Source organism: Kaistella yonginensis (genome assembly GCF_030409525.1).
Lineage (GTDB): Bacteria > Bacteroidota > Bacteroidia > Flavobacteriales > Weeksellaceae > Kaistella > Kaistella yonginensis.
In genome coordinates this window covers 1-57,671 of the sequence record NZ_JAUFQB010000063.1, presented here as the reverse complement: position 1 = coordinate 57,671, position 57,671 = coordinate 1, and the positions used below count along the sequence as shown (strand labels likewise).

Annotated in this window: 51 protein-coding genes; 23 read left to right on the top strand and 28 right to left on the bottom strand. The window is 36.6% G+C overall.

Going from position 1 to position 57,671, the window contains the following annotated elements; genetic code table 11:
- The first annotated feature begins 83 nt into the window (after window positions 1-83).
- From QWY78_RS14325 to QWY78_RS14295, 7 genes are all read left to right on the top strand, one after another.
- Window positions 84-278 (top strand): hypothetical protein, encoded by a 195-nt coding sequence (locus tag QWY78_RS14325; protein WP_290221089.1) that lies wholly within the window; start codon window positions 84-86, stop codon window positions 276-278.
- A 184-nt stretch (window positions 279-462) separates the two neighbouring features.
- Window positions 463-1,866 (top strand): nucleoside recognition domain-containing protein, encoded by a 1,404-nt coding sequence (locus QWY78_RS14320; protein WP_290221086.1) that lies wholly within the window; start codon window positions 463-465, stop codon window positions 1,864-1,866.
- Between the two features lie 139 nt (window positions 1,867-2,005).
- Complete coding sequence (locus tag QWY78_RS14315; protein WP_290221083.1) at window positions 2,006-2,395, top strand: hypothetical protein; 390 nt, start codon at window positions 2,006-2,008, stop codon at window positions 2,393-2,395.
- 6 nt (window positions 2,396-2,401) lie between these two features.
- A complete protein-coding gene (locus tag QWY78_RS14310; RefSeq protein ID WP_290221080.1) occupies window positions 2,402-4,192 on the top strand; it encodes a MutS-related protein in 1,791 nt (596 codons plus the stop codon).
- Window positions 4,193-4,250: 58 nt separating this feature from the next.
- On the top strand, window positions 4,251-5,600 hold the full coding sequence (locus QWY78_RS14305; protein WP_290221076.1) for a TolC family protein: 1,350 nt from the start codon (window positions 4,251-4,253) through the stop codon (window positions 5,598-5,600).
- Window positions 5,601-5,676: 76 nt separating this feature from the next.
- Window positions 5,677-6,267 (top strand): ImmA/IrrE family metallo-endopeptidase, encoded by a 591-nt coding sequence (locus tag QWY78_RS14300; RefSeq protein ID WP_290221073.1) that lies wholly within the window; start codon window positions 5,677-5,679, stop codon window positions 6,265-6,267.
- Window positions 6,268-6,269: 2 nt separating this feature from the next.
- Window positions 6,270-7,352 (top strand): mannose-1-phosphate guanylyltransferase, encoded by a 1,083-nt coding sequence (locus QWY78_RS14295; protein ID WP_290221069.1) that lies wholly within the window; start codon window positions 6,270-6,272, stop codon window positions 7,350-7,352.
- 52 nt (window positions 7,353-7,404) lie between these two features.
- Here the strand turns inward: QWY78_RS14295 and QWY78_RS14290 are convergent, their stop codons facing one another.
- The 4 genes from QWY78_RS14290 to QWY78_RS14275 are packed head-to-tail and all read right to left on the bottom strand — an operon-like array spanning window position 7,405 to window position 10,150.
- A complete protein-coding gene (locus QWY78_RS14290) occupies window positions 7,405-8,367 on the bottom strand; it encodes a glycosyltransferase family 9 protein (RefSeq protein ID WP_290221366.1) in 963 nt (320 codons plus the stop codon).
- The gene (locus tag QWY78_RS14285) at window positions 8,367-8,786 is read right to left on the bottom strand and encodes a SufE family protein (protein ID WP_290221066.1); all 420 of its coding nucleotides are present in this window, start codon (window positions 8,784-8,786) and stop codon (window positions 8,367-8,369) included. Before QWY78_RS14285 ends, QWY78_RS14290 begins: the two co-directional genes overlap by 1 nt.
- A gap of 38 nt (window positions 8,787-8,824) precedes the next feature.
- Entirely contained in the window at window positions 8,825-9,922 is a 1,098-nt protein-coding gene (locus QWY78_RS14280; protein WP_290221063.1) for a glycosyltransferase, read from the bottom strand.
- Between the two features lie 9 nt (window positions 9,923-9,931).
- Window positions 9,932-10,150, bottom strand: a complete 219-nt coding sequence (locus QWY78_RS14275) for a uroporphyrinogen decarboxylase (protein WP_290221060.1) — start codon at window positions 10,148-10,150, stop codon at window positions 9,932-9,934.
- A 161-nt stretch (window positions 10,151-10,311) separates the two neighbouring features.
- Between QWY78_RS14275 and QWY78_RS14270 the strand changes: the two genes are divergently transcribed.
- Window positions 10,312-12,831 carry an ATP-dependent Clp protease ATP-binding subunit gene (locus tag QWY78_RS14270; RefSeq protein ID WP_290221057.1) on the top strand — a complete coding sequence of 840 codons (2,520 nt, stop codon included), beginning with the start codon at window positions 10,312-10,314 and terminating at the stop codon, window positions 12,829-12,831.
- 72 nt (window positions 12,832-12,903) lie between these two features.
- Here QWY78_RS14270 and QWY78_RS14265 read toward each other — a convergent pair whose 3' ends face one another.
- Window positions 12,904-13,407 carry a superoxide dismutase family protein gene (locus tag QWY78_RS14265; RefSeq protein WP_290221054.1) on the bottom strand — a complete coding sequence of 168 codons (504 nt, stop codon included), beginning with the start codon at window positions 13,405-13,407 and terminating at the stop codon, window positions 12,904-12,906.
- 152 nt (window positions 13,408-13,559) lie between these two features.
- On the opposite strand from QWY78_RS14265, the gene QWY78_RS14260 reads away from it, so the two are divergent.
- The 6 genes from QWY78_RS14260 (at window position 13,560) to QWY78_RS14235 (ending at window position 20,590) form a co-directional block, all read left to right on the top strand.
- Window positions 13,560-15,779, top strand: a complete 2,220-nt coding sequence (locus tag QWY78_RS14260) for a TonB-dependent receptor (RefSeq protein WP_290221051.1) — start codon at window positions 13,560-13,562, stop codon at window positions 15,777-15,779.
- A gap of 109 nt (window positions 15,780-15,888) precedes the next feature.
- Window positions 15,889-16,530, top strand: a complete 642-nt coding sequence (locus tag QWY78_RS14255; RefSeq protein WP_290221048.1) for a hypothetical protein — start codon at window positions 15,889-15,891, stop codon at window positions 16,528-16,530.
- Between the two features lie 199 nt (window positions 16,531-16,729).
- A complete protein-coding gene (gene mutL / locus QWY78_RS14250) occupies window positions 16,730-18,490 on the top strand; it encodes a DNA mismatch repair endonuclease MutL (RefSeq protein ID WP_290221045.1) in 1,761 nt (586 codons plus the stop codon).
- Window positions 18,491-18,495: 5 nt separating this feature from the next.
- Window positions 18,496-19,227 carry a rhomboid family intramembrane serine protease gene (locus QWY78_RS14245; protein ID WP_290221042.1) on the top strand — a complete coding sequence of 244 codons (732 nt, stop codon included), beginning with the start codon at window positions 18,496-18,498 and terminating at the stop codon, window positions 19,225-19,227.
- 11 nt (window positions 19,228-19,238) lie between these two features.
- Window positions 19,239-20,216, top strand: coding sequence for an endonuclease/exonuclease/phosphatase family protein (locus QWY78_RS14240; RefSeq protein ID WP_290221038.1), 978 nt, complete (start codon window positions 19,239-19,241; stop codon window positions 20,214-20,216).
- Between the two features lie 2 nt (window positions 20,217-20,218).
- Window positions 20,219-20,590 carry a hypothetical protein gene (locus QWY78_RS14235; RefSeq protein WP_290221035.1) on the top strand — a complete coding sequence of 124 codons (372 nt, stop codon included), beginning with the start codon at window positions 20,219-20,221 and terminating at the stop codon, window positions 20,588-20,590.
- A 75-nt stretch (window positions 20,591-20,665) separates the two neighbouring features.
- Here the strand turns inward: QWY78_RS14235 and QWY78_RS14230 are convergent, their stop codons facing one another.
- The 18 genes from QWY78_RS14230 to mraZ form a co-directional block, all read right to left on the bottom strand.
- Window positions 20,666-22,180 carry a GH3 auxin-responsive promoter family protein gene (locus QWY78_RS14230; protein WP_290221033.1) on the bottom strand — a complete coding sequence of 505 codons (1,515 nt, stop codon included), beginning with the start codon at window positions 22,178-22,180 and terminating at the stop codon, window positions 20,666-20,668.
- Window positions 22,181-22,281: 101 nt separating this feature from the next.
- A complete protein-coding gene (locus tag QWY78_RS14225) occupies window positions 22,282-22,692 on the bottom strand; it encodes a BrxA/BrxB family bacilliredoxin (RefSeq protein WP_290221030.1) in 411 nt (136 codons plus the stop codon).
- A 98-nt stretch (window positions 22,693-22,790) separates the two neighbouring features.
- The gene (locus QWY78_RS14220; protein WP_290221026.1) at window positions 22,791-24,047 is read right to left on the bottom strand and encodes a cation:proton antiporter; all 1,257 of its coding nucleotides are present in this window, start codon (window positions 24,045-24,047) and stop codon (window positions 22,791-22,793) included.
- A 103-nt stretch (window positions 24,048-24,150) separates the two neighbouring features.
- Window positions 24,151-24,597, bottom strand: coding sequence for a GatB/YqeY domain-containing protein (locus QWY78_RS14215; RefSeq protein ID WP_290221025.1), 447 nt, complete (start codon window positions 24,595-24,597; stop codon window positions 24,151-24,153).
- Between the two features lie 173 nt (window positions 24,598-24,770).
- The gene (gene ftsZ / locus QWY78_RS14210) at window positions 24,771-26,588 is read right to left on the bottom strand and encodes a cell division protein FtsZ (RefSeq protein WP_290221023.1); all 1,818 of its coding nucleotides are present in this window, start codon (window positions 26,586-26,588) and stop codon (window positions 24,771-24,773) included.
- 16 nt (window positions 26,589-26,604) lie between these two features.
- On the bottom strand, window positions 26,605-27,978 hold the full coding sequence (gene ftsA / locus QWY78_RS14205) for a cell division protein FtsA (RefSeq protein WP_290221021.1): 1,374 nt from the start codon (window positions 27,976-27,978) through the stop codon (window positions 26,605-26,607).
- A gap of 77 nt (window positions 27,979-28,055) precedes the next feature.
- Window positions 28,056-28,919, bottom strand: a complete 864-nt coding sequence (locus tag QWY78_RS14200; protein ID WP_290221019.1) for a cell division protein FtsQ/DivIB — start codon at window positions 28,917-28,919, stop codon at window positions 28,056-28,058.
- Window positions 28,916-30,277 carry a UDP-N-acetylmuramate--L-alanine ligase gene (gene murC / locus QWY78_RS14195; protein WP_290221016.1) on the bottom strand — a complete coding sequence of 454 codons (1,362 nt, stop codon included), beginning with the start codon at window positions 30,275-30,277 and terminating at the stop codon, window positions 28,916-28,918. The genes QWY78_RS14200 and murC overlap by 4 nt, the downstream gene beginning before the upstream one ends.
- Before the next feature lie 3 nt (window positions 30,278-30,280).
- A complete protein-coding gene (locus QWY78_RS14190; protein ID WP_290221013.1) occupies window positions 30,281-30,757 on the bottom strand; it encodes a YbjN domain-containing protein in 477 nt (158 codons plus the stop codon).
- On the bottom strand, window positions 30,754-31,869 hold the full coding sequence (gene murG / locus QWY78_RS14185; protein ID WP_290221363.1) for an undecaprenyldiphospho-muramoylpentapeptide beta-N-acetylglucosaminyltransferase: 1,116 nt from the start codon (window positions 31,867-31,869) through the stop codon (window positions 30,754-30,756). Before murG ends, QWY78_RS14190 begins: the two co-directional genes overlap by 4 nt.
- A gap of 100 nt (window positions 31,870-31,969) precedes the next feature.
- Window positions 31,970-33,193 (bottom strand): FtsW/RodA/SpoVE family cell cycle protein, encoded by a 1,224-nt coding sequence (locus tag QWY78_RS14180; protein ID WP_290221010.1) that lies wholly within the window; start codon window positions 33,191-33,193, stop codon window positions 31,970-31,972.
- An 11-nt stretch (window positions 33,194-33,204) separates the two neighbouring features.
- Window positions 33,205-34,563, bottom strand: coding sequence for a UDP-N-acetylmuramoyl-L-alanine--D-glutamate ligase (murD, locus tag QWY78_RS14175; protein WP_290221006.1), 1,359 nt, complete (start codon window positions 34,561-34,563; stop codon window positions 33,205-33,207).
- A gap of 95 nt (window positions 34,564-34,658) precedes the next feature.
- Complete coding sequence (gene mraY / locus QWY78_RS14170; RefSeq protein ID WP_290221002.1) at window positions 34,659-35,900, bottom strand: phospho-N-acetylmuramoyl-pentapeptide-transferase; 1,242 nt, start codon at window positions 35,898-35,900, stop codon at window positions 34,659-34,661.
- Window positions 35,901-35,928: 28 nt separating this feature from the next.
- Window positions 35,929-37,389 (bottom strand): UDP-N-acetylmuramoyl-L-alanyl-D-glutamate--2,6-diaminopimelate ligase, encoded by a 1,461-nt coding sequence (locus QWY78_RS14165; protein ID WP_290220999.1) that lies wholly within the window; start codon window positions 37,387-37,389, stop codon window positions 35,929-35,931.
- 65 nt (window positions 37,390-37,454) lie between these two features.
- Window positions 37,455-39,446: a penicillin-binding transpeptidase domain-containing protein gene (locus QWY78_RS14160; protein ID WP_290220997.1), complete on the bottom strand. Its 1,992-nt coding sequence runs from the start codon at window positions 39,444-39,446 to the stop codon at window positions 37,455-37,457.
- Complete coding sequence (locus QWY78_RS14155; RefSeq protein WP_290220994.1) at window positions 39,430-39,795, bottom strand: FtsL-like putative cell division protein; 366 nt, start codon at window positions 39,793-39,795, stop codon at window positions 39,430-39,432. Before QWY78_RS14155 ends, QWY78_RS14160 begins: the two co-directional genes overlap by 17 nt.
- A gap of 46 nt (window positions 39,796-39,841) precedes the next feature.
- Complete coding sequence (gene rsmH, locus QWY78_RS14150; RefSeq protein ID WP_290220991.1) at window positions 39,842-40,735, bottom strand: 16S rRNA (cytosine(1402)-N(4))-methyltransferase RsmH; 894 nt, start codon at window positions 40,733-40,735, stop codon at window positions 39,842-39,844.
- A 36-nt stretch (window positions 40,736-40,771) separates the two neighbouring features.
- A complete protein-coding gene (gene mraZ / locus QWY78_RS14145) occupies window positions 40,772-41,242 on the bottom strand; it encodes a division/cell wall cluster transcriptional repressor MraZ (protein ID WP_290220987.1) in 471 nt (156 codons plus the stop codon).
- A gap of 246 nt (window positions 41,243-41,488) precedes the next feature.
- Between mraZ and QWY78_RS14140 the strand changes: the two genes are divergently transcribed.
- The 6 genes from QWY78_RS14140 (at window position 41,489) to QWY78_RS14115 (ending at window position 47,805) form a co-directional block, all read left to right on the top strand.
- Window positions 41,489-42,253 (top strand): alpha/beta fold hydrolase, encoded by a 765-nt coding sequence (locus tag QWY78_RS14140; protein WP_290220984.1) that lies wholly within the window; start codon window positions 41,489-41,491, stop codon window positions 42,251-42,253.
- 58 nt (window positions 42,254-42,311) lie between these two features.
- Entirely contained in the window at window positions 42,312-42,929 is a 618-nt protein-coding gene (gene yihA, locus QWY78_RS14135; protein WP_290220980.1) for a ribosome biogenesis GTP-binding protein YihA/YsxC, read from the top strand.
- A 25-nt stretch (window positions 42,930-42,954) separates the two neighbouring features.
- Window positions 42,955-43,404, top strand: coding sequence for a GNAT family N-acetyltransferase (locus QWY78_RS14130; RefSeq protein WP_290220977.1), 450 nt, complete (start codon window positions 42,955-42,957; stop codon window positions 43,402-43,404).
- A gap of 159 nt (window positions 43,405-43,563) precedes the next feature.
- Window positions 43,564-44,925: a T9SS type A sorting domain-containing protein gene (locus QWY78_RS14125; RefSeq protein ID WP_290220975.1), complete on the top strand. Its 1,362-nt coding sequence runs from the start codon at window positions 43,564-43,566 to the stop codon at window positions 44,923-44,925.
- 106 nt (window positions 44,926-45,031) lie between these two features.
- Window positions 45,032-47,170, top strand: a complete 2,139-nt coding sequence (locus tag QWY78_RS14120; RefSeq protein WP_290220973.1) for a S46 family peptidase — start codon at window positions 45,032-45,034, stop codon at window positions 47,168-47,170.
- Window positions 47,171-47,241: 71 nt separating this feature from the next.
- Window positions 47,242-47,805, top strand: a complete 564-nt coding sequence (locus tag QWY78_RS14115; protein WP_290220970.1) for a DUF3267 domain-containing protein — start codon at window positions 47,242-47,244, stop codon at window positions 47,803-47,805.
- Window positions 47,806-47,834: 29 nt separating this feature from the next.
- On the opposite strand, the gene msrA is transcribed toward QWY78_RS14115, so the two are convergent.
- Window positions 47,835-48,395 carry a peptide-methionine (S)-S-oxide reductase MsrA gene (gene msrA, locus QWY78_RS14110; protein ID WP_290220966.1) on the bottom strand — a complete coding sequence of 187 codons (561 nt, stop codon included), beginning with the start codon at window positions 48,393-48,395 and terminating at the stop codon, window positions 47,835-47,837.
- Between the two features lie 168 nt (window positions 48,396-48,563).
- Window positions 48,564-49,532, bottom strand: a complete 969-nt coding sequence (locus QWY78_RS14105) for an ROK family protein (RefSeq protein WP_290220963.1) — start codon at window positions 49,530-49,532, stop codon at window positions 48,564-48,566.
- A gap of 217 nt (window positions 49,533-49,749) precedes the next feature.
- Here QWY78_RS14105 and QWY78_RS14100 point away from each other — a divergent pair, with 217 nt between their 5' ends.
- Window positions 49,750-50,613: an alpha/beta hydrolase gene (locus tag QWY78_RS14100; RefSeq protein WP_290220960.1), complete on the top strand. Its 864-nt coding sequence runs from the start codon at window positions 49,750-49,752 to the stop codon at window positions 50,611-50,613.
- 91 nt (window positions 50,614-50,704) lie between these two features.
- Here the strand turns inward: QWY78_RS14100 and secA are convergent, their stop codons facing one another.
- The 3 genes from secA to QWY78_RS14085 all read right to left on the bottom strand — a co-directional run bounded on the left by secA (window position 50,705) and on the right by QWY78_RS14085 (window position 55,239).
- A complete protein-coding gene (secA, locus tag QWY78_RS14095; protein ID WP_290221361.1) occupies window positions 50,705-53,776 on the bottom strand; it encodes a preprotein translocase subunit SecA in 3,072 nt (1,023 codons plus the stop codon).
- Between the two features lie 116 nt (window positions 53,777-53,892).
- Window positions 53,893-54,114 carry a DUF2795 domain-containing protein gene (locus QWY78_RS14090; RefSeq protein WP_015807225.1) on the bottom strand — a complete coding sequence of 74 codons (222 nt, stop codon included), beginning with the start codon at window positions 54,112-54,114 and terminating at the stop codon, window positions 53,893-53,895.
- A gap of 96 nt (window positions 54,115-54,210) precedes the next feature.
- The gene (locus QWY78_RS14085) at window positions 54,211-55,239 is read right to left on the bottom strand and encodes a GDP-mannose 4,6-dehydratase (protein WP_290220933.1); all 1,029 of its coding nucleotides are present in this window, start codon (window positions 55,237-55,239) and stop codon (window positions 54,211-54,213) included.
- Between the two features lie 66 nt (window positions 55,240-55,305).
- On the opposite strand from QWY78_RS14085, the gene QWY78_RS14080 reads away from it, so the two are divergent.
- Both QWY78_RS14080 and QWY78_RS14075 read left to right on the top strand, forming a co-directional pair.
- Entirely contained in the window at window positions 55,306-56,100 is a 795-nt protein-coding gene (locus QWY78_RS14080) for a DUF2797 domain-containing protein (RefSeq protein ID WP_290220931.1), read from the top strand.
- Window positions 56,097-57,593 (top strand): WG repeat-containing protein, encoded by a 1,497-nt coding sequence (locus tag QWY78_RS14075; protein WP_290220929.1) that lies wholly within the window; start codon window positions 56,097-56,099, stop codon window positions 57,591-57,593. The genes QWY78_RS14080 and QWY78_RS14075 overlap by 4 nt, the downstream gene beginning before the upstream one ends.
- Window positions 57,594-57,671 lie beyond the last annotated feature (78 nt).

The window sequence follows — 57,671 nt, the reverse complement described above, 5'->3', positions numbered from 1 at the left end:
CGTAGCAATTTTAACAAACTTTAAAATAAATTTTAGCCTAAAAGGAATACATTTTGCTTAATTTTCAATTCACAATTAAAGATATGAAAAAAGAAACAGGAATTATATTAGCTGGAACGGTAGGTCTGCTTATTGGGCTCACCATCTTTGGAGTGCGCAAATTTTTAATAAAAAAAGGCCGTGAATATGATGAATATTACAATGATTTCCATCGGCATTTTGAAAGAAAAAATAAAGAGGATACTCATGAGGGTGTTGAGTTTTTAGCTGTTCAATAAATTTTGTTGAAGAATAAGCAAATCTGTTTTTTTAGAAAAGCAGATTTTTTTATGCTTCATTTCAACGAAAGAGTTTCATTTTTCTTCATTCGGTCACGCCCAAAAACGATTAAATGTAATAATTTACGGTTCAATTTTCTTTAGAAATAAAGATTTTAGTTACTTTTACTCAAATTTTTAATTCATGGTTTTAAGCAGAATTTGGAGCGCCTTTATTATTGTCGCCATTATTGTCGCAAGTATAAAATATTTATTTTCTGATTCTTACAAAGCAATTTATAACGATATGGTCGTCGGGAAAAGTGGTGATACCATTCAGATTGCGACCCAAAATATTACTGAACTAAATCCTGAAATCAAAGACGCCTTATTGGTTAAACCAAGTTTTGAACAGGATAGGATACATTATAAAGTTGATTCAGCACAATCGCAAGTCGCTGTCTATAGAGTTCAAGCAACGGATGGTGTCATTGGAACCTCGGAAACTGCGGTAAAAATTTGTTTGGGTTTAATAGGAATTATGACTCTTTTCATGGGTTTTATGAGTATTGCTGAAAGAGCCGGAGGAATCAATTTATTATCGCGCCTGATTCAGCCTTTTTTCTCAAAACTTTTCCCTGAAATCCCCAAAAATCATCCATCTTTCGGACATATGTTGCTGAATTTTTCTGCCAATCTTTTAGGTTTAGATAATGCGGCAACTCCTTTTGGTTTAAAAGCGATGGAAAGTTTACAAACCTTAAATCCAGACAAGGACAATGCCAGTAATTCGCAAATTATGTTTCTTTGTTTACACGCTGGTGGGCTTACTTTAATCCCTGTTTCTATTATTGCAATTCGTGCTTCTATGGGCTCTGCAACGCCTACCGATATTTTTTTACCCTGCATGATCGCTACTTTCGCCGCAACAATGGCCGCGATGATTGTGGTTTCCATTTATCAAAAAATTAATTTATTGCAGCCAGTAGTTATCGCTTACGTTGGTGGGATTTCGGCAATCGTTGGTTTATTGGTGGTGTATTTAGTGAATCTGACCAAAGAAGGCTTGGATAATTTCAGTATGTTATTGAGCAATGGAATCATCCTTTTAATTTTCTTCGCAATCGTTTTAGGCGCACTTTATAAAAAAATCAACGTGTTCGATGCTTTTATTGACGGGGCAAAAGAAGGATTCTGGACTTGTGTAAAAATCATTCCTTATTTGGTCGGAATGCTCATCGCAATTTCATTATTAAGAACATCCGGCGTTTTCGATGTTTTAATTGATGGAATGAAATGGGTTGCAATGGTCGGTGGATTTGACACCCGGTTTGTAGATGGTTTGCCAACCGCACTTATCAAACCGCTTTCGGGTTCTGGAGCTAGAGGAATGATGGTGGATACCATGCAGACTTTTGGCGCCGATAGTTTCCAAGGAAGACTGGCTGCGGTTTTACAAGGAAGTTCTGATACAACTTTCTACGTGATTGCCATCTATTTCGGCGCAGTTGGAATTAAAAATACAAGATATACCGTAACGGCAATGCTCTTGGCAGATTTGGTGGGCGTGATTACTTCTGTGATTTTGGCGTATATTTTCTTTGCGTAGTCACGGTAAAAATTGATTTTATGAAATACTTCAGCAATATAAATTTTTAGGACGAAAAGGTTATAATCGAATATGTCCAAAATAATTGGCATTCTTAACCTTGACCCTTGCAACCCTAACCTTGCACCAAAATAAAAACATGATACACGACAAAGACTACATCATCAGAATAGTAAAACAGTTTTCAGAATTTCTTTCTAAAATGATTTTAGGTGGAGAAAGTGGCGGAGACGAAATAGAACTTCAAAGAGTTTTCGATACCAATATGAACGATACGTTTAAAATGGACTTTGCCACCTTGTCATCAAAATCTTCTGAGGAAATTCTTCAATTGATCAACGACAAAGACAACAGCCATCATATTCCCTTTTTAGAATTGTTGGGAAATTTATTCTACTTTAAAAATAAGGAAAATCCAAACCCGGAACTCGCCGAAAAAGCCCTTGTTTTCTACGAACAATATTTGCAAAAAAGCGGCGTTTTCTCGATGCCGATTGTGAGCAGAATTGGGGAGTTAAAGAAAGCGTAAAATTACATGGATAAATTAAATCTACTCCTATCAGAGAAAAATAATCTGTTACAAAAACTAAAAAAAAAACAAACTATTCTCGGTTGGCTTCGGGTGGGGATATTTCTGTTGATTATTTATTTTTTATTTAAATATTTCGTAGTTGAAAATGGTTTTCAGACTGATTTATATCTGGGAATTTTCTTTGTTTTCATCTTTTTCATTTTAGGCTATTTTTTAGTTAAAGTGAAAGAGCAATTGCTATTTTGTAAAAATTATCTGTACATTGGGAACGAAATCATCACGAAAACCGAATTTAAAACAGGGTTAGATTTTGAGGAGGACATTGACCCTCATCCCTTTGCAAAAGACCTGGATCTTCTGGGTAAAAATTCTCTTTTCAGTGCGATTAGTTATTGCGAAACGCTTTTAGGAAAAAATAAGTTACGGGATTTTCTCTTAAACTTAAGTGTAGAAAAAGAAACAATCATTGCAAAACAGAAATCCCTTGAAGAACTTTCAGAAAAAACCGACTGGAATATTCAATTTCTTACTTTATCTAAATCATTAAATATCGATGGCAACATCGCGCTTCTTGAAGTTAAAGAGCCCGTTTTCAAAATGGCAACTTTAGCCAAAGCAGCTATTGTTTTAGTGCCTATTTTAACTTTAGGAACTTTGCTTTCATTACTATTTATCGAGGTTTCAGGTTTAAATATTGCACTACTCTTCGGTGGGATCTTTTTGGCATCAAGAATTATTTTAATGATTTATGCTCAGAAAATCAATTCGATTTCAGAGACTTTATCTTTCGATTCTACGCAATACGAGCAGTTTTTGGCGGTGTTTTCACATATCGAAAAAGAAAATTTCAAAGAAGAATCTAACAAGAATTTGCAGAAAAAATTCACTTCGGGAGAAAGCAAATCATCCCGAAAGGAAATTGAAAAGTTGGCACGTTTGCTAAGAAATTACGAAAGTGGGAATAGCAACATTGGTTTAATTCTGAATAATTTCTTCCTTTGGAAACTGAACTTTGCCCAACAAATTGAAAAGCAAAGCAAAAAAATCGAGCAAGATTTACCAGAATGGTTTGATGCTTTTGCAGAATTTGAAGCCCTAATTTCTTTTGGAATTTTCAAATTTAAAAATCCAAAATATATCTTTCCCAAAATTTCAGAATCGGGCGAAAAATTAAAAGTTGCGCAGATTGTTCATCCGCTTCTATTAGGTAAAGTAGTCGTTTCCAATGATTTTGAAATCTCAGACAACACAGAAATCTCCATCATAACTGGTGCGAATATGACCGGAAAAAGCACTTTTTTGCGAACAATTGGGGTTAATTTGGTTCTCGCGATGAATGGTTGTCCGGTTGCAGCAAAAGAATTTTCATTTGTCCCGATGGATTTATTTACGTCGATGCGAACGAGTGATTCTTTGAATGAAGGAACTTCTTACTTCAATGCTGAAATTTTAAGGCTGAGAAACCTTGTCGAAAATTTAGAAAATGGAAAACCGCAATTCATCATTTTAGATGAAATTTTAAAAGGCACCAATTCTAAAGATAAATTAACAGGTTCCGAGTTATTTCTGGAAAAACTCATGAAAAGTAAAACGCTTTTTTCCTGCCTGATTGCAACGCACGATTTGGAACTTACCAAAATTGAAGAGAAATTCCCTGCTAAGATTAAAAACTACTGCTTTGAGTTAGAGCAAAAAAATGGTGAATTAGAAACCGATTACAAACTTCAAAACGGCGTAACGAAAAGTATGAATGCAATTTATTTGATGAAGAAGTTTGGAATTATTGAGTCATAAATAAATCGTAATACTGTAACAAATCCCCAAAAAAATCAACTCATTACTAAAATCTGCCATGAAAAAAATCGTCCTATTTTCTCTTTTATTTTCTTCAGTTTTCCTTTTTTCTCAAAAGAAATGGTCATTGCAGGAATGCGTGAGCTATGCGGTAGATAACAATCTGCAGGTAATTCAAAATTCTTATAACAAGAAACTTCAGGATAATTCTTTGGAAGTCGCCAAGCGGCAATATCTTCCCTCGGTTTCTGGAAACATCAATAATAATGCAAGTTTCGGACAGGGTATTGACGTTTTTGGAAACACCAATCGAAATGATAATTTCAGCAACAGGGTCAATGTAGGTGCAGATATATTGATTTATAATAATGGCAGGTTAGAAAAAAATATCAGAAAAACGGAGTTTGATGTGGCGGCAAGTCAGTTTGATGTTGAACGGATCAAAGATGATATCTCAGTGCAGATTGCGCAACAGTATCTTACAATTTTGTTGAATAAAGAAGTAACCAGGATTTCAGAAAGTGCTTTACAGAATGCCGAAAAATTATTCGAGCGTGCTAAAATAACGACAAAAGTTGGAACAACTCCTGAAACGATTTTGGCCGAGGCGGAAGCAGCTTTAGCTCGTGAAAAACAAAATGTTACGACCGCTCGCATTAACACCAACCGCAGTTTACTCTCCTTGGCAATGCTGCTACAGCTTCCAGATTATAAAAACTTTGATATTCAAGATGTTGAGGTTGAAAGTAAAATTGAGGCTCCTTTATTTTCAGCGGAGCAGATTATTGATAAAGCATTTGAAAATCAACCTCAAATAAAAGCTGCAGAAAGTAGAATTAAGTTGGCAGAGGCACAAACCACCCTAACAGAAACCGCTTTTTGGCCAACAGTGACTGCCAACGCTGGAATTGGCACCTCTTATTTTAATTCATTGGTGACCGATTTTGCAGGACGGGATGTTAATGGAAATCCCATCAAAGAAAGTGGATTTTTCAAACAATACAAAGATAATTTCGGCCAACAGCTTGGTCTTTCGGCCAACATTCCAATTTTTAATAAGGGCATCACCAAGTTAAATGTTCAGCAATCCAAAATTAATGAGGACATCGCTAGAAATTCTTTATTGCTTCAAAAACAAGAAGTTTTGCAAAACGTACAACGCGCTCAATTTGATGCAGAAAGCAACTACGGTGCTTATGTCGCCGCTACGGAAGCCGAAAGGAGTTCTAAACTTGCTTTGGATTTTGCCGAGAAAAGTTATAATGCCGGCCGAACAACAATTTATGATTTAAATATTGCCAGAAACAATTATGCGAATGCTCAAGGAAGCGTTGCACAAGCAAAATATAATTATTTATTCAGCTTAAAATTGTTAAATTTCTATGCGGGAATTCCGATTTCTTTATAAAATTTATGGACTTGTTTTTTTTCCATTCGATATTGGAATCAAGCGTATTTTTTATTCTTAACTTTTATAGAAACTCATGTCGATTTCGCTTTTAGAAAAATATCTGCCAGAAAACACTTTACCCTATTTAAAGAAATGGTTTGGTGAGCACCCCATTCACATTAAAATTACAAGAGGAAGAAATTCTAAACTGGGAGATTACCGGAAAATGCCAGATCAATCTCATCAAATTACCATTAATTCTACCTTACAGCCACCGTTGTTTTTCTTTGTATTGGCTCATGAACTGGCTCATTTACTCGCTTTTGAAAACTGCGGACATCGGATTTCACCACATGGATCCGAATGGAAAAACACCTTTAGGACCATGCTTTTAGAAAGTATTTCTATTTTCGATGATGATTTAAAGCCAATTATTTTAAAGTTTGCGAAATCGCCAAAAGCTAACTTTATGTCGAGTCCAGAGTTGGTGCGCTATTTCCACATTGAAGATTATGAAGATGAAACATCTTATATCGAAGATTTAAACATTAATGATCATTTCATGTATAGAAAGCAGATTTATATCATTGATGAAAAACGGAAAAAGAACTATCTTTGTACGCAGCTCGATACGGATAAAAAATATATTTTCAAACCTTTAGCTCGAGTAGAAAAAATAAGCTAACTATGTCTAAATCAAATAACTACTGCGTTATCATGGCAGGAGGAGTCGGAAGCAGATTCTGGCCATTGAGTACTCAAAAATACCCCAAGCAATTTCAAGATATTTTAGGAACCGGCAGAACCATGATTCAGCAAACCTACGATCGAATTGAAAAGATTGTTCCGGTGGAAAATATATATGTTATCACCAACAAAGAATATATTGCACTTACAGAAGATCAACTTCCAGAAATAAAGAAAGAGAATATTGTTGGCGAACCGATGATGAAAAATACGGCAGCCTGCAATATCTATATGGCCAAGAAAATTGCTGATAAAAATCCAAATGCAAATATTATTGTTTTGCCGGCGGATCATTTGATTTTAAAGGAAAATATTTTTCTAAAAAAAGCAGAACTTGCCTTTAATTTGGCAGAAAAAAATGATTTTCTTATTACATTGGGAATTAAGCCATCGCGTCCAGATACGGGATATGGTTATATTCAATTCGTTGAAAAGAAAAAATCCGAATTTTTTAAAGTGAAGACTTTTACGGAAAAACCTGATTTAGAAATTGCTAAAACATTTTTAGAAAGTGGTGATTTCCTTTGGAATGCTGGTATTTTCGTTTGGAATGTAAAATCAATTCTCACTGCTTTTGATACTTTTTTACCAGAAATGACTCAAAATTTTGCAAGTTGTGAGTACAATTCAAAGGAAGAAGAATACTGTATCGATTTAATTTATCCGAAGGTTAATAAAATTTCGATAGATAACGGCATCTTAGAAAAAGCACAAAATGTGTATGTAATTCCGGCTGATCTGGGTTGGAGTGATCTAGGAACGTGGACTTCAATTTACGAAAATGCCGACAAAGGTGAAAATGATAATGCTATCAACACCAAACATTTTGTAATGTACCATTCAAAAGGAAATTTGATAAACTTGAAAAACGACCAAAAAGCAGTTGTAATCGATGGTTTAGAGGATTACATCGTGATTGATACGGAAAAAGCACTTTTAATTTGCCCTCGCAAAAATGACCAGCTCATCAAAGATTACGTTCAGGATTTGAAAGCATTAAAAAAAGGAGATAAATTTTTATAAATTAAAGATCAATTTTTAGGAGATCCGTTCATTAAGTTGTAGGGATTTTCCTTTAAATAAGATTGATAATTTCCTGAATATCAATTTCTTCTAAGCACGCCCAGTCACCTCGAAAACACTCTTTATCCCCGAAAACAGAGCAAGGTCTACAGGTTAAATCATTCACTTGAACGGTGTCTTTTTCAAGTTGTCCGTACCCGAGAAAACCAGCATAAGGATGAGTGGAGCCCCAAATCGAGATACAACGCGTTCCCACCAAACTGGCCAAATGCATGTTGGCAGAATCCATGGAAATCATCACTTCCAGCGCTGATATCTTTTGCAACTCTTCTTTTAAACTTAAGGTTCCAGCTAAATTGGTGGTATTGGGGACTTTTTCTTGCCAGTCGTTTAGAATGGCAACTTCGTGCTTTCCGCCACCAAAGAAATATATTTTGTGAGTTTTGGCTACTATTCTCACGACTTCTAACATTTTTTCTAACGGCAACATTTTACCTTTATGTTGGGCAAATGGTGCAATCCCAATTCCGGTTTTAGTAACTGATTTTGGCAGATATTGATGAGAAAGTTCCAGCTTGAAATTCATCGCTCGAAATACCTCCGCATAACGCTCGCTCGTTGGAAGCAGTTTTTTCTTATCTAAGTTCCAAACATCAGTTAGTAGTTCTTTTTCTTTTTTTCCTTTGTTAATTTTAAAAACCTGTAAACCGTTTTTCGTAAAAAATAAATTAAGGGTTTTTGTTCGAATTACATCATGTAAATCTGCAATATAAGTTGGGCTAAATTCCTTGAGTAAACGTTTTCCTAATTTTCTTAAGCCAAGGATTCCTTTGTAATCGTCCAGATCAATTCCGATAAAAGTAAGCTTAGGAATTCCCTCAAAAAGATCTTTGAAATTTTGACGAGAGACCATGACCAATTCTACCTCAGGATTTTGTTGAAGGAATTCGGTGATTACAGGAACCGTCATTGCAACGTCACCGAAAGCTGAAAAACGGTATGCTAAGATTTTGATCACGCTTTTAACTGATAAGCTACGGCGTAAAACTTGATTTGCTTGGTCATCGCCATGAGACCATTAGCCCGGGATGGCGACAAAAACTCCTGCAGGCCGACTTCTTCAATAAATTTAAAATCAGAATCTAAAATCTCTTGGGTAGAATGGCCGCTATAGATAGAAACTAAGAGAGCGATAATTCCTTTAGGCAAAATGCCGTCGGAATCAGCATTAAAGTAGAGTTTACCTTCTTTAAAATCAGCATCGATCCATACTTTTGATTGGCAACCTTTGATTAAATTGTCATCGGTTTTTTTATCATCAGAAATCCCTTTCAATTCTTTGCCCAAATCGATGAGGTATTCGTATTTCTGTTCCCAATCTTCCATAAAGGCAAATGTTTCTACGGTTTCTTGTTGTTTTTCTTTGATGGTCATTGCGCAATTCTATTTGTACAAAGGTAATAAATTAGGTCTTAGAAATTTTCAGCTTTTACTTTTTCAAATAAGTTCAGCAATTTCGGCTCTTCGTTTTCCCAACATAACTCTGTTGCTGCCGTATTTAGTGCGTCTTTATAATATAATTTTCCATTTTTCAGGACCAATCTTATTTTTTCAGCCAACTGATCGTGACAGCTCATCTTTTCGCCGGCTTGAAACCGATCAATCACTTTTCTCATTTCGGGAAAATCAGAAACAACCACTGGGATGCGGGCTTGGATATAATCGGAAACTTTATTCGGCATCGAGTAGTAGTAGCTAAGGCCATTATTTTCTTCTATGCTTAAGCCAACATCTGCTTTTCTCGTAATTTCAGCTAATTTTTTTGGTAAAAGTTTCCCAAGAAACTTCACTTTGTGATGTAGACTTAAAGAATTCGTTAAATTTTCTAGGGCAATTTTTTGGGGTCCATCTCCTGCAATCCAAAGTTCTGCATTTTCAATTTCGGACATCGCAGGAATAATTTTATCTAAACCTCTAGAAGGATTAATTACCCCTTGGTACAAGATGATTTTAGGGCAGTTAATTTCATCATAGTTCTGTGAATTTACGGTCTTTACTGGAAAATTTTGAACCGTTATGGGTCTTGCCATTTCGTAAGTTTTCACAAACCAATCGGAATAACTTTCACTGGCAGTCAGGACATATTTAAGATTTGGCATAACCCAACGTTCTAAAATCCGCCATATTTTTTGCGTAAACCTTCTTTGGAGTGCGGGCATTTCGGTGAAAATTTCATGACTGTCAAATACCAAAGGGATTCTTAATTTTTTAGAAATCAGATAATTGGGCAAAAGAGTGTCTAAATCATTCGAGAGAAGAATACAGTTTTTATCTGCTTTCTTTAAAAGTTCTTTATACAATCTCCATTGAAATTCAAGGTAGGCATAACGCAGGATTTTTGATTTTAAAGCAATTCGTGAATACGGATAACTTCTTTCCATTTCAGGCGCGCCGCCCCAATTATTTCCGAGTAATATAACATGGTAACCATTTTTGCCTAAAGATTCACAAACCTTTTCTACCCGTTGGTCTGTATATAAATTATTGAAAACGCTAACGATTACTTTCACTGGCGAAATTTACGCTTTTTTGACCAAGTGATACCCTTGAATGAAGCAAAGTATCGCGTTTGGAATAATAATTGGCCACAGATAATTACTGAAAATACCATATAACACAAAAAGAACGCAACCAACAAGATTTACAATTCTTATTTTCAGAATGTCTTTTAACATAAAACTTAAAACTACGAAGAAAGACGCAGCGTAACCGATGTAATTGGTAATTTCAGGAGTCATACGATGATATTTTTGGGGAGACAAACCTAATCATTTTCAATGAGATGAAGAAATATTCTCTGCCAATTAGTCTTGAATTAATTTTGGTAAAGAATTTGTAACTTTAGAAGAGAATATAGAGATTTTTATCTATCTTTAATTAACAGACGAGAAACAAAAATATGGATAGTCAATTTTCAAACGGTTTGGACCAAGTTTTCAAGCACAGTAAAAACGAAGCAAGACGCTTGCACAGCGAGTTTCTAAACACAGAACATTTCCTGTTGGGAATGATTAAAACAGACAACTCTGCCAAAGAGATCATGCATAATTTGGGAGCCGATTTAACCCAAATCAAAAGAAAAATCGAAACCATGTCCGTTGCCAGTTTAAATCCATTTTCAGTAGAAAGTGAGAAAATATCTTTTACCAAAATGGCTGATCAGGCCGTAAAAAGATCAGAACTGGAATGCAGACAATATCAAAGTTCAGAAGTAAATACCGTTCATCTACTGCTTGGGATTCTTTATAAATCAGAGGATCCCACCACAAGTATCCTTAGTTCATATGATATTGATTATGAACGGGTAACGAAAGAATACCAAACCATGCTCAAAAATTCTGGTCAAGACCCGAAAATGAGCGCCTATGATGATGATGAAGAACGGGAAGACTTTGGACAGATGAGAAAACCTACCGGAAATATCGGTACCGGAAAAAGCAAAACGCCAACTTTAGATAACTTCGGGCGGGATTTAACCACTTTAGCCAGAGAGGGAAAGCTCGATCCGGTTATTGGTCGTGAAAAAGAAATCGAAAGAGTTTCACAAATTTTGTCAAGAAGGAAAAAGAATAATCCACTATTGATCGGTGAGCCAGGCGTTGGTAAATCAGCGATTGCAGAAGGGTTGGCTTTGCGAATTCAACAGAAAAAAGTTTCGCGTGTTTTATATGGAAAACGCGTAATCACCTTGGATCTCGCAGGCTTGGTTGCTGGAACAAAATATCGTGGTCAGTTTGAAGAGCGCATGAAAGCAATCATGACTGAATTGGAAAAAAACCGAGATGTTATCTTATTCATCGACGAACTACATACCATCGTGGGTGCAGGGAGTTCAACAGGAAGTTTGGATGCTTCAAATATGTTTAAACCTGCGCTAGCCAGAGGTGAAATTCAATGTATTGGTGCAACAACACTTGATGAATACAGGCAATACATTGAAAAAGATGGTGCACTAGAAAGACGTTTCCAAAAGGTAATGGTAGAACCAACAACCGTAGAAGAAACCGTCCAAATTTTGCACCAAATTAAAGATAAATACGAAGATCACCACAATGTAACGTATACTGATGAAGCCATTTTAGCTTGTGTGAATTTAACCGCAAGATATATTACCGATCGGTTCTTACCCGATAAAGCGATTGATGCTATGGACGAAGCAGGATCCAGAGTGTATATCAAAAACATGAAAGTTCCTACCATCATCATCGAACATGAAAAAAGTATCGAAGAGATTAAAGAACTTAAACAAGAGGCTGTAAAAAAACAGGATTATCTAGAAGCCCGTAAATTGAAAGATGAAGAGGAGCGATTGCAGATGGAATTAAATGCTGCGCAAGAGGCTTGGGATAAAGATGTGAAAGAGAAAAAAGAAACCGTGAGTGAAGAAAGTGTTGCCGAGGTGGTTTCCATGATGAGTGGGATCCCGGTAACCAAAGTCGGCAAAAATGAGTTGGATAAACTAGCACTGATGGATGAATTACTCAACGGAAAAGTTATCGGACAGAAAGATGCAGTTAAAAAGGTAGTGAAAGCCATCCAAAGAAACAGAGCTGGCTTGAAAGATCCAAATCGACCGATAGGTACCTTTATTTTCTTAGGAACAACCGGTGTTGGTAAAACTGAATTGGCCAAAGTAATGGCTCGCGAACTTTTTGATTCTGATGAAGCTTTAATTAGAATCGATATGAGTGAGTATATGGAGAAATTTGCAGTTTCCCGTTTAGTGGGTGCGCCTCCAGGATATGTAGGATATGAAGAAGGTGGGCAACTCACAGAGGCAGTTCGTAGAAAACCTTATGCTGTAGTGCTTTTGGATGAAATCGAAAAAGCCCATCCAGATGTTTTCAATATCTTACTACAAATTTTAGATGAAGGTTTTGTAACCGATTCTTTAGGTAGAAAAATTGATTTTAGAAATACAATTATTATTCTAACATCTAATATTGGAACTCGGGATTTAAAAGATTTTGGAGATGGTGTTGGATTTGGAACGATTGCAAAGAAAACCAATACCGATGCAAGAGCGAGAAGTACCATCGAGAACGCTTTGAAGAAAGCATTTGCGCCAGAATTCCTGAACAGAATTGATGATATCGTTATCTTTAATAATTTAGAAAAAGAAGATATTTCTAAAATTATCGATTTGGAATTGGCGAAATTGTACAACCGTCTGGAAAAGTTAAATTACAAAGTTGACTTAACCGATGAAGCCAAAGATTTTATTGCAGAGAAAGGTTGGGACAAAGACTTTGGAGCGAGACCTCTGAAAAGAGCAATCCAAAAATATATCGAAGATTTATTGGCAGAAATGTTAGTCAACAAGCTACTGACCGAAGGAGGTACCGTAGTTTTAAAATTAAATGAAGCCAAAGATGGGTTAGAAGGTCAACCTGTAAAAAAGAAAACAACTGTAAAATAAGTTTTAAGTTAGACAACCAAATGGAAATCCCTCTCTTCAAGTAATGATGAGAGGGATTTTTTTGGTTTACGTTTATTTTATTTCTACGCAACCAACTCTGCCACCAGCATTTCCCGTTGGTTGACTGTGGAAATCATCTGCATCTGCATGAATAATGATTGATTTTCCCTTGATGTTTTTAGTTTCATCTTTACAACCCAGACACCATTTATCGGTATTGAAAATCAATCTCGCCGTTCCATCTTTATCCGCGACTAAATTCCCAATATCACCCATGTGATACTCACCATGTTCCCATTTTCCGTGATTTTCCGTGGTAGGATTCCAGTGACCGCCAGCAGAGCTGCCATCGGCTGCGGAGCAATCTCCCTTTTCATGGATATGCACAGCGTGAATTCCAGGGGTTAATTTATAAACATTCAAATCCAAAGTAACATTTTTACCCTTTTGCTCGAAGTTTGCCGTTCCTTGCGTTTCAGTTCCGCTTTTAGAATTAATGACATAAGACTTTGTACTGGTGCAAGATACCGCAAATAGGGCACTGCAAACGAACATCGAAAGCGTAGCGATTTTCATAAAATTATTTTTTTAAGTTAATATGAGATAAGCCTTTTTACAGGAAAATTGAAGGTTAAAGATACCATTCGGTTTACAAAATTAACCATTCAGTAGATTAAATTTTCAGCAAAACCCATTCCGTAATACATTTGAAGCGTAAAATAATCACCATGCAAACATTTATTATTTCAAAAGTGCTGCTTCTTGTATTTTTATTAATGGATATTTTCTCTCACGCACAAATTACAATTTCCGGGCAAGTTCATTTTAAAAATAGAGGGATGAAGGCTATTTCAGTCACTTTAAAAGACACTTACGATGGAGCAACAACGGATGAATTTGGCAATTATTCCTTTGAAACCACTGAAAAAGGAGCACGAATTTTGGTTTTTTCAAACATGAAATTTGTTGAAATTCAGAAAACCATCATGATAGGAAATGAGAATCTTATCGTTAATTCTACCCTGAAAGAGCAGGTTTCCGAAATAGATGCCGTGGTTATTTCTGCGGGGTCAATTGAAGCGAGTGATAAAAAACGCGCGACAGCACTTTTAACCCCAATCGATATCTATACGACCGCTGGAGCAAATGGTCAAATTTCTTCCGCTTTGGAGACGCTTCCTGGGGTGCAAAAAATTGGGGAAACTGAAGGTTTATTTGTGCGCGGTGGAACAAGCGAAGAAACCAAATTTTTTATGGATGGGAATTTGGTGAACAATTTTTTCGGCAACTCAATTCCGGGTGTGAAATCGATGGATCGCTTAAATACATCGTTATTTAAAGGAAATGTTTTTTCAAGCGGTGGTTATTCCGCCGTTTATGGCCAAGCCTTGTCTTCGGTTCTTGTCTTAGAAAGTATCGATTTTCCTGAGCGTAATTCCGTTGACATCGGGATTTCTCCTTTGTTCCTAACCGCAGGCTTTCAAAATGTTAATGAAGAAAAATCAAAATCATTTGGCATTTTTGGCTCGTATTCAAATCTGGGATTGATGACCAAATTAATTAAATTCAATAATAATTTCACCAAAGCACCTGAAGCCTTTGGCACCAATTTTAACTTTCGATTAAAAAATAAAAATGGTGGAATTCTGAAATATTATGGCAGTTATGATACCAATAAAATTGCGTTGCAAGCAGAAAGCTTAGAGACCAATAGCGATTTTGATAATACATCACTACAAGGCAAAAACACTTTTCACAACCTGTCTTTCCGTCAGAAATTTGGCAAATATCTTTTAAATCTTGGGAGCTCGTACACCTTCAATTCTAATACAATTGCGCTAAGTTCTATTTTTGATAATGCAGAAATTAATCCCACTACCATTGCTATTAATACGAACTACTTTAATGCAAAGGGAATATTGGAAAGAAAAATCAACCGTATTTCTGCTGTTAGAGGTGGTATTGAATTCAATGAGGCGCGTGAAAAGATAGCGCTTGAGCTTCCTTCAATTCCATTTCAATTCAATAATCAAATTACTGCGGTTTTTACAGAAACAGAGGTAGGCTTCAGCAATCATTTATCAGCCAAACTGGGATTAAGATCAGAATATTCCTCAGCAATTACCCAATGGAATCTCTCACCGAGATTAGCGATGGCCTATCGGATTTCAACCCACTGGACGAGTTCTTTGGCCTATGGAATTTTCTACCAAAACCCCGACCAGAAATACTTTGGTCGTAATTCTTTACATAATCAAAAAGCAGAACATTATATTTTACAAGTTCAAAAATCAACGGACGGCAGAAGTTTTCGTCTCGAAGCTTTCTATAAAAACTATAGTGATTTAATTAAAACCAAAATTCTAAACCAGCGACCAGTTGCCATTAATAATAATGGAGACGGATTTGCAAAAGGCATTGAGGTTTTTTGGCGTGACAAGAAATCACTTAAAAATATTGATTTTTGGGTTTCCTATTCCTATTTAGATTCCAAACGCAATTTCCAGTATTATGACCAAAGCTTATTTCCGAATTTTGCGGCAAAACATACGCTTTCTGTCGTTGCTAAAAAATTCGTTACCGATTGGAAAACAGGTTTTAACCTTTCTTATAAGTACGCTTCTGGGCGACCTTTTTATAATTTTCAGACAGACAACAATGGCGAGTACTATTTAATGAGCCAAGGCACCTTGAAAAATTATAACGCACTCAACTTTAGTTTAAATTACTTGCCCAATCTGGGAAAAAAAGAGGCGAAAGCCTTTACAATTTTGGTCTTGTCGGTGAATAATATTTTGCAGCAAAAGAACATTTACGGATTTCAATTTTCAAAGGACGGTTTACGCAGCAACGCTGTTTTGCCATCTGCCAGTACTTTTGTTTTCATCGGAGCCTTCATCAATTTCGGGATCGACCGAACACAGGATGTAATTAACAGCAATCTTTAATACGGTTCAGAAAATGGAATTGACCTTTCAGTAACATAAAATTTCCGAACATATTTACCTCAATTACCTTTGTAGTATCAAAACAGAATAAAAATCAAATACCTACCTCATGAAAAAATTATTTCTAACAATGCTTCTGATGATTTCAGCGAGCATTTTTGCCCAAACTACTTTTGACAAAGTGATGACTGAAAAAATCGCAAAATTAGAGCAGTCAAAAACTCCAGAAGATTTTACAGCTTTGTCGGATGATTTTGTAAGAATCGGTGACAAAGAAAAAACACAGTGGCTGCCCTATTATTACGCAGCTCACGCCACTATTGAAAAAGGCAGAAACTTAATGCGTACCGGAAAAATTACTGAACTGGACGACATTGCAGTAGAAGCACAAACTTCTTTAGATAAAGCAGCTTCACTCAGTAAAAAAAATCCTGAAATACTTATTTTACAGAAAATGATTCACGGATTAAAAATGATGGTTGATCCGCAAGCTCGGTTTATGAGCGAAGGAATGTTGGGAGCAGAAGCCTTGGCTAAAGCTGAAGAACTTGATCCCGAAAATCCGAGAGTAACTTTATTGAAAGCCGAAGATACCTATTTCACACCGGAACAATTTGGCGGCAGTAAAAAAAAGGGATTGGAGCTATTTCAAAAGTCTCTGGATCAATTTAAAGTCTATCAGCCCAAAACGCTCTTAGGTCCAACTTGGGGAAAATCCGAAGCGGAGTATTTTTTGACCAATAAACCCTAATTCATCCTCATTCCTCGTAAAAACCTCTGGAATTTCTAGAGGTTATTTTTGGCTGAAGCAAAAAATAAATCACTATTTTTACCAGTTGAAAAAATAAGAAGAATTTCATTTGTGCACCGACTTCTCTTAAAACGCAATCTAAAATTGAAGCAGTTTAAATTAATACTTGCAAAAAAACAGCTTAGACCCCAACTATTAAATGTCTGATATTATAAAACTTTTGCCCGATCATGTCGCCAACCAAATCGCCGCTGGTGAAGTGGTGCAGCGGCCTGCCTCAATTGTAAAAGAATTAGTAGAAAACTCGATCGATGCTGGCGCCACAAAAATAGAATTAATTGTTCGTGATGCCGGTCGAAATTTAATCCAAGTTGTAGATAACGGCAGCGGAATGAGCGAAACCGATGCACGACTGGCGTTTGAGCGGCATGCAACCTCAAAAATCAATACGACCGAAGATATTTTTAAGATTTCTACCAAGGGTTTTCGTGGCGAAGCTTTGGCTTCCATTGCTGCCGTAGCAGAGGTGGAATTGAAAACCAAAACAGCAGATGCCAAAATCGGAACCAATATTTATATCGAAGGCGGTGGGTTTCAATTTCAGGAACCAATTCAAACGGCGGAAGGTTCTAATTTTTCAGTGAAAAATCTTTTCTATAATGTGCCGGCCAGACGAAAATTTCTGAAAAATAATAATGTAGAATTTCGCCACATTATCGATGAATTTCAACGGGTTGCTTTAGCCCATGAAAATCTTGATTTTGAGCTTTTTCATAATGATGATATTGTTTTCAGATTACGAAAAGGCAGCTTGTTACAAAGAATTGTAGATGTCTTTGGCCGAAAATTACAACCGCTTCTTATTCCTATTAAAGAAGATTTAGGTTGGATTCAGCTCAACGGATTTGTCGCAAAACCGGAAGGAGCCAAAAAAACCAGAGGCGAACAGTTTTTCTTTGTTAATGGGCGATATTTCCGAAGTCCCTATTTCAATAAAGCGGTTCAGGAAGCCTTCGAAGGATTACTTTTGCCAGGATATATTCCAACTTTTTTCCTGTTTTTAGAATTGGATCCGCAGAAAGTTGATGTGAATATCCATCCGCAAAAAACGGAAGTTAAATTTGAAGATGATAATTTAATATTTGCGCTGGTGCGTTCTACGATTAAAAGATCATTGGGAATTTATAATGTTTCGCCTAGTTTGGATTTTGAACGCGATTCAGGAATGGATGCTTTTTTAAACCAGCCCAAAAGCGGCGGCAGCTTTAAAGTTCCAGAAATTACGGTGGATCGCGACTATAATCCGTTCCGCGAAGAGACTGTTTCACCCGGTGAAAGAGTAGCGATGGCAGAAATGTATCAGCAAACTGTGCCGGCAGAACCTTCAAAAATTAATTTATTTGAAGATGAGGATTTTGATGAGGATTTAATGCGCCTTCCGAATGGATATTGGCTTTTTAATAAAAATGGAAAAACCTTAATGCTTGACCTCGGTAGAATGCATCGCCTGATTGTGGGAGAACGAAATGCGAAGAAAAAACGGAGCAATGAAAAGCATACGCTTCTTTTTTCGTTGGAATATCATATGAATGAAACCGAGAAAAATAAGTTTAGGTCTATTAAAAAATATTTACCAGAATTGGGTTTTGAAATGATTATTGCCAATGACAATGTGTTGCGAATCGATGCAGTTCCACAAGGATTGAAAGAAACCCAAGTGATGAAATTTCTAGAAACTCTTTTTGAGATTTTAGAATATCGTACGGAAGATGAGTTTCTTGATTTTTATAACAGCCAATGGAATAAAATTCAAAGCAAGTCCCGCTTTGATTTTCTCTATAAAATGGATGCCGAGCAAGTAATTAAAGATTTTACTTTGTTGGGTTTCCCAGAATTCTTACCCTCGGGGAAAAGATGTTTTATCGATATTCCCTTAGAGGAGTTAAAAAATAAATTTTAAAAAATATGTTTCAAAATATTACGCCGATTACCCGAAATATCATCATCATCAATGTAATTGTTTTTGTAGGTTTTTACTTACTGAACAACGTTCCCTTGTACATGAAATTTGCGGCATTTTACCCGTTTTCTCCTTTTTTTAGATCGTGGCAAATTATTACGCACATGTTTATGCATGGTAGTTTGATGCATATTCTTTTTAATATGTTTACGCTTTATAGTTTTGGGCCGGTGTTGGAGCGAACTTTAGGTGACCGCAAATATCTTCTTCTTTATTTTGTGAGTGGTCTTGGCGCTTTTTTTCTTTTCAATTTGTGGAATTTTATTGAAGTTCAGCAAATTCAATCCAGTTTGGAGAGTATAGGATTTAATTTAAATAGCTATTTAGCTGGGGAGAGTGTTTCTTTTACCGGCAATGCTGAAATGATTGCAACCCAACGAGAATTAGTAGAAAATCTAAAATCCATCATTTTCACTCCTATGGTAGGTGCGTCCGGAGCCATTTTCGGAGTAATTGCAGCGTTTGCGACTTTATATCCCAATGCTGAAATTGGCATTATGTTTATCCCAATTCCTGTAAAAGTAAAATATGTTTTGCCGGTAATTGTCGTCGGTTCTATCTTTTTAGGAATTTCAGGCAACGTAGGAGGTATTGCTCACCTTGCTCACGTTGGTGGTGCATTGATTGGTTTCGCCTTAGCAAAATATTGGAAACGAGACCTATACAGAATTAATTAAAAAATGGATTTGTGAAAATTTTCAGATTTGCTTTATTTCTCATTCATCTATTCATTATTGCATTATTGGGTGCTACGAGCTTCAATGATTATGTTTCGCCAAACGTTTTTCCCTATTTAAATTTGCTTTCTCTTGCATTTCCTGTCTTGATGATTTTGAATGTTTTGCTTTGTTTTCTTTGGATTATTTTGTGGAAAAAACGGGCCTTCCTTTTTATTGCACTCTCATTAATGCTGATTACGCCAACAAAAAGATGGGTCAATTGGACGAGTAAACCTGTGGAATCACCCAATCTGAAAATTGTTTCGATGAATATGAAATTTGGGAATTCATCAAAGATTAAACTACTCAATTATTTAGAAAGCACAGATGCTGATATCGTCTTGGGTCAGGAAGCGATAAAGGGACTGTCTGTGCCAGATTATTCCTATAAAGTCACTGATTTTGAAATTGTGGCGCTGAATTCTAAGACCGAAATCATCAAGACCGAAAAGATAGCCACCACTGGAAATGGCAATGCTTTTTATGCAGATATTAAGTTTGAAGGAAAAATAATTAGGGTAATAAACGTGTACTTAAACCCATTTTTCTTTGATAAGAAAATGGTTAAACCATCGGAAGATTTGGAAAAAAATAAAACGAAATTTAAGGATGTTATCAGAAAGTTGGTGCCCACATTCAAAGTACACCAGCAGGAAATCGTTGCGATCCGCAAAGCCATCGACCAGTCGCCTTATCCCGTAATTCTAGCGGGCGATTTCAATTCGGTTCCTAATTCTTATGAATACTATGAATTGGGTAGGGGTTTGACGGATGCTTTTGTAGCAGTTGGGAGAGGAAGTTCAACCAGTTTTCACGATTATAAGTTTCCGATCAGGATTGATTATTTGATGACCTCAAAAGAAATTAAACCAATCAGTTATCATGTGGATCGGTCTGTGAAACTTTCAGATCACTTTCCGGTGATTGCAGAATTTAAAATTGATTAAAAATGAAAAATACCGTCAGCATATTCCTCCTTTTTTTACTTGTTTCATGTGGAAAAGAAACGCTTACGCAAAATCTTATATTAGAAGAAAATAGTGCTGTGGCGCCTTATGATACGATTGCTATCGATTCGTTTTCCCAAGGCGCGACTACGGTTGATATTGCGATGAAAATAAAAATATCGTCTCTAAAATATCAGGATTCTTTAAAACAAATTAAATTGAAGACTGAAGAGGAACGCTTACTCAACAAAGCAAAAGAAGAAAAAGTAGATGCCGAAAAGAAAGCGGCGGAAGCAGAGAAGAAATTGGAAGCAAGTAAACAAGTTAAATTAGATACGCCAAATCCCAAAGCCGATCAGGTTGCGACGCCGTAATTTTATTTTAAATTTTGCGCCTAATCAGTAATCTCATGAGAAAGCATGTGAAATTTGCCGCTAATTAAGCAGATTTTATGCATTCATCTGTAATAAAGGTTCTATAAATTCGCGGTCGTTGCTTAATCTGGGTACTTTATTTTGACCGCCTAATTTGCCTCTTTCTGCCATCCAATTATAAAATAATTTTGGTTTTGCGACATGAATGATTGGTCTTTTCAAGGTCATGTTATTATATCTTTTCGCTTCATAATCAGAATTGACTGATTTTAAATGATTATCAAAAACATCGGTAAATCTTTCTAAATCGGCGGGTTGTTGTGCAAATTCAAAAATCCATTCGTGGGCACCACTTTCGCCTTGTTGCATAAATACAGGTGCGCCAGTAAAATCCGTAATGGATGAGTTTGTGGCTTCGCAAGCCTTGGAAAGGGCTGTTTCTACATTGTCGATCATCAATTCTTCACCAAAGGCATTGATGTAATGTTTGGTTCGACCAGAGACTTTAATTCGAAAGGGTTGCAGTGAAGTAAATCGGATGGTGTCACCGATTAAATAGCGCCAAAGCCCACTATTGGTCGTAATAACCATCGCATAATTTTTACCGATTTCTACCTCTTGCAAAGGAATAGCGTGCAAGTTATTTGGGTCAAATTGATCCATTAGAATAAACTCGTAGAAAATCCCGTAGTCTAACATCAGTAACATTTCTTCGCTGCCATGCTGATCCTGAATTCCGAAAAATCCTTCAGAAGCATTATAAATTTCGTAGTAATTAATATCTTTTCCTATTATTTTTTTGAATTGTTCGCGGTATGGCTTAAAACTGATTCCGCCATGAAAAAACACTTCCAGATTTGGCCATAAATCAGAGATGTTTTCATGCTTGGTTTCAGACAGCACTCGTTCAAGCAAAACCATCATCCAACTAGGAACGCCGGTTAAACTGCCTACCTCTTCTGTGGTTACTTCAGAAACGATCGCATTTAATTTAGTTTCCCATTCGGACATCAGCGACACTTTTTTGCTGGGTGTGGTCGTAATTTCTACCCAGAACGGAAGGTTTTCAATTAAGATGGCCGACAGATCACCAAACTTCGTATTGAAATTTTCATAAATATCAGCACTCCCTCCTAAGCGAAGGTTTTTATTGGTAAATAATTGATTGTCAGGATGGTTATTGGCATATATCGAGATGAGGTCTTTTCCTGCCTTCATATGACAAAATTCTAAACTCTCATCGGTAATGGGAATAAATTTGCTTTTGGCGTTGGTGGTGCCGGACGATTTCGCAAAGTTCTTTACCAAACCCGGCCAGGTAACATCTCGCTGGCCTTGCCGTGCTTTTTCAATAAATGGTTCGAAATCTTCGTAAGTGACAATGGGTACATTTTTGGTAAAATCTTCATAACTCGAAATAGAGCTGAAGCCATGAATTTTACCGTAATCCGTATTCTCTGCGTAGTAGAGTTGGGAAAAAAGCACCCCACTTTGGGTTTCAATAGGATGATCCATAAAATTCTGAATCTGGTCAATCCTTTGTCGGATAAACCAATTAACCACCGTGTTAAAAAGTGCCTTTGTTGCCATATCGACAAATATAATATATTTCTGCTAAAAGGTCTTATGCTTTGGATTACAAAAAAATTCCGCCTTCTGAAAAGCGGAATTTTGATTACTAAAATCTAATTTTAGCAGTATTCTTGATAAGCGCCTTGCAAGTTTGCCGCAATTGCGCCTGCAGGATTTCCTTCAATGTGGTGTCTTTCGAGCATGTGAACCAACTCGCCATCTTTGAAAAGGGCTATACATGGTGAGCTCGGCGGAAAGGGTGCCAAAAATTTACGGGCTTCATCAACCGCTTCTTTATCTACGCCAGCGAAAACCGTAATTAGATTTTCTGGTTTTTTATCACCGGTGAGTGAAAAAACAGCACCAGGTCTTGCAGCACCAGCTGCACAACCACATACAGAGTTAATCATTAACAGTGTGGTTCCTTCTTTTTTAATGGCTTGATTTACGGCTTCAGCAGTGGTTAAATCCTCAAAACCTTTATCGGTTAGTTCATGCTTCATTGGCATTACTAAATCATCTGGATACATATTGTTTGTATTTTAGGTGTTAATTTATTGAGCTGCAAAATTAATTCTTTTTTAATTAATCGCAACGTGATCTATACAATCAAAACAATACCAATTTTCTATTGTGCCTTTTTGGCTGATTTTCGTGTCATTCTTTTGGCAAGATTGCCAATGGTTAAACCTTGAACAATAATGGAGAACAGTACAATAATATAGGTAATCGCAACGAACATATCACCGGAGGTCTCTCTGGGCAATGCCAATGCTAATGCTACTGAAATACCACCACGTAGGCCTCCCCAAACCAAAATTGGAAAGGAATTTTCCTCAAACTTCACCCGTTTCTTTAATAGTAAGAATGGGATGCCGACTGAGATAAATCGAGCCAAAAGAACGATGAAAATAGCAATTATTCCTATTAAAATATAAATATTTTCAAAATTAATAACCAGTAACTCTAATCCGATCAGCAAGAACAAAACAGCATTTAAAATTTCATCTATTATTTCCCAGAACTTATCAATATATTCCTCAGTAATGCTACTCATTCCAACCGCTCTACCTCGGTTTCCGATGAATATGCCGGCCACAACCATCGCTAAAGGTCCACTGATGTGCAGCCAGGATGCCAGCCAATAACCGCCCATGACCATCGCTAAGGTGATCATGACTTCCACTGAATAATCATCAATCGTCTTTAGAACGTAGGTTCCTAAGCTTCCCAGCAGTGTTCCTAATAAAATACCACCACCGGCTTCTTTTAAAAATAAAATCGCAATATCAAAAAATCCCATATTGGCAAAGCCGACCTGTGATATTTCGAAAATAGCAACGAATATGACTACCGCAACACCATCATTAAATAAACTTTCACCCGATATTTTAGTTTCCAAGGATTTTGGAATATTGGCAGATTTTAAAATTCCTAGAACGGCAATTGGATCTGTGGGGGAAATTAGCGCGCCAAAAAGGAGGCAACTGATGAAGGGAACATGTAACCCAAAAGCTTGTAACAGCCAGTACATTAAAACCCCTACAATGGCGGTTGAGATTAGAACCCCTATGGTTGAGAATGCAATTATAGGCGCTCGTTCAGATTTAATGTCATTTAATTTAATATGAATCGAACCGGCGAATAGTAGAAAACTCAGCATGACTTCCATCAGAATGGTATAAAAATCAATCGACAGAATCATATTTTTTGTCTGAATAAACAGATCTGGAAAGTAGGAGGCTGCCAAGACAATAACCAGTGAAGTGAGTAAAGCGATAATCATCACACCGATGGTCCTGGGCAGCTTCATAAATCTCTTGTTAAAGTAGCCAAAAGCTGCGGCAAGTATAATAATAATGGTAAAATAGTGATAAAGCTGCATAAAAATATTTCTATAAATGTAAGAAAATAAAAAACCCGAAACAGTAAATGTTCCGGGTTTCAATCAAATCGATATGCATAGGTTGTATATCCTAACTTTTCCTTTATGAAAGTAATTTTTTTGCCATGTCAGAAATACTCTTTCCGTCACTCTTTCCGGCCAGGTTTTTACTGGCCATTCCCATTACTTTTCCTAAATCTTTCGCGCTGGTTGCGCCTGTTGTTGCGATGATTTCCTTCATCGCGGTTTCCAGTTCTTCACTGCTCATTTGTTGCGGTAAATACCCCTCAATAACTTTGCTCTGCGCTTCTTCTACCTCGGCAAGATCGCTTCTGTTTTGAGCGGTAAACTGGTCGTAGGAATCTTTTCGCTGCTTAATCATTCTTTGCAAAATTGCAATTTCTTGTTCGGCAGAAACTTCGGCTCCTTTCGCTTCTGTTTTCAGCAGTAGGATTTGAGATTTTACAGCACGCAAAGCATCTAGTGCTACTTTATCTTTTGCGCGCATCGCGTCTTTAATCGCGTCGCTAATGGTGATTTCTAAACTCATAATTTTTTATATATTAAAACGATGTAACAATGTAACGATGTACCAATGTACCAATGAACCAATGTACCAATGTAACAATGTAGCAATGTAACAATGTAGCAATGTAGCAATTTGTGACGCCTTTTTTTCTAATTTGCCATCTTGGTAAACCAGTAGATTGTTACCTTCAATTATTAATCTACGTCTTTATTTAAAAAACGATTTTCTTTAACCTGCATTTTGCCATCGCTTTCCGTTAAGAAATTGGTTATTTTTTGATCAGAAGCATTTTCTTGGCCAATGGAGATGTTTTTTCTTCTAAAGGCTGGAATTGTTTCAAATTCATCTTCAAGTTCAAAGTTCTGATATCTCGAATTGAATTGTTTCAATTTATTTCTTCTTTCTAAAACTTTCTCGCTGTTTGGCGTTTTATTAATGAAGGTAAAATCATCTTCCACATCGAACAGGCTTGTTTCTACCACTTGTTCTACGACCTGAGGTACGGATTTTTGAACCGGTTCTTCTTTGATGATTGCTTTCGGCTGCGGTGTTTCAACGGTCGGCTCGTCAATCGGTTCGTTTACGAAAAAACTGTATTCCATTGGTTTTTCTTCCGTAAAAGTAGGTTCGTTTTCAATAATTTTTTCTTCTTTTCTCTCTTCGGTTTCAAAAGTGAATGCATGAGAAAGCGGTTCTTCAATCAAATCCTCTTCATAAGTAAATAGATCCAGCTCTGAAGTTTCTTCTTGATAGCTTTCCGGAGAATGGTCACCCTCTGGAAAACGATGATGTTCAACCGGTGCTTCTCTTTCTATAACTCTCTTTTTCTCTACTGTTTTTACTTGAAATTCATTCGTCGGGAAATCATCTTCATCATCTAAAATAAAAAGATTTTTCGAAGGGAAAGGGTCTTTTGTGCTTTTCTCTTCATCCGAGGCAGGTTTAAAAGCATTATCTCTTTTTCTAACCGGTTCAATTGAATCAGATAAAGTGAAATTTACCTTTTCGGTAACGCCAGAATTTTTTTGATGATCTTTTGAAAAGCCAGTTGCAATAACCAATACGCTAACTGCATCGCCTAATTCTTCATCGGTGCCGACTCCAAAAATAATATCTGCCGTATGCCCAGCTTCTTGCTGAATGTGATCCATAATTACCCCGATTTCATCCATGGTCACTTCTTCAGAACCACTTCTGATCAACAACAATACGTTTCGAGCACCGGTAATTTTGTTGTCATTCAATAATGGGGAATCCAGGGCTTTTTTCACTGCTTCTTCGGCTTTATTTTCACCAGAAGCAACTCCGTTCGACATTAAGGCGGTGCCGGAGTTTTCCAAGACGGATTTTGCATCTCGGAAGTCAATGTTCACATCAAAATAGCCGGTAATCACTTCTGCCATACCTTTTGCAGCGTTGGTTAATACCTCATCCGCTTTAGAGAATCCCGATTTAAAGCCTAGATTTCCAAACTGTTGGCGTAATTTATCATTATTAATGACAATCAGCGAGTCTACGTTATTTCGTAGTTTTTCTAAACCCAAATCAGCCTGTTCTAATCTTCTCTTTCCTTCAAAACTAAAAGGTACGGTGACGATGCCGATGGTCAGAATTCCCATATCTTTTGCTACTTTTGCGATGATCGGAGCAGCACCAGTGCCGGTCCCACCGCCCATTCCTGCCGTGATGAAAACCATTTTGGTGTTTTGTCCCATCGCTGCTTTGATATCTTCGATGCTTTCGATGGCTGCTTTTTCGCCCACTTCAGGATCTGCACCAGCGCCTAAGCCTTCAGTGATTGTAAGACCCAATTGCACTTTATTGGTAACCGGATTGTTATCTAAAGTTTGTGAATCGGTATTACATATGACGAAATCTACGCCATGAATTCCTCTTTCGTACATGTGCTTCAGGGCATTATTGCCACCGCCACCTACGCCGATTACTTTAATGATTGATGAATTTCCTTTTGGTAAATCAAATGAAAATCCAGGAGTGTTTATATTTTCCATAGACTTGGTTTTTTAATTATTCAACTTCTTCAAAGAATTTTTTTACGCTTTCCATTATTTTTTGACCGATGGTCAACTTGTTTCGTCTTTTTTCTGCTGATTGTGCCACCACTTCTTCTTTAGTCAGAATTTCATCTTGTTGTAAAAGTTCATTAATGGTTTCCTCTGTTTTCTCATTTGCGAAAATCTCTTCTTTTATTTCTATTTGTTCTGGTGCATTTTTCTTGTCACGGATTTTTAGACTTTCCATGAGTAAACCAATGGCAGTTGCATATTCCGGGCCTTTTAAATGCTGGCTCTTATCGTTGGTCACATATTCATTAGCAAAACCGATTCTGCTATCGAAACCTGTGGTGTAATTTGCGAGCTGACGAAGGTGACGAAGGTTTGAGCCACCACCGGTCAGTACGATTCCTGCAATTAATTTTTTCTTTTGTTCAAAAGCTCCATAGGCCTTCAACTCCGTATTGACCATTTCCAAAATCTCTTCTACTCTTGCACTTACGATTTGCGCTAATGTTTTCAATGAAATTTCTTTATCTGGTCTACCGTGTAACCCAGGAATGGTGACGAAAGTAGTGTCTTTTTCGAGTTCCGGAACGGCTGATCCGAAATTCACTTTCAGTTTTTCGGCGTGTTTTTCAATAATGGAACAGCCTTCTTTAATGTCATCGGTAATAATGCCACCACCGTAAGGAATTACGCAGGTGTGACGAATAATATTGTCTTTAAAAATTGCAATATCTGTGGTTCCACCGCCGATATCTACGATGGCAACACCCGCTTCTTTTTCTTCTTTGGTCAACACTGCTTCGGAGGAAGCCAAGGGTTCAAGGGTCAAGGCTTCCATTTCTAAACCAGCTTCACGCACACATCTGGCAATATTTCTAATGCTTCCCATTTGGCCAACAACCACGTGAAAATTCGCTTCCAAGCGCGTTCCGTGCATACCAACTGGTTCCTGAATTTCGCCTTGAGAGTCCACTTTGTATTCCTGGGGAAGTACGTGAATAATTTCCTCACCCGGCAACATCACCAATTGTTTAACCTGATCTTTTAGTTTTTCAATGTCGTCATCGGTAATATATTGATCCGGATTTTCGCGCATGATATAGTCCGAATGTTGGAGCGAACGAATATGTTTGCCCGCAATACCAACGGTAACTTTTTGAATGGCAACGCCAGCACTTGATTGCGCTTGGGCTACGGCGGCTTTGATGGATTGAATGGTTTGGGAAATATTGTTCACAATGCCTTTGTGAACTCCTAAACTTTTTGCGGTCCCAACGCCGAGAACCTCAATTTTTCCGTGGGTGTTTCGGCGCCCAACGATGGCCACAATCTTTGTGGTACCAATGTCGAGGCCTACTGAATACTCGTTATTTTCCATTTTTATGTCGATTTGATTTTTTACTATTTTTTAGGTCGATATTGTTAAACCCTTGTTTTAATAAGTTATGACTTCAATTATTCTATTTTAACTAATGCTTTCTTTTCTTTTTTAGGCGCTGTTAATGCTTTTTTCTCTGCTTCCGCTTTTTTCTTATTGATTAAAGGTAGTTTTTCAAGTTCCTTTTTCCCCACAGAAATAATACTGTCATTATCCTTAAAATTAGGATTCAGCGTAGTAACAATTTGGTTTTCGTATTTCACCGATACTTTCGTATACTTTTCTGGGTTTTGATAAATCAAATATTTTTCTACAAAAGCTTTGAAGCCTTTTACCTTTAGGTCTATTTTTTCCAAATCACCAATTTCTACTTTAAAATAACCTTCGCTGGTTAACAATTCATAATTATCTTTCTTTTTAGCAATACCGATGAAGTATTTTTTACTAAAATCATCGCGGTCAATTTTTGCAACAAGCTCTGCCAATGCTACATATTCTGATTTTTTTACATTTCCCATCACCAGCATGCAAGGGAAAGAATAATTTTTAGAGATCGGGAATTCTACTCCTTTTGCATCAACATAAAAATCACGATTTTCTTTATTCAAACGAAAAGCGGGCACTCGTTGCTTAATATCTAAATTTAAATTTCCGTTTAAATTCAAATAAACATTTGCGCTGTCTACCGCCGGGAGTTGGTTTAACTTCTTCTCTAAAGCGGGAATATTAAGGTCTCCAATTTTTTTAGTCGGATTTGATTTTTTTACCAATTCCTTGATATCTTTTTCATCGATGAAATATACTGGATTTTTGGTTTGACTTAATATTACGGTCACTTTTTCCATAGGTTTATCGTTGAATCTTTTCACTGAAAAACTCAGCAGAAATCCAAAGGTGATTACTGTAACTAAAATCTTTAATATTCTGAATTTGTTTTTCATTCTTTATCTGCAAGCCAATCTACAATTCCATCGTATAAGGTATCAATGTTTCCCGCACCTACGGTGAGCAATACCTCAAACTCTTTTTCTTTTATCATATTAAAGGCGTTCTCCAAAGTAGAAACTTCCTTTTTATCTAATTTAATTTTTTCTAATAACCAGTCGGAAGTGACACCTGCAAAGTTTTCTTGTAATTCTCGAGCAGGGTAAATATCAAGCAGGATTAATTCGTCTGCTTTCTCTAAACTTTCTGCAAAACCCTCAGCGAAATCTTTTGTTCTGCTGAAAAGATGCGGTTGAAAAACCACCAATAATTTCTTGTGCGGATAAAAAGTTTTGATCGAGCCGATCACTGCGTTTAATTCCGTTGGATGATGCGCATAATCATCGATATAAATTTTTCCACTTTCGTAATTGTGCTTGGTATAGCGTCTTTTAATTCCTTTAAAACTGGCAATTCCTTTTTTTAGAGTAGCATAATCAACACCGAAATTGTTCAATAATGCGATCGCAGCCGTGGCGTTTTCTACATTATGAATTCCCGGAATTTCCCACACGAAATCATGAATCTCTGTGGTTGGCGAATGAAAATCAAAATATATTTGATCACCAATTTCCCGTATATTATCGGAGTAATAATCGGCTTCTTCATTCACGGCGTAGGTTTTTGCCTCGTGGCCAATCTGTATTCCTTTCCGAACAAAAAGCTGTTGATTTTTCGGCAGCAGATCTGCAAAATCCTGAAATCCTTTTTGGATCGTATCATTGTCGCCATAAATATCCAGATGATCTGCATCGGTGGAGGTGATTACGGCCCAATCCGGAGACAGTGTTAAGAAACTTCTGTCGTATTCATCTGCTTCTACAACGGAAATATCATTTCCATTAAAGTGAAAATTCGATTTAAAATTTTCTGCTATTCCACCCAAAAAACAAGAGAAAGGAAGATTTGCTTCTTCGCACAAATGGGCGACTAATGATGAGGTGGTCGTTTTCCCATGCGTTCCTGCAATTGCGATGCAATTGGTGTTTTCGGTAATCATTCCAAGCACTTTTGCTCGCTTTAAAACCGTAAACGCATTGTCATCAAAATACTGTAGGATTTCTAATTTTTTAATGGCGGGAGTATAGATTACAAGGGTATTTTCTTTATTTAAGGTTTTAATTTTTTCCGTAACAACATCTTCAAAAACGACATCCATGCCTTCTAAAATTAGGGCAGAGGTTAGTTTGGTTAAGGTTTTATCATAACCCAAAACAGTTTTTCCCGAGGCTTGGAAATAGCGCGCCAAAGCACTCATTCCTATGCCGCCGATTCCTACAAAGTAGAAGTTTTGGTATGTTGTTAAACTTTTCATATTTTATTGGTATTCAAATATTTTAGCTTTGTCCAAAGCAAATGAATCTCCTTGGTAAAGTCCAAATTCGATAATTGCATCTAACAAAGTTTCTTTGGTAAATCCTTTATCAATCCAAAAATTATATTGGAAGAAAACGGAATTATCTTCAGAAAGATATTTCGCTTTGATCATATTTAAATCATTGATTTTGCCGAGTAAGCTTTCAATTTCGGAAACTTTTGCCTCTTTTTTAAGTAAAATTTTTACATTGAAAAGGAGCGATTTTTTGTCTTCGCTTATATCGATAAAAATGGAACTATTTTGATTGTCCGTAATTTTGATGTAGTTATCATGTATTTCATCAATTACAAAATTTTGCGTTTTAAGATAAGACGCAATGTCTTTTATGTTAAAATCTGCAGGTTTAACTAGTGTTTGTGCGGTGAAGAAATTTGCAATAAAGCAAATCATCAACAAAGTGAAAATTCTTGCTTTCATATTTTAGGTTTTATTGTTTTTATAATTTCATCTACAATTTCCTCGGTCGCTTTTGGTTTTGCAAAGAATTCCAAATTTTCCGACATTTCTTTTCTTAACCCTTCATTTTCACAAATTTGCAGTACGGTAGGCCAAAAGTTTTCTGCCATTTCGCTGTCTTTTACGATACGGGCTGCATTTTTTTCAACCAGTGTTATCGCATTTTTGGTTTGATGATCCTCTGCGGCAAAAGGAAAAGGAACCAATACAATTGGTTTTTTCGTCATAGCCAATTCGGAAATAGCAATGGCTCCGGCACGGGAAACAATGACATCTGCGGCAGAATACGCCAAAGCCATATCGGAAATAAATTCCTTCAATGAGATTTGAGATTTGAGATTTGAGATTCGCGAATTTTCACTTAATTCTTTATAATCTAATTTTCCGGTTTGCCAGATGAGTTGGTAATCTTTTTCGGTTATTTGTTTCACATTTTCTTTCCAGCCATTATTTAATGTTCTGGAACCTAAAGAACCGCCAACAGAAAGAATGGTTAATTTATTTCGATCTAAACCTAATTGTTCTTTGGCTAGTTCTTTATCAATTAAATCAGTGATAATGGTCTTTCTAACTGGATTTCCCAAGAAAAAAGTTTTGGTTTTCGGAAAGAAGTGATCCATGTTCGGATAAGCGGTAAATACGGCTTTTGCTTTTTTTGCCAAATAGGTATTTGTTTTTCCGGGTAAAGAATTCTGTTCCTGAACAAAAATAGGAACGCCTAAGTTGGCTGCCATAAATAAGGCTGGGCCACTTGCAAATCCGCCAGTTCCAATAGCGAAGTCCGGCTGAAATTCTTTTATGGTTTTTCTGGCTTTTGTAAGACTTGACAGTAATTTAAAAGGCAATTTGAAATTCTTTAATACATTGCCTCTATCGAAACCTGCGATATTCAAACCTACAATTTGGAAGCCTGCTTGTGGAACTTTTTCCATTTCCATTTTTCCATTGGCACCAATGAACAAAAATTCTGCCTGCGGGAATCTCTTCTGAATTTCCTGCGCAATGGCAATTGCCGGGAAAATATGTCCTCCGGTTCCGCCTCCGCTCATTAGAATTTTTAATCTTTTGCTCATTATAGTCATTTCTTTCCACGAGATAAGTCTCATGGCTATTAAAATTTAATCCCTTTGGGTTTTCAATTATCGCTCATTCCTCATCGCTCATTATTGGTGTTTACGCGATATCATTTATTTCTTCAATACTCTGTTTTTTGCCCATTCCTTCTTCATCATAAACCTGGATTCTGGAACTTACATTCAGTATAATTCCTAACTGAATATAGGTGACCAGCATGGAGGTTCCACCATAACTTATTAAAGGCAAGGGCTGTCCTGTGACCGGAATCAAATTAATGGCGACCGCAATATTAACCGATAGTTGTACAAAAATCATAGTCCCGAGACTCAGCACCAATAAACTCCCAAAAAAGGCGGGCATTTTACTGGCAATCATTACGATTCTGATAATCATGATGAGATAGAGCGCAATTAAAACGGTTGCGCCAATAAAACCATATTCCTCCACGATGATGGCGAAAATAAAATCCGAGGCAGACTGTGGAAGCATTTGCTTTAAAGCGCTTTTTCCCGGACCCATTCCCGCAATCCCACCATGAACAATGGCTGCTTTGGCTTGCATCACCTGATAATTTTTTGCTTTATCGGCTTCATCTTCAATCTGGGTTTCTTTTTTGGTGAAGGTTTCTATACGGCTCATCCAAGTATGTACCCTGTTATTTTCAATGAAGTTCGTCTTTAAAGCTAAAAACATAAATATGCCGATAACTACGGAGGAAAGCGCCACGAATCCAACAATGTATTTTTTATTTAATTGCCCGATTACCATTACAATTAAAGATACCATTAATATCATTAAGGCGGTAGAACCATTGTCTTTTGCCACTAAGCCAAAAACCAGTAAAACGGGTCCGAAAATGTAAAATATATTTTCAATCGGAAGACGCTCTCTTTTAATTTTTTTGGTCAAATACCGGCAGAGGTAAATAATTAACATTAAATAAGCAAAAGAAGAGGGCTGAAAAGAAATTGGTGTACCTGGTATTTTCAACCATCGTGAAGCCGAAGCACCGTCGATGGTTTGTCCCGAAACCATTGTTAATCCTAGTAATGCAATCGTAAAAATTAGGAGGTAGCTGCTGAGTTTTCCGATGTGTTCGTACTTAAAAACACCTACGCCACGCATAATTGCCAAACCAAGCACCACGAAAAAGGTGTGCTTGATGAGGTGCGACGTGGTGGTTCCGCTATTCACAATATATTCTAAATTAGAACTTGCAGAATACACAGGAAACACTGAGAAGAACGAAATCAATAAGATTACGCTCCACAGTACTTTGTCGCCTTTTAACAATTCAAATTTGTGGTCTCTTTCCTGCATTTTTCCTCACCTTAATCCTCTTCCATCGAGAGGGAATTATTGATTTTTTTTAAAACTTCTTTTTTAAATTGATTTCCACGATCTTCATAATTATCGAATAAATCAAAACTTGCGCAACAGGGTGAAAGTAAAACAGTATCACTCTTTTCTGCTAATGATTTGGAAACTTTTACAGCTTCTTCCATACTTGAAGTGCTGTAAATGGCTTCTTTTTTGTCTTTAAAGAAATCGATGATTTTCTGATTATCGATCCCCAAACAAACAATTGCTTTTACTTTTCTTTTAACAAGGTTTTCAATCTCTGTATAATCATTTCCTTTGTCAACTCCGCCTACAATCCAGATCGTAGGTTGATTCATACTTTCTAAGGCGAAGTAGGTTGCATTTACATTGGTCGCTTTACTATCATTAATAAAGGTGACTCCATCTATTTGGGCAACCTGCTCTAATCGATGTTCAACGGCCTGAAAGGTCATTAATGAATTTCTTATGCTTTCGTTACTGATATTCAGCAACTTACCTGCAATAGAGGCGGCCAAACTGTTGGCGATATTGTGATTTCCGATTAAAGAAAGTTCGGCGATTTTCATTGAAAATTCCTCTGCAATCTTTACCGTGATGGTATCATTATGAATAAAGCCTCCTTCCCCTAATTTTTCTTTGGTCGAAAACGGAATTTTCTTTGCTCTGATTGCCAGTTTTTCCAGAAGATTCATGCTCATTTCATCATCTTTGTTGTAGATGAAGAAATTATCATTCTCTTGGTTTTCAGTAATTCTGAATTTTGCCAGAGCGTATTCTTCATAATTATAGTTGTATTGGTCGAGGTGGTCCTGACTCAAATTCAATAATAAAGAGATAAACGGTCTGAAGTTTTGAATATCATCCAACTGAAAAGAACTAACTTCTAAAACGTAATAATCGAAATTCGCATCGGCAACTTGTTTAGCAAAGCTTTTACCGATGTTTCCCGCTAAACCAACTTTCAACTTATCATTTTTCAAAATATGATAAATAAGTGAAGTGGTGGTTGTTTTACCATTGCTTCCTGTAATTGCAATAATTTTCGCTTGGGTAAATTCTGCTGCAAATTCAATTTCTGAAGACAAGCGAATTCCCTTTTGATTAATTTTAAAAATAATCTCAGCTTTTTTAGGAATCCCGGGGGATTTTATAATCCAGTCTGCCTCTAAAATTCGCGCCTCATCGTGTTGTTCTTCTTCAAACTCAATTCCAGCGTTGACTAATTGCTTTTTATACTCATCTTTGATTGCACCTTTATCCGAAAGAAAAACATTTAAGCCTTTCTTCTTTGCTAAATATGCTGCACCAACGCCGCTTTCTCCGCCACCTAAAACAACTATTTTCATATTTATTTTTGTAAAATGTATACAGTAAAATGTACTTTGACTTATTTACATTATTAAATTTATTTTTTTAAAATATTTGATATACGCTATTTTTCTTACCTAATCTTCAATGTTATTAAACAAATAATCGCAAACAAAACCCCGATGATAACCATGCGGTTAACAATTTTGCTTTCGTGATATCCTTCTTTCTGATAATGATGGTGAAGAGGAGACATTTTGAATAACCTGTTGTTTTGAGCGTATGCTAAGCCATATTTTCTTTTTCTATATTTAAAGACTCCAACCTGTAGCATGACCGACAGGTTTTCTATTAAGAAAATGCCACACAATACAGGAATCAACAACTCTTTTCGGAGAATGATGGCCAAAACGGCAATGACTCCGCCCAACATTAAACTTCCGGTATCGCCCATGAATACCTGAGCTGGGTAGGTATTGTACCAGAAAAATCCAATGACTGCACCGACTAAAGCGAGTGCGAAAATGGTGGTTTCGCCCATATTTGGCAGGAACATAATATTGAGATAATCCGCAAAAATGATGTTCCCCGACAGATAAGCGAAAAATGATAAAGTTAATAATATAACAACGCTCGTACCCGCGGCAAGACCATCAATTCCATCGGTGATATTTGCTCCATTAGAAACTGCGGTCACAATGAAAATAACAATGGGAATAAATACAATCCAAGCCCATTCCTGTGCATCTTCAGGACTCATCCAAAATAAAATTTTACTATAATCGAACTCGTTGTTTTTTACAAAAGGGACGGTAGAAACTGTTGATTTCTCCGTTTTCATAAAGTTGGCTTCTACGTTATTTCGGTTGATTTCTTTGGCATCGGCATATTTTCTTTTTACCGTGATATCCGGATGAAAGTACATGGTTACCCCAACGATTAAGCCCAAACCAACCTGGCCAATCACTTTAAATTTACCACTTAAGCCGTCTTTATTTTTTTTAATTTTCTTTAAATAATCATCAATAAAGCCAATTGCGCCCATCCAAACGACTGAAATAATCAACAGGATGATATAAATATTGAAAATCTTGGTGAACAGTAAAACCGGAATTAAAGTGGCCAAAATAATAATCAGACCGCCCATGGTTGGGGTGCCTTCTTTTTGTTTTTGCCCATCTAATCCTAAATCACGCACCAATTCCCCCATCTGCTTATTTCGCAGATAATTGATGATTTTTTTACCAAAAACCAAAGCAATTAAAAGCGACAATAAAACGGCCATTCCTGCACGGAAAGAGATGAATTTAAACATCCCCATTCCCGGAACGTGAATACCGTGGCTGGTTAAATATTCGAATAGGTAATATAACATACTATTTTATTTTAGCTTCAATCATTGTTTATTTAGACATCAATCGGGTGAGTTCTATAATCGTTTCTTTGTCATCAAAATGGTTTTTCATGCCATTAATTTCCTGATAGGTTTCGTGGCCTTTTCCTGCTACGACAACGATGTCTTTTGGCTCTGCAAACTTAATAGCCATTTTTATCGCTTCTCTACGATCTGGAATAGACGTATATTTGCTAAAGTTCTGGGGTTCAACACCGGCTTCAATTTCTTTAATAATATCTGAAGGGTTTTCGGTTCTCGGATTGTCGGAAGTTATAATGGCCAATGTAGATTTACGGGTCGCAATTTTCCCCATTTCAGGACGTTTCGCTACATCTCGATCACCACCACAACCAAATATGGTGATTAATCGTTCGTTTTTGGTGCGGATTTCGTTGATCGAATCCAACACATTTTCCAGTGCATCTGGTGTATGAGCATAATCAACAACGAAGAAAATTCCGCCTGGTGACTTTAAGGTTTCAAATCGACCATTCACTCTTTTTAATTGTGAAATCGCGGGTAAAATATCATCTTCATGAAAACCGCTTTCTATGGCAATTGCATAAGCAAGAAGTAAATTAGAGGCATTGAACTTTCCGGTTAAAGTTGTCCAAAATTCTTTTCCATTGAAGTTCAATAACATTCCATTAAAATCAATTTCTGTGATTTTTCCATGAAAATCTGCCATTGTTTTCAAAGCGTAGGATTTTTTCTTCGCTTTGGTGTTTTGCAAGAGTACATTGCCGTTTTTATCATCAATATTGGTGATAGCAATTGCCTCGGAGGTTAATTCATCGAAAAATCTTTTTTTGGTTTTAAGGTATTGGTCGAAGGTTTTATGATAATCTAAATGATCGTGAGTAATATTGGTAAATCCAGCGATTTTAAACTGTAAACCTGTCGTTCTATGCTGATGAATACCGTGCGAAGAAACCTCCATAAATGCGTACTCGCATCCTTTCGCAACTGCTTTTGCCAAGATTTGATTTACGCGAATGATATCCGGCGTGGTATGGGTGGACGGAATAACCTCGTCACCGATACGGTATTCTACGGTAGAAATGAGCGCCGATTTAAAACCTAAGATTTTGAAAATATCGAACAGTAAAGTCGTAACTGAGGTTTTCCCATTGGTTCCGGTAATCCCGATGAGGTTTAATCTTGAAGAAGGATTTCCATAGAAATTAGAAGCAAGATGACCTAGGGTTTTTGCTGCATCTTGTACTTTTATATACGTTATTTCTGTTTTTATTTCGGTTGGTATATGCTCACAAACAATAGCAATTGCTCCTTTTTCACTGGAAGAATTAATGAAGTCATGTCCGTCTGAAATTGTTCCTTTAATCGCCACGTACAATGAATGCTCCACAGCTTTTCGGCTATCGAAAATGAGTTCTGAAATTTCTCGGTCTTTATTTCCGATAATTTCCAGGACTGGGATTCTATGTAATACTTCTTCTAAATTCATTTTATAAATATGATAGGATTTTTCCGATCCTCTTTAATTCATCTCTTGAGACTTTCCCTTTTATTTTAATTTTGCAATTGCAGATAAATTCTTTGGTCTTTGTTAATGATGGTTCCTTCTAATGGAAACTGTTCTTTTATTTTTCCTACTCCTTTGTAATCAACCCGATAACCTTGGTTTTCTAGTTGTGGGATAATGTTTTTACCAATAAGTCCCATGACATTCGGCATTGTTTTGTTTTTTACGGCCACTTTTACATTTGGCAGTGTCATTTTGCTGAGGTCTACTTTGCGTTCGACCAACATTTCTTTCTCAATATTCTGTGGTGTTTTTAAAAATGTCTTTCCTGCAATCTCTTTAAATACTGGTGCTGCAACGGTAGAGCCATAAAATCCTTTTGAATTGTCTGGTTCGCTAATCATGATATAACAAGTGTATTTCGGATTGTCAGCAGGGTAGAATCCGGCAAACGAGCTGCGGTATTTCATCGGACCCGGAAGCCAATATTCAAACCTCGCAGTTCCGGTTTTACCTGCCATTTGAAGATTCGGTGTGAAAATACTTTTTGCTGTCCCCTTTTCTACTGCTTTGGTTAGGGCACTGGTCATCATTTCAATCGCTTTTGTTGAGGCCATTTTATTAACCATTACTTTTGGCTTCGCTTCATAAAGCACTCTGCCATCTTTAAGTATTTTTTCAATAAAAAGTGGTTCTACCATTTTCCCTTTGTTGGCAATGCCATTGTAAAATGTAGTTAACTGTAAAAGGTTAATATTGGTTGCGTATCCATATGATATAGATGCGAGGGTTGCTGCATTCCAGCTTTTGCTGTTTGGTGTTAAGATTCGTGGCTTTGTAACTCCGGGAATTTCAATCTCCATTTTATCGAATAATTTCCAACGTCGCATATGGTCCAAAAAAACCTGTGGCTTATGGGCATAATACTGCGTTATTAATTTAGCAGTGCCGACGTTGCTGGATTTGGCCAACACATCAGCGATTTCATAAGTTCCACCACCATGACCATCAGAAATTCTTTGCTTGGCATAAGTCCACACCCCATTTCCCACATTTACAGTGGTGTTTTCATCAATAAATCCATCATCCATTGCAGCCAATAATGATATTGTTTTGAAGGTAGATCCCGGTTCAATATTATCTTTCAGTGCATAGTTGTAAGCATCAACATAAATTTCTGGCTCGGTTCTTCGTAGGTTAACCATGGCTTTTACCTTTCCGGTTGCAACTTCCATGACCAAAACGCTACCGTGTTCTGCATCGAATTTTATGAGTTGTTTTTCTAAAGCAGAATGTGCAATATCTTGAATCCGTAAGTCGATTGTGGTATAAACATCTTGTCCATCGATGGGTTCATTTACTTTCCAGTAATCAATTGGTTTCCATTGGTTAGAATTTACCCTTTGTTCCAGACGCGTTCCATCTGTTCCGGTTAAATATTTCGAAAAGGCACCTTCCAGACCAGATTTTCCAATTTGATTATCCATCCCAATGGTTCCTGCACCGATTTGCGTAGTGGCCAGTTCTCTTTTGTAATTTCTGTCTACGATAAATCCACCTCGGTTTTTTCCTTTTTTAAAGATGGGGAATTTGCGAAGTCGATCATAATCATCAAAATCCAGACCTTTCACCAAGGAGTAATATTGGTTTTTAGCTTTTTTCTGTTGATCAAATCGGTCTCTGAAATAACTTCTCGGCTTACCGAACATCTTTGATAATGAGTCTGTTAAAGCGCCAATGTTATTGGTGTAAACAGTGTCTTTAACAATTTTGAAATCAAGATAAATATCATAGCGCATGACAGTGGTTGCTAAAATCGATCCATCGGATGCGAAAAGATTTCCCCGTGCTGCTTGTAGTGTAGCTTCTCTATAATTTTTATTGATATAATCATCTTTGATTTCTTGAACATTGGTATTTTGTAAAAAGAGAATTCTACCGAGAAAAACCACAAACAAAACGAAGGCAAACCCTGTAAAAAGGTAGCCCCATCTCAATGTGTTTGAGCGTTTTTTTTCAAATTCATTTTGTACCGCCATCTAAACTGTCTAGTTTTATCAATATTTTATGTGGATGATTTTCTAATGATAGCAAAGAATCCTGCACCATTTCTTTCCCTAATTCTGACTCTAATTTAACTTTAATGAGTCTGCTTTGTGCAAACGCATTTCTCGATTTATATTCTTCTGTTTGCTCTTTCAAATCATTAACCTTTTCGATTTTTGTGCTCACCAAATGGTTGCTATAAATCATAATCATCAATAAAAAAAACACCAGTAAAAAATACCGATAATGAATGGTCACTTCATCGCGGTTCAAAAAATTCCCTTTTATAATATCAATAAAAGTGAGTTTTTTTTGTGGACGATTTGCAGGTCTTTTTGCCATATCTTTTAATGAGCAATCAGTAATGGTTAAATATATTGCTGATTGCTTATATTTTAATTCCTGTTCTTAATTTTGCACTTCTCGCTCGCGAGTTTTCTTCTATTTCTTGGCGATTCGGAATCACTGCTTTTGTTTGTAAAAGATCAAACGTCTTGGCGTAATTTCCATAAATATCTCTGGCAGGTTCGCCTTCAAACATTCCATTTTTCAAAAATCGTTTAACCAATCGATCCTCTAGTGAGTGGTAAGAAATTGCAACCAATCTCCCTTCCGGTTTTAAAATTCGATGGGCTTGCAAAAGCATTTCTTTCAAAGCTTCTAATTCTTGATTGACTTCAATTCTTATGGCTTGAAAAATCTGTGCATAAACTTTGTTTTGCTTGAATTGCGGAATATAGCTGAAGAGTTTTTTTAAATCTTCCGTCGTTTCAATGGGTTTTAGTTTTCGGTGGTGTGCGATTTCACGTGCTAATTTTCGGGATTCGCGGATTTCACCATATTGAAATAAAATATCTGCGAGATGATCCTCTTCGTATTCGTTAATAATTTTTTTAGCATCTAAAAGCTGCATCACATTCATTCGCATGTCTAAAGGAGCATTGCTTCTAGTTGAAAAGCCACGATCTGCTTCATCAAACTGATGAGAAGAAACACCGAAATCTGCTAATACACCATCAACTCGAGAAACACCATACATTAATAAAGCATTTTCTAAAAATCTAAAATTCTGATTGATAAGGGTAAATCTTGCATCGTCAATGGTATTGTTTAATGCATCTAAATCTTGATCAAAAGCGTACAACTTCCCCTTTTCAGAAAGCCGGCTTAGAATTTCACGAGAATGGCCACCACCTCCGAAGGTACAATCCACGTAGATCCCGTCAGGATTTGTGACTAAATCATCGACGCTTTTTTTTAGCAAAACAGGATTGTGATACATTTTTTCTAATTAGTGTTTTAATAATTTTCAACTGGTTTATGGTTTCTCTTCATCGAAACTAATCTCGCCCATCACTTCTTCGGCCAATTTTGCAAAATCATCTTCGGAAGTACTGATCACCCGTTCATACGCTTCTTTATCCCAAATTTCAAAAAGTTCACCAGCGCTTGTAATTACAATTTCTTTTTTAAGGTTTGCAAAATGGGTAAGGTCTTTGGAAATTTGTAACCTACCAGCATTATCAGCCTCCACGATTTTTACACCCGCGGTAAACATTCTTATGAAATCAGCATTTTTTTTGATGAAACGGTTGAGTTTATTGAGTTTATTCATCAGTTGTTCCCAACCTTGCATTGGGTAAACCTCCAGACAGGGTTGAAATACAGCACGTTTGACCACAAAGGACCCATCGCCAAAATTCTCCATCTGTTTAACTAGAGATGAAGGGAGTTTGAGGCGACCCTTGTCGTCTATTCTGCATTCATATGTCCCGATGAAATTCTTCATTTGGGACAAATTTATATAAAAATTTCCAAAAGCTCCCACTTTTTCCCACTTTTTGACTTAATGTTAATAAGTTTTGATTTTTATATTAACATCTTGATTAAAAACCAGTTAAAAAATGATTTGGTTTTTTAAGAAACGAAGTTGTGAGTTCTGCTGAAAATATTTAAATTTAATTGATAAATAAGGTTAAATAAATTTAATTTGGCGTTTAATTTGTATTTTTGCACACGCTGATAGCGAAAATTTATGATATTCAAAACAAAAAAAGATAAGAAGTTTGCTTTTATAGAAGCAGGAGAAGGAGATCCGGTGATTTTATTACACGGGCTAATGGGTGGTTTAAGCAATTTCGACAATACGGTTGAATATTTTGCAACCAGAGGATACCAGGTTTTCGTCCCAGTTCTTCCGATCTATGATTTGCCTGTACTCAACACCAATCTTACAACAATTGCGAAGCATGTTTCTAAATTTATTGAAGAAAAAGTAGGTAAACCCGCCACTATTGTTGGGAATTCAATGGGAGGACATGTTGGTTTAATTCTGACTTTAGCAAGACCAGACTTGGTTGAAAACCTAGTCCTTACAGGTAGTTCCGGTTTATATGAAAGATCTTTTGGAGACAGTTTCCCGAGAAAAAGCGATAAAGAATATATCCGCAAAAAAACAGAAGAAGTGTTTTTTGATCCGAAAGTGGCAACCTCCGAATTGGTTGAAGAAGTTTTTTCTGTTGTTAATGACAGAATGAAAGGAATAAAAACAGTAATGCTCGCAAGAAGCGCAATTAAACATAATATGTTGAATGATTTGCCGAAAATCACCATTCCTGTATGTTTAATTTGGGGAAAACAAGACAATGTAACCCCACCAGAAGTGGCAGTTGATATGCATAAATCATTACCCAATTCCGATTTATTTTGGATTGAAGAATGTGGCCATGCTGCTATGATGGAAAAGCCTAATGAATTTAATGAAATATTATATTCCTGGTTGCAAAAAACAAAAAAGTAGTTCAATGGAAGTTTATTCTTCCATTTTTTATTTAATTACATTTTAAACAATATTAATTATGGTTATCAAAACAGCAGAATTTGTAAAAAGCAGTGATCGATGGCAAGACTGCCCGGAAGGTGAGCTACCCGAATACGCTTTTATCGGAAGATCAAACGTAGGTAAATCTTCGTTGATTAATGCGATGATGAACTATAAGGATTTAGCCAAGACTTCCAGAACGCCTGGAAAAACGCAATTAATTAACCATTTTATTATTAATGAAAAATGGTACCTGACCGATTTACCAGGGTACGGTTATGCGCGGGTTTCTAAAACGATGAGAAAAGATTTTGAAAAATTAATCACCAATTATATTTTAAACAGAAAAAACCTGGTGAATCTTTTCATTTTAGTCGATTCCCGACATACGCCACAAATTATCGATGTTGAATTTATCGAATGGTGTGGAGAAAATGGAATCCCATTTTCAATTATTTTCACCAAATCAGATAAGTTGAAACCCAATGTGATCGCTAAAAATGTGGAACATTACAAAACAGAATTACTAAAAACGTGGGAAGACTTGCCGGAAACCTATATTACCTCCGCAGAGAAAAAAACAGGTGGCGATGCCATTCTTGATTTCATTTCAAAAACCAACGAGTTCTTGTTGAACAACCATGTTAAGTTTTAAAATGTAATTTATTTGGTTTTCAAACATGAAGAATCTCACTTGGAAAATTAAAACCTTCGAGGAACTTTCAACCCGAGAATTGCATCAAATCTTAAAAGTAAGAATTGAGGTTTTCGTTGTAGAACAAAACTGTCCCTATCCTGAAATTGATGGTTATGATCCCCAAGCAATCCATCTTTGGGCAGAGACTGAGGGTGAGGTCGCGGCCTACTGCAGAATTTTCGGACCTGGGCTAAAATATGATGAAAGCTCAATCGGTCGTGTTTTAACCAACCCCAATTTTCGAAAAATGACCTTAGGTAAAACCTTAATGAATTTGGCAATCCATAGTGTTGAAGCCAGATTTAGAAAAAGTTCCATCCGAATCTCTGCCCAAGATTATCTTCTCCAGTTTTATTCCGCTATGGGATTTTTACCCACAGGAAAAAATTATTTGGAAGATAATATTCCCCATTCGGAAATGCTGAAACCTTAGAAAAAGCTATTCTATCCCCTGCATTCTACGAAAAAAGGATTTAATTATAGATGTTACATCTTCATCTTTTTGGTTGATACAGTAAAAAAGTGTCAATTTATTTTGGTTTTTATTAGTTTAATCCCTTTTTTTACCAAAAATCAATTAACTTTTAATATTATGAAAAAACTTTTACTAACTGGTTTTGCGCTAGTTTCAATGGTCTCTCAAGCTCAAACATGGGTAGACCAAGCGACGCAATTTCCATTAAATTTTGGTGTAGATGAAATGGTCATTGTAGACGCAAATACCGTTTGGATTTTTGCCTACGATGGTTCAGGAGGGGGAACTTACCCAAAAATTGTTTCTAAAACCGTAAATGGTGGGGCAACTTGGACAGCAAATGCTATTTCAGGACTTGGTGGGAACGCTTTGATCTCTGATATTGCAGCAATCGACGCAAATACCGCTTGGATCGTGACAGCACCTTCAGGTACAGGACCAAATGCGAATAAAATTTGGAAAACTATTAATGGCGGTACTTCGTGGAACCAGCAAACATCGGGTTATACTGCGGGATCTTTTGCCAACCATATTTATTTCTGGGATGCCAATAATGGCTGGACCAGTGGCGATCCGCTAAGTGGCAAATTTGAAATGTTTAAAACCAATGATGGCGGAACGTCTTGGACTCCCGTTGCTGGAGCACTCGCTCCTGAAAGTGGCGATGAATTTACCTACGTCGGTTTGAAGGCTGTAGTAGGTGACAATTTGTGGGTAGGAACAAGCACCGGTAGAATTATGCGATCTACAGATCGCGGGACAACTTGGGCGGTATCTCCGTCGCCAGCGAATGACTTTGGAGGAGTGATTACTTCTGGGTCATCAGGAAGCTTTGCCTTTAAAGACGCAAATAATGGACTATTACTGACGGTCGACGGAGCAGATGATCCTTTAACAACATCCGCGGTCCTGTATTCAACATCCAATGGTGGAGCCAGCTGGACGGCAATGGCGCCTACTGGGCCTTGGTATTTTGGCGATATTACTCATGTTCCAGGTACTCCAAATACTTATGTATCTACTGGAATTAATCCAGGTACGGCAGCAGAACCAAGACCTGAATGGTTGGGGTCTTCTTATTCTACCGATGGCGGTCAGACATGGACCGCAATTGATGCAGGCTCACAAAGAGGGAAAGTGGATTTTTTAAATGTGACAACAGGTTGGGCTGGTCAATTTAGCGATGGTCCGGGTGGAGTAAAAGGGATTCTCAAATTTAATGGCTCTTTGTTAGGTGTTTCAAACAACGCAGTGAAAGCAGGATTACAGGTATATCCAAACCCGGCTGTTGATGTGGTTTCTGTAACTGCTAAGAAATCAATCGAAGTAATTAATATTTTTGATATGACTGGAAAAAAAGTAAAATCTTTCAAAGGCACTAATCAAGTTAACGTTTCTTCTTTAGCAAAAGGAACTTATATTTTACAAGTATTCTATGGTGGTGGAGCTGTTGAAACAACTAAATTAATGAAAAAATAATCTTCATATTATTTTCTATGGAATGGGTGAGAATTTTTCTCATCCATTTTTTTTTACCTGCAAGTAAAATGAATTTCTTAAATTAGCATCTTAAATAAATTATTAAATGAAAAGAATTTTTTTATTGCTCACGTTTATGTTGAGCTTCCTGCAGTTAAAAGCAGACGAGGGAATGTGGCTTTTGAGCATGATCAAAAGACTGAATGGAGTCGATCTTAAAAAAGACGGTTTAAAACTAACTGCCGATGAAATCTATTCGGTCAATAATTCTAGTTTAAAAGATGCTATCGTACAGTTCGGAGGTGGATGTACCGCGGAAATGGTATCTAAAGAAGGTTTACTTTTTACCAATCATCACTGTGGATACGGAAATATCGCAGCACTTTCAACCCCAGAAAAAGACCACCTTACCAATGGTTTTTGGGCGATGAAAAGAAGCGAAGAGCTTCCGTCAAAAGGTCTATCAGTTAGATTTATGGTGAGAATGGATGATGTTTCCGCTAGAATCAATGCCAAACTCAACAATAATATGACTGCAGATGAAAGAAAAAATATCATCGACGCAGAATATAAATTAATCCAAACTGAAAATTCAGAAAACGGAAAATACACCGTAGTAGTACGAGATTTTTATAACGGAAACGAATTCTATTATTTTGTTTATCAGGATTTTAAAGATGTGAGGTTGGTAGGAACTCCACCAAATGCCCTAGGAAAATATGGTGGCGACACCGATAACTGGGAATGGCCAAGACATACCGTTGATTTTTCTGTATTTAGAGTGTATGCAGATGTAAATGGTAACCCTGCTGAATATTCGCCAACGAATGTGCCAATGAAACCTAAACACGCGCTTCCTATTTCTTTAAGAGGATATAAACCAGGAGACTTTGCCATGATTTTAGGCTTTCCAGGAAGAACGAATCGATTTTTGACTTCTTACGGAATCGAGCAAATGGTTAGTAAAGATTATCCAGCTTGGGTGGAAGCTTCTAAAGTAGCCATGGATGTTATGAAAAAGTATATGGATCAAGACCAGGCTACTAAAATTGACTACGCTTCTCAATATGCTTCTGTAGCCAATTACTGGAAAAACAGACAAGGTACGATCGATGCCGTGATTAAAAATGGAACGATTGTTGAAAAGCAAGCTTTAGAAAAAAAATTCCAGACTTGGGCTTTACTGCCAGAAAATGAGCAAATCTATGGTGGTATTTTAAAAGATATTCAATTAAACTATTCGCAAATTTCTGATCGTAATGTAGAAAGAAACTATTCTTCACAATTACAAAGAAATGCCAAGTACATTACTATTGCTTACCAATTGGGTTCTCTTCTTAATACTTATGCCGATCAAGATGAAGCAGGTAAAGTCGCTATGAAAACCAAAGTGACCGACGCAATCAATAGGGTATACGATAAATTTAATGTAAAGCTGGAAGGTGAAATGTTGAATTCTATGGTCAATCTTTATCAGCAGCGAGTGAACAAAGAAGTAGCTTCTCCTACCTTGTTGTCGGCTGATGCGAAAAATCTTTCGACCTTGGCTTACGCTTCTATTTTTGCAAACAAAGAAGCAGTGATGAGTTTCGTAAACAATCCAGATCGTTTAAAAATCGATGCTGATCCCTTATTGAAATTAGCCAATGGATTTGTAGCTGACCAGAGGCTAAATGGGGAGAAATTCTCTAAAATTGATGATGCTTTTGCCAAAAACAACAGATTATTTTTAGATGGTCTAAGAAAATCACAGCCAAATACAGCTTTCTATCCAGATGCAAACTCAACAATGAGACTGACTACAGGAAAAGTAACAACCCTACCTGAAAGAGCTGACAGAAATTATGCTGGAATCAAAGAAAAAAATAATTACTATACCGATATTTATGGAATGGTAGCTAAACATAAAAAAGGCGACGAAGAATTTGAATTGCCACAAAGATTTCTAGATTTGGTTAAAAATAAAGATTTCGGACAGTATACAGATAAAAAAGGATTTATGCCTGTGAATTTCTTATCAGATAACGACATCACCGGTGGTAACTCTGGGTCTCCAATTCTTGATGGCGACGGAAACCTGCTTGGTTTAGCTTTTGACGGAAATAGCGAAGCTTTAAGCGGTGATATTATTTTCGATCCGAAAGTACAGCGAACGATTAACGTAGATGTGAGAATGGTTCTTTGGACCATCGAAAAATACGGAAAAGCAGGTCATCTAATTAGTGAAATGACTTTGGTAAAATAACACCAATTATTATTAAAATAATCCCGCCATATTTTTTAGCGGGATTTTTTAATTAAAATAAATATTCAATAATGCTAAATTTTGAAAATTTCAATAAAGAAAAAAGAACCATAGATTTAGTTAAAGCAAATGTAATTGGTTTGCTTTTTCTAGTTGGTTTTACTTTGCTTTTAGGTCTTCCGTTTTATTTAATATGGGGTTTTGAACTTCCAAAATTAGAAATTGATCACCTAAAATATTTAGCCATACTGCCTTTGATAATTTTAATCAGTGGGATCATCATTCACGAATTAATTCATGGAGTATTCTTCGCGTTTTTTGCTAAAAATGGTTTTCGATCGATCAAATTCGGAATCCTCTGGAAAATGCTCACTCCATATTGTCATTGCAAAGAACCTTTGAAGATAAAGCAATATACCATTGCTTTATTAGCACCGCTAGTGATTTTGGGAATTCTCCCCGCCATTTATGCTATATCGGTGGGAAATATTTTCATCTTGATACTTGGAATATTTTTTTCTGGCGCAGCAGCAGGAGATTTATTGATTTATAATCTCATAAGAAAAGAAAACCCTGAGGACTATGTTTTGGATCATCCTTCGGAAGCAGGTTTTTATCTCTACACAAAAAAATAAAGCGAAGAAATAGTTCTTCGCTTTTATATTTAAGCAGTTTCTGGCGTCAGCATTCCCAATTCACCATAGTGTTTTTTGAATTTGGCAATCTTTGGACCTACGACTGCATTACAATATGGTTGGGTCGGATTCGCCTCATAATACCCTTGATGGTATTGTTCAGCTGGCCAGAATTTTTCGAGTTTGGCGACTTCCGTTACGTACTTTCCTTTGTATTTTCCAGATGCTTCCGATATTTTTATCGCTTCTTCGGCTTTTTTCTTTTCAGCATCATCTTTATAATAAATAACCGACCGGTATTGCGTACCAATATCACCACCTTGTCGGTTCAAGGTCGTAGGATCGTGCAGGAAAAAGAAAATATCCATTAATTGTTCATAAGAAATAATCTTCGGGTTGTAGGCCAGTTGTACAACCTCTGCGTGGCCCGTTTCGCCCGTGCAAACCTCTTCGTAAGTAGGATTTGCTTTATGCCCACCGGAATAACCTGAAATAGCTGCATCTACGCCGTTTAATAGATCGAAGCAACTTTCCACACACCAAAAACACCCACCCCCAAAAGTGAGGTATTCTAAATTTTGTTTGTCCATTTTTTTCGTATTTGCCACCTTTTTTAGTTTCCTGTCCATTGCAAGAAATGAAACACTACTGATGATAAGAATTAACATTTTTCTGATTATAACTACACCAAATTCTATTTAAAATCATTAACGATTTAAAATACAATTTGGTTTTATTTTTCACGAAAACCAAGCCAGTCATTTTTCCCAAACCAAAGCGCTTGCTCCAAGAATTGCAGCATCTGCTTCGTCAAGCTCACTGAAAACCAATCTCACTTTATTTCTAAAGATGGGCAAAAGATTACGTTCCATATGAAGTTTGGTCGGTTTTAAGATGAAATCTCCGGCTTTAATTACACCGCCAAAAAGCAAAATTGCTTCTGGCGAAGAGAACATCACAAAATTTGCCAAGGCCTCGCCTAATTTTTGGCCAGTATAACGGAATACTTCGATTGCGGTAGGGTCTCCTTTTTTGGCACACTCAAAAACAATTTTAGAATTGATTTCTTCTTCTAAAAAATCATTCAGCATTGAATTCGGAAATTCTGCGCGCATTTTTTTAGCTGTAATCGTAATTCCAGTTGCTGAGGCGTAGGCTTCCAGGGAGCCTTCTGATCCTGTGCTCCAGTGTTTTCTGCCGCCAGGTTTTACAATGGTATGGCCTAATTCTCCGGCAAAACCATCATGTCCATAGATTAATTGGCCGTTCGATATAATTCCGCTTCCTACGCCTGTTCCCAAAGTAATCATAATAAAATCTTTCATCCCTCGGGCTGCACCAAACATCATTTCGCCTAGCGCTGCAGCATTGGCATCATTGGTCATTTTACAAGGGACCCCGAATTTTTTAGTCATTAATTCTGCAAAGGGTACGATGCCTTTCCAGTGAAGATTTGGTGCCTGCTCAATGGTTCCGGTGTAATAATTGGCGTTGGGAGCGCCCACTCCGATTCCGTCGAATTTACTGGTGCCACAATATTTTTTGATAAGCGGTGAAACTTTGGAATGCAAGGCTTCTATAAAATTTTCTACAACAGGATAATCATCTGTTTTAAGATTTCCTTTTTCTAAAATTTCTCCACGATGATTTACGAGCCCGTATTTTGTATTGGTTCCCCCAATATCAATACCGAGAGCGACTTGCTTTGATAAATCTATTAATGCCATTAATCCTATTATTTAATCTTTAAAATTACAAAAATAATTAGAATTTTTGCTAGAAAAAGAATCCAATGATTGATGATTTTGCCAGATGTTTCTTGTAAGAAAAAGATTAAAAATAGGTTTATTTTACTCATAATCAAATTATTAGAAAATTTTATCTCATTATATTGATATTTATCAGGAAATCAATTTTTGGTATAAACTTTTCACTGTACCCGTTATGAAAAATAATGTTCTAAAGTATCATCTGTGGTTCACCGGCCTTTTCAGCTTAGTTTTTACTGCCTGCAATACAACATACCGTGTTAAATTAGGAGAAGAAAATGAAAAGAAAATTTATAATCTGAAATACGGCGAAGCGAAGAAGCAGAACATGGATGTATTTATTCCCAGCTCTTTTAATAAAAAAAATCCTGCGGTAATCATCGTACACGGTGGATCATGGAAGCTGGGAAGAAAGGAACACATGAAGATGATTCAGAAGTTTTTGCATAAAAATAATATTCCTACCGCCAACATCAATTACCGCCTCGTCAATAAACGAATCACTTATAAGGAACAAGTTGTAGATATTGGTTTAGCAATTCAAAAAGTAAATTCGTTGGCAGAGAAAGAGGGGTTTTTAAAAAATAATTATGTGATTTTAGGCGAAAGTTCAGGTGCGCATATTGCGATGCTCTATGGCTATAATAATCCCGATCAGATCAAAAAAATTATTTCGCTGAGTGGACCAACTGATTTTTACACGGAAAATTATATCAACTCTTTTTATTCTAGATATTCCTCGCCCACCATTCAGGATGTGGTAGGAGTGAAATTTAACCGGAAGAATCTATCGGAAGAATTTAAAAAAGCCAGCCCTTTAGCCAATGTAACGGCGGTTCCGACTCTTATATTCCAAGGAGATTTAGATCTATTGGTGAACAAAAAACAAGGCTTGGCTTTGGATTCAGTATTGACAGAAAAAGAAATTCCACATCAATTAATTTTAATGAAAAATACAGGACATACCCCTCGATTTTTCAGCAGAAAGAAAAGGGAAAATATTATATTTCCTAATATTCTCAAATGGATAAATAATTAATGGTAAGATTTTTTTTACGATATGACTTTAATTTGTCAAAAAACCCAGAGTGAAAATTTCATTCTGGGTTATTATTAAATCCTGTTACTTTCTACGAAGGAATCTCTCCCTTATACAAGAACGATACAATTTCTTTGTTTACTCTTTCGACCATTTCGGTGAAGAGGTAGAATGATTCTTGCTTGTAGATGACCAATGGGTCTTTTTGTTCATACACCGCACCTTGGGAAGAACGGCGCAAATCATCCATTTCTCTTAAGTGTAATTTCCAGTTTTCATCGATGATGGCAAGAGAAATATTTTTCTCGAAATCATTGATTAAGGAATCACATTTGGTTTCGTAAGCTTCTTTCAAATCTGTAACGATGGTCATTGTTTTAATTCCATCGGTAAAAGGAACCTGAATCATTTTGAACATGGAACCTTGATTTTGGAAGACATTCTCGATAATTGGGAATGATTTTTCTTTCAACAGATTCAGTTTCATTTCATAATCTTCTGTGGCTGCTTTTGCTAGAATATCGGTAAGTTCTGCTACTTGTTTGGATTTGAATTCACTTTCGGAAACCGGAGCTTCCATGGTGAAATGCTTAATGATTTCATGCTCGAACTCTTTGTAATCATTCTCTAGCTTACCTCTTGTTACGATGGATTGGGAGACATCAAAGATCATATTGGCGATGTCATATTTCAAGTGGTCACCGAATAAGGCATTCTTTCTTCGCTTGTAAATAACGTCACGCTGTTTGTTCATCACATCGTCATATTCCAACAATTTCTTTCTAATCCCGAAATTGTTTTCTTCTACTTTTTTCTGAGCTCTTTCGATGGATTTAGAGATCATTCCGTGCTGAATTACTTCACCTTCTTTATGACCCATTCTATCCATCATTTTCGCGATTCTTTCCGAACCGAATAAACGCATTAAATTATCTTCTAACGAGACATAGAACTGCGAGCTTCCTGGATCTCCTTGTCGTCCGGCACGACCTCTTAATTGTCTGTCAACACGTCGCGAGTCATGTCTTTCGGTTCCTATGATTGCCAATCCGCCGTTTTTCTTCACTTCGCCTTGCAACTTAATATCGGTACCACGACCTGCCATATTGGTTGCGATCGTTACTACTCCTGCACCACCAGCCACCGCTACTATTTCTGCTTCTCTTGCGTGAAGTTTAGCATTCAACACATTGTGCTGAATTTTTCTCAGTTGCAATGCTTTTGATAATAATTGAGAAATTTCTACGGAAGTTGTACCTACCAGAACGGGTCTTCCTGCATCCGTTAGTCGGTTGATTTCCTCGATGACGGCATTGTATTTTTCACGATTTGTTTTGAAAACCAAATCCTGTCTGTCATCTCTAACAATTGGTCTGTTTGTAGGAATTACAACAACATCTAATTTGTAGATTTCCCAAAGTTCACCTGCTTCTGTTTCTGCTGTACCAGTCATTCCCGCCAGTTTATTATACATACGGAAATAATTCTGAAGGGTTACGGTAGCAAAGGTTTGGGTAGCAGCTTCAATTTTTACATTTTCTTTTGCTTCAATGGCCTGATGAAGTCCGTCAGAATACCGCCTTCCTTCCATGATACGACCAGTTTGCTCGTCTACAATTTTCACCTCACCATCAATGACTACATATTCATCATCTTTTTCAAATAAGGTGTATGCTTTGAGCAATTGACTAAGCGTATGGATTCGTTCTGATTTCACAGCGAAATCGCTAAATATTTTTTCTTTCGCTTCAAACTCTTCCTCTTTCGATAGGTTCTGTCTTTCTATTTCTGCGATTTCTGTTCCGATATCATTTAAAACGAAGAAATCTTTATCTTCATTTCCGGCAGACATATATTCTACGCCTTTATCGGTAAGGTCAATCTGATTGTTTTTTTCATCAATAACAAAATACAGATCCTTATCAACGATCGGCATATCTTTGTTATTATCTTGCATATATTGTCCTTCTACCTTTTGAAGAAGTGATTTGTGGCCACTTTCCGACAGGAATTTAATCAACTGGCGGTTTTTTGGTAAACCTCTATATGCTTGAAGTAGTTTGAATCCTCCTTCTTTCGTATTTCCGTTGGCGATTAGTTTTTTCGCTTCGTGGAAAATGGTGCTTACCGTTTTTTTCTGAATTTCGACGATTCGGTCGATTGATGGTTTTAGCGTATCAAATTCCTGACGGTCTCCTTGTGGAACGGGGCCAGAAATAATTAATGGCGTTCTCGCATCATCAACTAAAACAGAATCTACTTCATCAACAATGGCAAAATTTAATTCGCCCTGAACCAACTCAGACGGTGAAGTCACCATATTGTCTCTCAAATAGTCAAAACCAAACTCGTTGTTGGTTCCGTAGGTAATGCTTGATTGATAGGCTTTTCTTCTGGCATCAGAGTTGGGTTGGTGATTATCAATACAATCGATGGTCATGCCATGAAACTGATAAATAGGACCCATCCACAAGGAGTCTCTTTTTGCCAAGTAATCGTTTACGGTTACCACATGAACCCCTCTTCCTGGCAGCGCATTCAGATAAATTGGTAGGGTCCCTACCAAGGTTTTACCCTCGCCAGTTGCCATCTCCGCAATTTTACCGCTGTGCAATACAACTCCACCAATGAACTGAACATCATAGTGAACCATATCCCAAACGATTGGAGTTCCCGCTGCATCCCAATGGTTTTTCCAAACGGCGGTATCTCCATCTAATTCTATAAAATCTTTGGATGCAGCAAATTCCCGATCCAAATCTGTTGCAGTAACGCGAATTTCTCCGTTTTGTGCTAGTCTGCGTGCGGTTTCTTTAATCAGAGAGAATGCTTCGGGAAGAATTTCGTTGAGTACTTTTTCCTCTATTTGATAGGAATCTTTCTTCAAAGCTTCTATCTTAGAAAAGAGGGCTTCTTTCTCGTCAACGTTTGTAGACTTCTTGATCTGTTCTTTGGTCTCCTCAATCTGCGTGGTAATATGCGCAGTCGCAGTTTTTAATTTTTCTTTAAATTCAGCAGTTTTCGTTCTTAAACCATCGTCGGTTAATTCCTGAATTTTGGGTTCTGCTGCTTTTATCTTCTGTAAAACTTTTTTTACTTCTTTGAGGTCGGTTACATTTTTGTCACCGAGAAAACCTTTAAGAACATTGTCTATAAATCCCATAGTATTTGCTTTAGGCTTTATGCGTGGGAGCATGCGGCCATTTTAAAAATTTTAATTTTTAGAATTTTTCTAAAATATAAAAGTCGATGGTCGAAAACGACTATCGACTGTGTTTTTTAATATTCATCCTCATTCCAGAGAAAGTCATCGTCAGTAGGATAATCGCTCCAAACCTCTTCGATTGACTCGTAGATTTCGCCCTCATCTTCGATGGCTTGAAGATTTTCTACCACCTCCATTGGTGCGCCTGTTCTAATTGCGTAATCAATAAGCTCCGCCTTTGTCATAGGCCAAGGAGCGTCGCTTAAATAAGAAGCCAATTCTAATGTCCAATACATATCATATAATTTTTTGCAAAAATATAAAAATCAATGACATAAAGAGTATTTTTGTCTCTGATTTTCAACAAACTTTGATTAATATTTATTTTTTTTTCAAGAACCATTTCTCAAAAACCATTCCACAAACTTTTTTATGCCATTTTGAAAATGAGTTCTAGGATGATAACCGATTAAAGTTTTGGCTTTGCCAATATTTGCGCTGGTTTTTTCTACGTCGCCTAACTGCATTGGCAGCTTTTTTTTCTGCGCTTTTTTTTCCAATTCATTCTCAATGGTGGCGACCATTTCATTTAAATTAATAATTTCACTTTCTCCCAGATTTATGATTTCATAAATCGGATAATGGGTTTCTATGTAGGTAATTGATTTTTGGATACCTTCTATAATATCATCAATGTAGGTATAATCTCTTGCCGTAGATCCATCTCCGTAAAACGGAATTTCTTTGTTTTCGGTAATGAGTTTTGCGAATTTGTGAATGGCAAGGTCAGGTCTTTGTCGCGGGCCATAAACGGTGAAAAAACGCAAATGAACCATGTCAATTTTATACAGGTGGTGATAAACATGTCCTAAAATTTCGCCACATTTCTTCGTTGCTGCATAGGGAGAAATCGGTTGCTCTACAGAATCTTCTTCAGAAAATGGTGTCTTTTTGTTATTTCCGTAAACACTAGAGCTGGAAGCATTAATGAATTTTTTAACTTCAAATTCTTTACACAATTCCCATAGATTCATGGTTCCTCTTATATTCACTTCCTCATACTCCAAGGGACGTTCAATGGAAGGTCGTACTCCTGCTAAAGCAGCAAGATGGATCACCAAATCTATTTTATGTTTGTGAAAAATATTTTCCAAACCATCTTTATCTCTAATGTCTTGATAATAAAGTTGATGTTTTTTGGAGGTCGTTTCGAAGATTAATTTTTGAATATCCAGGTCTTTTTCATGGAAAGAAAATTCCAAAGTTTTCCCTACCGACTCTAATGTGTTTTTGATTTTAATTTGATAATCATAAAAATCATCAAAGTTGTCAATGTTAATGACAGAATGTCCGTTTTTTAAAAGATGTTCTACCAAATGAGAACCTATAAAACCGGAGCCGCCTGTAACGAGATAATTCATTTTTATGCTATTCAGGAGACAAATTTAATTAAAATCAAATGATTATTTTTACTGAAATATTTTTAAATGAAATTCTCTGGACAAATCCTTAAAATGACCACCCAAAATGGGCACCCAATTCAATATTTCCTAAATCTTTCTAATGATTTAATCAATATGAATCAGTTGATTGGTAAAAATATTAAATTAAAACATATTGGTTACGAGTGTGTAAGTTGTGGCAGTGATGAAAAAATCTACCGAATGGGATTCTGTAAAAAATGTTTTTTTGAAAGTCCTTACGCAAGTGAGTCAATCATTCGTCCGGAATTGTCCACCGCACATTTAGGAATTGGCGAACGGGATCTGGAGGTGGAAGAATCGATTCAATTAAAACCACATATTGTTTATCTTGCTTATACGGGCGACGTAAAAGTTGGCGTGACACGGGAATCACAAATCCCAACAAGATGGATTGATCAGGGAGCAACTTTTGCACTTCAGATTGCCAGAACCGAAAACCGCTATGAAGCCGGGATGATTGAGGTTGCCATGAAAGAACACCTTAACGACAAAACAAATTGGAGAAAAATGCTAGAAGATGATTATGAAGACGATTTAGATTTGGCCGATTTCCGAGAAAAAGTAAAAAAATATTTTCCCGAAGATTTCAAAAACTTCTATTCTGAAAACGCTGAGGTTACGAAACTTGATTATCCTTATGAAGCGCCGGAGAAGATCACGTCTTTTACTTTAGACAAAAAACCAGAATTTGAAGGAATTCTAAAAGGAATTAAAGGACAATACCTTTCTTTCGAAGGTGGAAACTTTATTAATGTAAGAGGACATGAAGGTTATGTGATTGAGTTGGAGATTGGATGAGATACTTTTTATACTTATTAATTTTTGTGGCCATTTCCTGCGGTAAAAAATCTCAGGAGACTAAAGTTGATCTGTCGAGCTCTAATATTTCTTACCAAGAAGGTGATAAAGAAACTGGCTGGAAAAGAGTGTTACTTATTAAGCCAAACAAATGGGGCTTCATTGATGATCAAGGAGAAATAAAAATTCCATTTATCTATGATTTCATAAATCCTTTCGAAGATGGGGTAGCGTATGTAAAAAATGGTAATAAGAATTTTTTCATCAATCCTAAAAACGAGATCGTCATCAAAGCTGATTATGATAAAATGGATATTTTCTCAAACGGATTCGCCAATGTTGAAACAAATAAAAAAGTTGGCTATATCAACCGAAAAGGAGAATTGGTCATTCCGTTGAAATATGACACTGGCGGATATTTTAATCAAAATGGATTAGCAGCAGTTTCACTAAATAAAAAATGGGGTTTCATTAATGGAAAAGGGAAGGAAGTTATTCCGATTATTTATGAAATGGTAAAAAGTGAACAGTTGGATGATATGGTCATTGTTCGCAAAAATTATAAATGGGCTTTTTTTGATAACAAGGGAAATCAATTATCAGACTTTTTATATGCGAATGTTCAAAGAGCCTGGAAAAATGATCGAACTACTTTTTTTGAAAACGGACCTGCATCTGTAAAGAAAAGTAGTAAATATTTATTTCTCAGTAAAAATTTAAAACCTGCTTTTGGGAATCGGGTTTTCGATTCCGCTACTTCTTTTGATTCCAACAATAATGCGATCGTAATGAACAAAAGGAAATTTGGAATGATCAAAAGTGATGGTAAAATTGCGTTTCCTCTTCAGTATGATTTAATTGAAAATTATAATTCTAACGGAAACCCAAATCCGCGATTTTATTTTTTTGAAAAAGGAAATAGGCGAGGATTATTTAATAAGAATTTAAAGAAGATCGCCGAAGCTAAAGTAGATGATTATTCCAGTTCATTCGCTCTTCAGGGAGATTATATTTCGTTTCAAAATTTTAAAGGGAAATATGGTTTAATTGACGCAGAAGGAAATGTGAAGATTCCATTTATTTATGATGAAGGTTTATACTTTGACAGAAATGATTTTTCGATCGCAAAGAAAAATAATCGATTTGGGATTATTAATCTTAATAATGTAGAGTTAACACCAATAAGTTATCTGTCCCTGTATCCTATTTTTGATCAGGGGGATGAAAAGCCAAACGACTCTGCCAATTATTTTGTTGCAAAATCTTTTAATGGACCGAAAATTATAGACCTCAACAACAAAACAGTTCTGCCAGGTTACGACTCGATTGATCCTATTTTTAATGATCATTTTAAATTCATTGTTCAAAAAAATAAAAAGTTCGGGATTATAGATTTAAAAAATATAATAATTCTTCCAATAGAATATGATAAAATTTCAAATTGGACAGAATATGGACCAAGACATTCTAAACCTGTTGTGCATTTAGCATAAATTAATTTTTGTTTTATTTATACTTCTTTTAAAAACGAAAAAATTCAGATACTGTATCATTGTAAAGGAAGTGATTTT

Excerpts from the sequence above, each read along its gene's own strand:
- QWY78_RS14100 (WP_290220960.1), top strand. The coding sequence starts at position 49,750 with ATGAAAAATAATGTTCTAAAGTATCATCTGTGGTTCACCGGCCTTTTC.
- QWY78_RS14180 (WP_290221010.1), bottom strand. The coding sequence starts at position 33,193 with ATGCAGGAAAGAGACCACAAATTTGAATTGTTAAAAGGCGACAAAGTA.
- QWY78_RS14310 (WP_290221080.1), top strand. The coding sequence starts at position 2,402 with ATGGATAAATTAAATCTACTCCTATCAGAGAAAAATAATCTGTTACAA.
- QWY78_RS14200 (WP_290221019.1), bottom strand. The coding sequence starts at position 28,919 with ATGAAAAACAAATTCAGAATATTAAAGATTTTAGTTACAGTAATCACC.
- QWY78_RS14315 (WP_290221083.1), top strand. The coding sequence starts at position 2,006 with ATGATACACGACAAAGACTACATCATCAGAATAGTAAAACAGTTTTCA.
- QWY78_RS14085 (WP_290220933.1), bottom strand. The coding sequence starts at position 55,239 with ATGAATTATCTCGTTACAGGCGGCTCCGGTTTTATAGGTTCTCATTTG.
- mutL (WP_290221045.1), top strand. The coding sequence starts at position 16,730 with ATGTCTGATATTATAAAACTTTTGCCCGATCATGTCGCCAACCAAATC.
- QWY78_RS14300 (WP_290221073.1), top strand. The coding sequence starts at position 5,677 with ATGTCGATTTCGCTTTTAGAAAAATATCTGCCAGAAAACACTTTACCC.
- murG (WP_290221363.1), bottom strand. The coding sequence starts at position 31,869 with ATGAGCAAAAGATTAAAAATTCTAATGAGCGGAGGCGGAACCGGAGGA.
- ftsA (WP_290221021.1), bottom strand. The coding sequence starts at position 27,978 with ATGGAAAATAACGAGTATTCAGTAGGCCTCGACATTGGTACCACAAAG.
- QWY78_RS14320 (WP_290221086.1), top strand. The coding sequence starts at position 463 with ATGGTTTTAAGCAGAATTTGGAGCGCCTTTATTATTGTCGCCATTATT.
- QWY78_RS14235 (WP_290221035.1), top strand. The coding sequence starts at position 20,219 with ATGAAAAATACCGTCAGCATATTCCTCCTTTTTTTACTTGTTTCATGT.
- QWY78_RS14215 (WP_290221025.1), bottom strand. The coding sequence starts at position 24,597 with ATGAGTTTAGAAATCACCATTAGCGACGCGATTAAAGACGCGATGCGC.
- QWY78_RS14140 (WP_290220984.1), top strand. The coding sequence starts at position 41,489 with ATGATATTCAAAACAAAAAAAGATAAGAAGTTTGCTTTTATAGAAGCA.
- rsmH (WP_290220991.1), bottom strand. The coding sequence starts at position 40,735 with ATGTATCACAATCCTGTTTTGCTAAAAAAAAGCGTCGATGATTTAGTC.
- QWY78_RS14255 (WP_290221048.1), top strand. The coding sequence starts at position 15,889 with ATGAAAAAATTATTTCTAACAATGCTTCTGATGATTTCAGCGAGCATT.
- QWY78_RS14325 (WP_290221089.1), top strand. The coding sequence starts at position 84 with ATGAAAAAAGAAACAGGAATTATATTAGCTGGAACGGTAGGTCTGCTT.
- QWY78_RS14285 (WP_290221066.1), bottom strand. The coding sequence starts at position 8,786 with ATGACCATCAAAGAAAAACAACAAGAAACCGTAGAAACATTTGCCTTT.
- QWY78_RS14090 (WP_015807225.1), bottom strand. The coding sequence starts at position 54,114 with ATGTATTGGACATTAGAATTGGCTTCTTATTTAAGCGACGCTCCTTGG.
- QWY78_RS14275 (WP_290221060.1), bottom strand. The coding sequence starts at position 10,150 with ATGACTCCTGAAATTACCAATTACATCGGTTACGCTGCGTCTTTCTTC.
- murD (WP_290221006.1), bottom strand. The coding sequence starts at position 34,563 with ATGAAAATAGTTGTTTTAGGTGGCGGAGAAAGCGGCGTTGGTGCAGCA.
- QWY78_RS14270 (WP_290221057.1), top strand. The coding sequence starts at position 10,312 with ATGGATAGTCAATTTTCAAACGGTTTGGACCAAGTTTTCAAGCACAGT.
- QWY78_RS14190 (WP_290221013.1), bottom strand. The coding sequence starts at position 30,757 with ATGAAAGCAAGAATTTTCACTTTGTTGATGATTTGCTTTATTGCAAAT.
- QWY78_RS14295 (WP_290221069.1), top strand. The coding sequence starts at position 6,270 with ATGTCTAAATCAAATAACTACTGCGTTATCATGGCAGGAGGAGTCGGA.
- QWY78_RS14080 (WP_290220931.1), top strand. The coding sequence starts at position 55,306 with ATGAAATTCTCTGGACAAATCCTTAAAATGACCACCCAAAATGGGCAC.
- QWY78_RS14230 (WP_290221033.1), bottom strand. The coding sequence starts at position 22,180 with ATGGCAACAAAGGCACTTTTTAACACGGTGGTTAATTGGTTTATCCGA.
- QWY78_RS14165 (WP_290220999.1), bottom strand. The coding sequence starts at position 37,389 with ATGAATTTAGAAGAAGTATTACATAGAATCCCAGTCCTGGAAATTATC.
- msrA (WP_290220966.1), bottom strand. The coding sequence starts at position 48,395 with ATGGACAAACAAAATTTAGAATACCTCACTTTTGGGGGTGGGTGTTTT.
- QWY78_RS14120 (WP_290220973.1), top strand. The coding sequence starts at position 45,032 with ATGAAAAGAATTTTTTTATTGCTCACGTTTATGTTGAGCTTCCTGCAG.
- QWY78_RS14130 (WP_290220977.1), top strand. The coding sequence starts at position 42,955 with ATGAAGAATCTCACTTGGAAAATTAAAACCTTCGAGGAACTTTCAACC.
- QWY78_RS14155 (WP_290220994.1), bottom strand. The coding sequence starts at position 39,795 with ATGGCAAAAAGACCTGCAAATCGTCCACAAAAAAAACTCACTTTTATT.
- QWY78_RS14160 (WP_290220997.1), bottom strand. The coding sequence starts at position 39,446 with ATGGCGGTACAAAATGAATTTGAAAAAAAACGCTCAAACACATTGAGA.
- mraZ (WP_290220987.1), bottom strand. The coding sequence starts at position 41,242 with ATGAAGAATTTCATCGGGACATATGAATGCAGAATAGACGACAAGGGT.
- QWY78_RS14075 (WP_290220929.1), top strand. The coding sequence starts at position 56,097 with ATGAGATACTTTTTATACTTATTAATTTTTGTGGCCATTTCCTGCGGT.
- QWY78_RS14260 (WP_290221051.1), top strand. The coding sequence starts at position 13,560 with ATGCAAACATTTATTATTTCAAAAGTGCTGCTTCTTGTATTTTTATTA.
- murC (WP_290221016.1), bottom strand. The coding sequence starts at position 30,277 with ATGAAAAGTTTAACAACATACCAAAACTTCTACTTTGTAGGAATCGGC.
- QWY78_RS14125 (WP_290220975.1), top strand. The coding sequence starts at position 43,564 with ATGAAAAAACTTTTACTAACTGGTTTTGCGCTAGTTTCAATGGTCTCT.
- QWY78_RS14220 (WP_290221026.1), bottom strand. The coding sequence starts at position 24,047 with ATGCAGCTTTATCACTATTTTACCATTATTATTATACTTGCCGCAGCT.
- QWY78_RS14245 (WP_290221042.1), top strand. The coding sequence starts at position 18,496 with ATGTTTCAAAATATTACGCCGATTACCCGAAATATCATCATCATCAAT.
- QWY78_RS14225 (WP_290221030.1), bottom strand. The coding sequence starts at position 22,692 with ATGTATCCAGATGATTTAGTAATGCCAATGAAGCATGAACTAACCGAT.
- yihA (WP_290220980.1), top strand. The coding sequence starts at position 42,312 with ATGGTTATCAAAACAGCAGAATTTGTAAAAAGCAGTGATCGATGGCAA.
- QWY78_RS14105 (WP_290220963.1), bottom strand. The coding sequence starts at position 49,532 with ATGGCATTAATAGATTTATCAAAGCAAGTCGCTCTCGGTATTGATATT.
- ftsZ (WP_290221023.1), bottom strand. The coding sequence starts at position 26,588 with ATGGAAAATATAAACACTCCTGGATTTTCATTTGATTTACCAAAAGGA.
- QWY78_RS14305 (WP_290221076.1), top strand. The coding sequence starts at position 4,251 with ATGAAAAAAATCGTCCTATTTTCTCTTTTATTTTCTTCAGTTTTCCTT.
- QWY78_RS14265 (WP_290221054.1), bottom strand. The coding sequence starts at position 13,407 with ATGAAAATCGCTACGCTTTCGATGTTCGTTTGCAGTGCCCTATTTGCG.
- QWY78_RS14115 (WP_290220970.1), top strand. The coding sequence starts at position 47,242 with ATGCTAAATTTTGAAAATTTCAATAAAGAAAAAAGAACCATAGATTTA.
- secA (WP_290221361.1), bottom strand. The coding sequence starts at position 53,776 with ATGGGATTTATAGACAATGTTCTTAAAGGTTTTCTCGGTGACAAAAAT.
- mraY (WP_290221002.1), bottom strand. The coding sequence starts at position 35,900 with ATGTTATATTACCTATTCGAATATTTAACCAGCCACGGTATTCACGTT.